Annotated in this window: 53 protein-coding genes and 2 pseudogenes (2 of these 55 only partly in view); 21 read left to right on the forward strand and 34 right to left on the reverse strand. The window is 65.4% G+C overall.

Annotated elements, in window-relative coordinates; all coding sequences use genetic code 11:
• The gene (locus AB4Z44_RS15620; protein WP_404710065.1) for an IS630 family transposase occupies positions 1–282 on the reverse strand (it extends 655 nt beyond the left edge of the window). Within the gene, positions 1–282 belong to an annotated coding region that runs on past the window's edge; the region does not span the whole gene.
• A gap of 240 nt (positions 283–522) precedes the next feature.
• Complete coding sequence (locus AB4Z44_RS15625; protein ID WP_404710617.1) at positions 523–1809, reverse strand: MFS transporter; 1287 nt, start codon at positions 1807–1809, stop codon at positions 523–525.
• Between the two features lie 86 nt (positions 1810–1895).
• Between AB4Z44_RS15625 and folE the strand changes: the two genes are divergently transcribed.
• The gene (folE, locus tag AB4Z44_RS15630; protein WP_404714246.1) at positions 1896–2498 is read left to right on the forward strand and encodes a GTP cyclohydrolase I FolE; all 603 of its coding nucleotides are present in this window, start codon (positions 1896–1898) and stop codon (positions 2496–2498) included.
• A gap of 108 nt (positions 2499–2606) precedes the next feature.
• On the opposite strand, the gene ligD is transcribed toward folE, so the two are convergent.
• The 9 genes from ligD to AB4Z44_RS15675 form a co-directional block, all read right to left on the reverse strand.
• A complete protein-coding gene (gene ligD, locus AB4Z44_RS15635) occupies positions 2607–5237 on the reverse strand; it encodes a DNA ligase D (RefSeq protein ID WP_404710618.1) in 2631 nt (876 codons plus the stop codon).
• Between the two features lie 144 nt (positions 5238–5381).
• Positions 5382–6266 (reverse strand): Ku protein, encoded by an 885-nt coding sequence (locus AB4Z44_RS15640; RefSeq protein ID WP_404710619.1) that lies wholly within the window; start codon positions 6264–6266, stop codon positions 5382–5384.
• 70 nt (positions 6267–6336) lie between these two features.
• Positions 6337–6843 carry a nuclear transport factor 2 family protein gene (locus AB4Z44_RS15645; RefSeq protein WP_404710620.1) on the reverse strand — a complete coding sequence of 169 codons (507 nt, stop codon included), beginning with the start codon at positions 6841–6843 and terminating at the stop codon, positions 6337–6339.
• A gap of 161 nt (positions 6844–7004) precedes the next feature.
• Entirely contained in the window at positions 7005–8483 is a 1479-nt protein-coding gene (sthA, locus tag AB4Z44_RS15650; protein ID WP_404710621.1) for a Si-specific NAD(P)(+) transhydrogenase, read from the reverse strand.
• 210 nt (positions 8484–8693) lie between these two features.
• Complete coding sequence (locus AB4Z44_RS15655; protein WP_404710622.1) at positions 8694–9017, reverse strand: UrcA family protein; 324 nt, start codon at positions 9015–9017, stop codon at positions 8694–8696.
• 268 nt (positions 9018–9285) lie between these two features.
• Positions 9286–11202, reverse strand: coding sequence for a CocE/NonD family hydrolase (locus tag AB4Z44_RS15660; protein ID WP_404710623.1), 1917 nt, complete (start codon positions 11200–11202; stop codon positions 9286–9288).
• A gap of 90 nt (positions 11203–11292) precedes the next feature.
• A complete protein-coding gene (locus tag AB4Z44_RS15665) occupies positions 11293–12081 on the reverse strand; it encodes a metallophosphoesterase (RefSeq protein ID WP_404710624.1) in 789 nt (262 codons plus the stop codon).
• Positions 12078–12755, reverse strand: a complete 678-nt coding sequence (locus tag AB4Z44_RS15670) for a hypothetical protein (RefSeq protein WP_404710625.1) — start codon at positions 12753–12755, stop codon at positions 12078–12080. Before AB4Z44_RS15670 ends, AB4Z44_RS15665 begins: the two co-directional genes overlap by 4 nt.
• A gap of 111 nt (positions 12756–12866) precedes the next feature.
• Positions 12867–13859 carry an NAD(P)H-quinone oxidoreductase gene (locus tag AB4Z44_RS15675; protein WP_404710626.1) on the reverse strand — a complete coding sequence of 331 codons (993 nt, stop codon included), beginning with the start codon at positions 13857–13859 and terminating at the stop codon, positions 12867–12869.
• An 81-nt stretch (positions 13860–13940) separates the two neighbouring features.
• Between AB4Z44_RS15675 and AB4Z44_RS15680 the strand changes: the two genes are divergently transcribed.
• The 3 genes from AB4Z44_RS15680 to AB4Z44_RS15690 all read left to right on the forward strand — a co-directional run bounded on the left by AB4Z44_RS15680 (position 13941) and on the right by AB4Z44_RS15690 (position 16889).
• Entirely contained in the window at positions 13941–14138 is a 198-nt protein-coding gene (locus AB4Z44_RS15680) for a DUF1192 domain-containing protein (protein ID WP_404710627.1), read from the forward strand.
• Positions 14139–14257: 119 nt separating this feature from the next.
• Positions 14258–16576 (forward strand): ATP-dependent Clp protease ATP-binding subunit ClpA, encoded by a 2319-nt coding sequence (gene clpA, locus AB4Z44_RS15685; RefSeq protein ID WP_404710628.1) that lies wholly within the window; start codon positions 14258–14260, stop codon positions 16574–16576.
• 142 nt (positions 16577–16718) lie between these two features.
• On the forward strand, positions 16719–16889 hold the full coding sequence (locus tag AB4Z44_RS15690) for a hypothetical protein (protein WP_404710629.1): 171 nt from the start codon (positions 16719–16721) through the stop codon (positions 16887–16889).
• A gap of 7 nt (positions 16890–16896) precedes the next feature.
• On the opposite strand, the gene AB4Z44_RS15695 is transcribed toward AB4Z44_RS15690, so the two are convergent.
• The 3 genes from AB4Z44_RS15695 to AB4Z44_RS15705 all read right to left on the reverse strand — a co-directional run bounded on the left by AB4Z44_RS15695 (position 16897) and on the right by AB4Z44_RS15705 (position 20371).
• The gene (locus AB4Z44_RS15695; RefSeq protein WP_404710630.1) at positions 16897–17916 is read right to left on the reverse strand and encodes an aldo/keto reductase; all 1020 of its coding nucleotides are present in this window, start codon (positions 17914–17916) and stop codon (positions 16897–16899) included.
• Between the two features lie 75 nt (positions 17917–17991).
• Positions 17992–18507, reverse strand: coding sequence for a hypothetical protein (locus tag AB4Z44_RS15700; RefSeq protein WP_404710631.1), 516 nt, complete (start codon positions 18505–18507; stop codon positions 17992–17994).
• A 67-nt stretch (positions 18508–18574) separates the two neighbouring features.
• Positions 18575–20371: an ABC transporter transmembrane domain-containing protein gene (locus AB4Z44_RS15705; protein WP_404710632.1), complete on the reverse strand. Its 1797-nt coding sequence runs from the start codon at positions 20369–20371 to the stop codon at positions 18575–18577.
• 113 nt (positions 20372–20484) lie between these two features.
• Here AB4Z44_RS15705 and AB4Z44_RS15710 point away from each other — a divergent pair, with 113 nt between their 5' ends.
• On the forward strand, positions 20485–21711 hold the full coding sequence (locus tag AB4Z44_RS15710) for a polyhydroxyalkanoate depolymerase (protein ID WP_404710633.1): 1227 nt from the start codon (positions 20485–20487) through the stop codon (positions 21709–21711).
• A 53-nt stretch (positions 21712–21764) separates the two neighbouring features.
• Here the strand turns inward: AB4Z44_RS15710 and AB4Z44_RS15715 are convergent, their stop codons facing one another.
• The 3 genes from AB4Z44_RS15715 to AB4Z44_RS15725 all read right to left on the reverse strand — a co-directional run bounded on the left by AB4Z44_RS15715 (position 21765) and on the right by AB4Z44_RS15725 (position 25021).
• The gene (locus tag AB4Z44_RS15715; RefSeq protein ID WP_404710634.1) at positions 21765–23558 is read right to left on the reverse strand and encodes an aminopeptidase P family protein; all 1794 of its coding nucleotides are present in this window, start codon (positions 23556–23558) and stop codon (positions 21765–21767) included.
• 195 nt (positions 23559–23753) lie between these two features.
• Positions 23754–24227 (reverse strand): GAF domain-containing protein, encoded by a 474-nt coding sequence (locus tag AB4Z44_RS15720; protein ID WP_404710635.1) that lies wholly within the window; start codon positions 24225–24227, stop codon positions 23754–23756.
• Positions 24228–24277: 50 nt separating this feature from the next.
• The gene (locus AB4Z44_RS15725) at positions 24278–25021 is read right to left on the reverse strand and encodes a MauE/DoxX family redox-associated membrane protein (RefSeq protein ID WP_404710636.1); all 744 of its coding nucleotides are present in this window, start codon (positions 25019–25021) and stop codon (positions 24278–24280) included.
• Positions 25022–25088: 67 nt separating this feature from the next.
• On the opposite strand from AB4Z44_RS15725, the gene AB4Z44_RS15730 reads away from it, so the two are divergent.
• From AB4Z44_RS15730 to AB4Z44_RS15740, 3 genes are all read left to right on the forward strand, one after another.
• On the forward strand, positions 25089–25490 hold the full coding sequence (locus AB4Z44_RS15730) for a MerR family DNA-binding protein (protein ID WP_404710637.1): 402 nt from the start codon (positions 25089–25091) through the stop codon (positions 25488–25490).
• A 99-nt stretch (positions 25491–25589) separates the two neighbouring features.
• A complete protein-coding gene (locus AB4Z44_RS15735; RefSeq protein WP_404714247.1) occupies positions 25590–27578 on the forward strand; it encodes a S9 family peptidase in 1989 nt (662 codons plus the stop codon).
• Between the two features lies 1 nt (position 27579).
• Positions 27580–28203, forward strand: coding sequence for a LysE family translocator (locus AB4Z44_RS15740; RefSeq protein ID WP_404710638.1), 624 nt, complete (start codon positions 27580–27582; stop codon positions 28201–28203).
• Between the two features lie 39 nt (positions 28204–28242).
• Here AB4Z44_RS15740 and AB4Z44_RS15745 read toward each other — a convergent pair whose 3' ends face one another.
• The 4 genes from AB4Z44_RS15745 to AB4Z44_RS15760 form a co-directional block, all read right to left on the reverse strand.
• Positions 28243–30399: a TonB-dependent receptor gene (locus tag AB4Z44_RS15745; protein WP_404710639.1), complete on the reverse strand. Its 2157-nt coding sequence runs from the start codon at positions 30397–30399 to the stop codon at positions 28243–28245.
• A gap of 102 nt (positions 30400–30501) precedes the next feature.
• Positions 30502–32025 (reverse strand): ABC transporter permease/substrate-binding protein, encoded by a 1524-nt coding sequence (locus AB4Z44_RS15750; RefSeq protein WP_404710640.1) that lies wholly within the window; start codon positions 32023–32025, stop codon positions 30502–30504.
• Between the two features lie 151 nt (positions 32026–32176).
• Positions 32177–32953: an ATP-binding cassette domain-containing protein gene (locus tag AB4Z44_RS15755; RefSeq protein ID WP_404710641.1), complete on the reverse strand. Its 777-nt coding sequence runs from the start codon at positions 32951–32953 to the stop codon at positions 32177–32179.
• Positions 32943–33236, reverse strand: a complete 294-nt coding sequence (locus AB4Z44_RS15760; RefSeq protein WP_404710642.1) for a 4a-hydroxytetrahydrobiopterin dehydratase — start codon at positions 33234–33236, stop codon at positions 32943–32945. Before AB4Z44_RS15760 ends, AB4Z44_RS15755 begins: the two co-directional genes overlap by 11 nt.
• Positions 33237–33289: 53 nt before the next feature.
• On the opposite strand from AB4Z44_RS15760, the gene AB4Z44_RS15765 reads away from it, so the two are divergent.
• The 3 genes from AB4Z44_RS15765 to AB4Z44_RS15775 are packed head-to-tail and all read left to right on the forward strand — an operon-like array spanning position 33290 to position 34916.
• Complete coding sequence (locus AB4Z44_RS15765) at positions 33290–33700, forward strand: metallopeptidase family protein (RefSeq protein ID WP_404710643.1); 411 nt, start codon at positions 33290–33292, stop codon at positions 33698–33700.
• A complete protein-coding gene (gene ccmA, locus AB4Z44_RS15770; protein ID WP_404710644.1) occupies positions 33697–34272 on the forward strand; it encodes a heme ABC exporter ATP-binding protein CcmA in 576 nt (191 codons plus the stop codon). Before AB4Z44_RS15765 ends, ccmA begins: the two co-directional genes overlap by 4 nt.
• Positions 34273–34328: 56 nt before the next feature.
• The gene (locus tag AB4Z44_RS15775) at positions 34329–34916 is read left to right on the forward strand and encodes a heme exporter protein CcmB (protein WP_404714248.1); all 588 of its coding nucleotides are present in this window, start codon (positions 34329–34331) and stop codon (positions 34914–34916) included.
• A 5-nt stretch (positions 34917–34921) separates the two neighbouring features.
• Here AB4Z44_RS15775 and AB4Z44_RS15780 read toward each other — a convergent pair whose 3' ends face one another.
• The 12 genes and pseudogenes from AB4Z44_RS15780 to coxB all read right to left on the reverse strand — a co-directional run bounded on the left by AB4Z44_RS15780 (position 34922) and on the right by coxB (position 45665).
• Entirely contained in the window at positions 34922–35788 is an 867-nt protein-coding gene (locus AB4Z44_RS15780; RefSeq protein WP_404710645.1) for a class I SAM-dependent methyltransferase, read from the reverse strand.
• Positions 35785–37014 carry a M16 family metallopeptidase gene (locus AB4Z44_RS15785; RefSeq protein ID WP_404710646.1) on the reverse strand — a complete coding sequence of 410 codons (1230 nt, stop codon included), beginning with the start codon at positions 37012–37014 and terminating at the stop codon, positions 35785–35787. The genes AB4Z44_RS15780 and AB4Z44_RS15785 overlap by 4 nt, the downstream gene beginning before the upstream one ends.
• The gene (thrC, locus tag AB4Z44_RS15790) at positions 37011–38408 is read right to left on the reverse strand and encodes a threonine synthase (RefSeq protein ID WP_404710647.1); all 1398 of its coding nucleotides are present in this window, start codon (positions 38406–38408) and stop codon (positions 37011–37013) included. The genes AB4Z44_RS15785 and thrC overlap by 4 nt, the downstream gene beginning before the upstream one ends.
• Before the next feature lie 145 nt (positions 38409–38553).
• A complete protein-coding gene (locus AB4Z44_RS15795; RefSeq protein WP_404710648.1) occupies positions 38554–39162 on the reverse strand; it encodes an SURF1 family protein in 609 nt (202 codons plus the stop codon).
• A gap of 14 nt (positions 39163–39176) precedes the next feature.
• Complete coding sequence (locus AB4Z44_RS15800) at positions 39177–39554, reverse strand: DUF983 domain-containing protein (RefSeq protein ID WP_404710649.1); 378 nt, start codon at positions 39552–39554, stop codon at positions 39177–39179.
• A 59-nt stretch (positions 39555–39613) separates the two neighbouring features.
• On the reverse strand, positions 39614–40432 hold the full coding sequence (locus AB4Z44_RS15805) for a cytochrome c oxidase subunit 3 (RefSeq protein ID WP_404710650.1): 819 nt from the start codon (positions 40430–40432) through the stop codon (positions 39614–39616).
• Between the two features lie 34 nt (positions 40433–40466).
• Positions 40467–41027, reverse strand: a pseudogene (locus AB4Z44_RS15810) (cytochrome c oxidase assembly protein).
• Positions 41027–41149: a hypothetical protein gene (locus tag AB4Z44_RS15815; protein WP_404710651.1), complete on the reverse strand. Its 123-nt coding sequence runs from the start codon at positions 41147–41149 to the stop codon at positions 41027–41029. Before AB4Z44_RS15815 ends, AB4Z44_RS15810 begins: the two are co-directional and overlap by 1 nt.
• On the reverse strand, positions 41146–42057 hold the full coding sequence (locus tag AB4Z44_RS15820; RefSeq protein ID WP_404710652.1) for a heme o synthase: 912 nt from the start codon (positions 42055–42057) through the stop codon (positions 41146–41148). The genes AB4Z44_RS15815 and AB4Z44_RS15820 overlap by 4 nt, the downstream gene beginning before the upstream one ends.
• A 92-nt stretch (positions 42058–42149) precedes the next feature.
• Positions 42150–42827: a GNAT family N-acetyltransferase gene (locus tag AB4Z44_RS15825; protein WP_404710653.1), complete on the reverse strand. Its 678-nt coding sequence runs from the start codon at positions 42825–42827 to the stop codon at positions 42150–42152.
• 116 nt (positions 42828–42943) lie between these two features.
• On the reverse strand, positions 42944–44620 hold the full coding sequence (ctaD, locus tag AB4Z44_RS15830; RefSeq protein ID WP_404710654.1) for a cytochrome c oxidase subunit I: 1677 nt from the start codon (positions 44618–44620) through the stop codon (positions 42944–42946).
• A gap of 10 nt (positions 44621–44630) precedes the next feature.
• A complete protein-coding gene (gene coxB, locus AB4Z44_RS15835) occupies positions 44631–45665 on the reverse strand; it encodes a cytochrome c oxidase subunit II (RefSeq protein WP_404714249.1) in 1035 nt (344 codons plus the stop codon).
• Positions 45666–45865: 200 nt separating this feature from the next.
• On the opposite strand from coxB, the gene pyrE reads away from it, so the two are divergent.
• The 5 genes and pseudogenes from pyrE (at position 45866) to AB4Z44_RS15860 (ending at position 49581) form a co-directional block, all read left to right on the forward strand.
• The gene (pyrE, locus tag AB4Z44_RS15840) at positions 45866–46450 is read left to right on the forward strand and encodes an orotate phosphoribosyltransferase (protein WP_404710655.1); all 585 of its coding nucleotides are present in this window, start codon (positions 45866–45868) and stop codon (positions 46448–46450) included.
• Positions 46447–47176: pseudogene (locus AB4Z44_RS15845) on the forward strand (pyridoxine 5'-phosphate synthase). Before pyrE ends, AB4Z44_RS15845 begins: the two are co-directional and overlap by 4 nt.
• Positions 47177–47237: 61 nt before the next feature.
• Entirely contained in the window at positions 47238–47657 is a 420-nt protein-coding gene (gene acpS, locus AB4Z44_RS15850; RefSeq protein ID WP_404710656.1) for a holo-ACP synthase, read from the forward strand.
• Positions 47654–48529, forward strand: a complete 876-nt coding sequence (gene lepB, locus AB4Z44_RS15855) for a signal peptidase I (protein WP_404710657.1) — start codon at positions 47654–47656, stop codon at positions 48527–48529. Before acpS ends, lepB begins: the two co-directional genes overlap by 4 nt.
• Positions 48526–49581, forward strand: a complete 1056-nt coding sequence (locus AB4Z44_RS15860; RefSeq protein ID WP_404710658.1) for an AI-2E family transporter — start codon at positions 48526–48528, stop codon at positions 49579–49581. Before lepB ends, AB4Z44_RS15860 begins: the two co-directional genes overlap by 4 nt.
• Here the strand turns inward: AB4Z44_RS15860 and AB4Z44_RS15865 are convergent.
• Positions 49578–50297 (reverse strand): YgfZ/GcvT domain-containing protein, encoded by a 720-nt coding sequence (locus tag AB4Z44_RS15865; RefSeq protein ID WP_404714250.1) that lies wholly within the window; start codon positions 50295–50297, stop codon positions 49578–49580. The two genes, AB4Z44_RS15860 and AB4Z44_RS15865, sit on opposite strands and share 4 nt — an antisense overlap.
• Positions 50298–50445: 148 nt before the next feature.
• On the opposite strand from AB4Z44_RS15865, the gene AB4Z44_RS15870 reads away from it, so the two are divergent.
• The 5 genes from AB4Z44_RS15870 to AB4Z44_RS15890 form a co-directional block, all read left to right on the forward strand.
• Positions 50446–51777, forward strand: a complete 1332-nt coding sequence (locus AB4Z44_RS15870; RefSeq protein WP_404710659.1) for a dihydroorotase — start codon at positions 50446–50448, stop codon at positions 51775–51777.
• Between the two features lie 80 nt (positions 51778–51857).
• Complete coding sequence (locus AB4Z44_RS15875; protein WP_404714251.1) at positions 51858–52844, forward strand: NAD(P)H-dependent flavin oxidoreductase; 987 nt, start codon at positions 51858–51860, stop codon at positions 52842–52844.
• A gap of 67 nt (positions 52845–52911) precedes the next feature.
• Positions 52912–55188 (forward strand): phosphoenolpyruvate--protein phosphotransferase, encoded by a 2277-nt coding sequence (ptsP, locus tag AB4Z44_RS15880; protein ID WP_404710660.1) that lies wholly within the window; start codon positions 52912–52914, stop codon positions 55186–55188.
• A gap of 96 nt (positions 55189–55284) precedes the next feature.
• Positions 55285–56139 (forward strand): helix-turn-helix domain-containing protein, encoded by an 855-nt coding sequence (locus AB4Z44_RS15885; protein WP_404710661.1) that lies wholly within the window; start codon positions 55285–55287, stop codon positions 56137–56139.
• Positions 56140–56254: 115 nt separating this feature from the next.
• Positions 56255–57172 carry the 5' portion of a YbgF trimerization domain-containing protein gene (locus AB4Z44_RS15890; protein ID WP_404710662.1) on the forward strand. 99 nt of this gene lie beyond the right edge of the window, so 918 of the gene's 1017 nt are visible here — the first part of the coding sequence; its start codon is at positions 56255–56257; its stop codon lies off the right edge, out of view.

Consider the following 57172-nt stretch of genomic DNA (forward strand, 5'->3'; position numbering starts at 1 on the left):
TACCGTGACGTCGCGTTCGGCGAGTTCGGCCACCAGCCCGCGCAGGGTGAAGTCTGTCTTTGCCCGCTCCAGCAACCAGTCGCGGTTGCCGCCCGACAATATGCCGATCTTGTGGCCGCCCACCTTGCCCGGAGCCACGCTGCCCGATCCGCGATATCGCTGCGCCCAGCGCACCACTGTCGCGGCGCTGACACTCAGCGCCTCCGCCACCGATCGAACCGTCTCCCCCGCCAGCACCCGCGCAATCGCGCGATCCCGCAAATCCATCGAATAGGGTTTCATCGTCGCTGGCCTCCAACCCAGCACGAAGCTTGAATCAGAAAATCAGACCCGTGTGAATCCCCCGATTCATTCAAACGTCATCCCGCTCTATTTCTTTCGATCCATAAATTCCTGGTCGACGAGCGCTCGCGTTATCGGATCGAAACCGGCGCGGCCCGCGCATGGGAAATTCCAAACCATGCCGACGAGAACCACAAGCTTGGCTGGATCAGGCACCCGCGTGCCCGCAAGGCGCCGTGCTCAGCGCGGCCCGTCGATCTGGCTCACGCGCGCCGGATCGGGACAGACCAAAGTCACTACCAGCGCCACCGCCATCACCAGCGAAACGTAGACGAAGAAGCCTGTCTCGTGCCCCGCCTGCTTGAGCCACAAGGCGACATATTCGGCGGTGCCCCCGAAGGCGATATTGGCGAGCGCATAGGGCAGCCCGATGCCCAGCACGCGGATGCTGGCCGGAAAAAGTTCTGCCTTGAACAGCGAATTGACCGACGTGTAGCCCGACAGGATCACGATCAACACGAGCATCGGCACCAACGCCGCAGCGGGCGTACGCGCATGGCCGATCATCGTCAGCAACGGCCATGTCGCGATCATGCCGACGCCGAAGCAGAAAGCGAGCATCGGCTTGCGTCCGATCTTGTCGGAAAGAGCGCCGAGCGGCGGCTGGATGACCATGAAGAAGACCAGCGCGATCGAGACCAACGTCGTCGCGGTCGCGCGCGGGAAACCCGCCGTATTGACCAGATATTTCTGGAGGTAGGTCGTGTAGGCGTAGAAAGCGAGCGCGCCGGCCGAAGTCAGCGCGAACACAGTCAGCGTCGATCGGCGATGACGGCGCAACAGCGCGATCGTCGGCTCGCTCGGGCGTTCCGACCGCGCCGGCTCAGCGGCATGGCCGCGCATCCACGCCGCTGTCAGCGCCAGGCATCCTCCGATCGCGAACGGAACGCGCCAGCCCCATTGCTCGATCGCCCTGTCGTCGAGCAACGCCTGCAGCACGCCGAGCACCGCCATCGCCGCAAGCTGGCCCGCCATGACCGAGGTGATATGGAAGCTCGACCAAAAGCCGCGCCAGCGTTTCGCCGCCATTTCCGACATATAGGCCGCGCTCGCGCCATATTCGCCGCCGAGCGCGAAGCCCTGCACCAGCCGGGCGAGCAGCAGCAGGGCCGGCGCCGCGACGCCGATCCGGCTGGCATCGGGCAGGATGGCGATCAAAAACGAACCACCGCACATGCCCGCCACCGACAGGACCAGCGCACGCCGCCGCCCGTACCGATCGGCATAGCGCCCGAGCACCCACGCGCCGAGCGGGCGCATGACGAAGCCCAATGCGAAGATCGCCGCGCTCTGCAGCAATTGCGCGGTCGCATCGCCCTCGGGAAAGAAGCGTTTCGCGAAATAGAGAGAGAAGGCCGAATAAGCGAACCAGTCATACCATTCGACCAGATTGCCCGCCGATCCGATCACCGCCGCCTTGATGGTGCCGCGGCGCCGGCGCCGATCTGCCTGATCCGGGTTTGTCATCGGCCAACGGTGTCATGCCCCGTTCGCGCGTCAAGGGCTTCGGCTCACTTCTTGTCGCACGGCCCCGGCGCGCCTAATTGCGGCGGATGACAGGCACGACCGAACCCGATCCGATCGACCACAAGCCGCACGTTCCCGACGAAGTGGCCGATGCGATCCGTACCCTCATCCGCTGGACCGGCGACGATCCCGAGCGTGAGGGCCTACTCGACACACCCAAGCGCGTGGCGCGGGCCTGGAAGGAATATTGCCAGGGCAATCTCGAAAACCCCGCGCATCATCTCAACCGTACCTTCGAGGAGGTGGGCGGCTATGACGAGATCGTGCTGCTCAAGGATATTCCGTTCCAGTCGCACTGCGAACACCACATGGCGCCGATCGTCGGCAAGGCGGCGATCGCCTATCTGCCGCGCCACAAGGTGGTCGGCATCTCCAAACTGGCACGCGTGCTCCACGGCTTCGCACAGCGGCTGCAGGTGCAGGAGCGCCTCACCGCCGAGGTGGCCGACTGCATCTGGGAGAATCTCGATCCCTTGGGTGTCGCGGTGGTGATCGAGGCGACTCACGGCTGCATGACCGGCCGCGGCGTCCGTACCCACGGCGTCTCGATGACGACCAGCCGGATGATGGGGACGTTCCGCAAGGACGAGCGATCCAGGCGCGAAGTGCTGGCACTGATGGGGTATTAAGCGCCGGACGACAAATATGACCCGTTCGTCCCGAGCGTAGTCGAGGGAGGTTCCGGGAGCCAACGTGTCTCGACTTCGCTCGACACGAACGGACTGTCTGCCCGGATTTTATAGCGCCGGCAGCCTCTGCTCGGCCTTCCCCCAGCCCTTGAGAGCGCGCGAACCTGCGCGTTTCAGCAATTCGCCTGCATCGGCGATGGTGAAGTGGCTCGCTTTGTCGATCCCGTCCAATTCGTCCCAGCCGATCGGCGCCGCCACCGGCGCATTGGGCCGCGCGCGCACCGTATAAGGCAGCACTGCGGTCGCGCCGCGCTGGTTGCGCAGCCAATCGAGGAAGATGCGGCCCTTGCGCTCGACCTTCTTCATGTTGGCCGTGAAGCGATCGGGGTGTGCCTCGCTGATCGCCAGCGCAAAGCGGTTGGCGAAATCCTTGACCGCGACCCAATCGCGGCTGGCATCGAGCGGCGCCACGACGTGCACCCCCTTGCCACCCGACAGCATCGGCCAGGTCGCCAAACCCATCTCGGCCAGCACGTCGCGCAGCTGGAACGCGGCTTTCTTGACCTCCTCGAACCCCAGCCCCTCGTCGGGATCGAGATCGAAGACGAGCCGATCGGGCATCTCGACGTTCGCGATCTTCGAGCCCCAGCCGTGAAACTCAATTCCGCCCATCTGCACGCAGGTGAGTATGCCCTTGGCATCATCGATATAGAGGTAGGGCTCGGTGGAGCCGTCCTTCTCGCGGATCGGCACATGCTTGACCGCGTCGCCGAAGCTGCCGGCATCATGCTTCTGGAAGAAGCACTGCTTGGCACGCCCCTGCGGACAGCGGACGAGGCTGACCGGGCGATCGGCGAGCCATTCCAGGATCGGTACGGCGAGCTGCTCGTAATAATCGGCCAGCTGCCCCTTGGTGATCCCGCTTTCGGGAAAGATCACCCGATCCCGGTTGGAAATCACGACGCCTGAGCCCCCTTCCGCTTTTGCGGGAGAGGATTGGGTTAGGGTCTTCTTCTTCGGCTGCGCCCCGACTGGAGCCGGCGTCTCCATCACCACGTCCCCCTGCGGCTTGTCCTCGCGCAAGCCAATGAAGCTCGGATGCCGCAGCAGCCCCTCATCGGTCACTTCGGTAAAGGCGATCTCCGCCACGAGCCTGGGCGTGATCCAATGCGCACCACGGACCGCCGCGCGCGGCGCCTCGACCGTTGCGGTTTTGCGTTCGAGCGGCTTCATCCGCGCCATCAGATCGTCGATCAGATCCATGCCGAAGCCGGTGCCGACCTTGCCGGCATAGATGAGCTTTTCGCCCTCGTGCACGCCCAACAGCAACGACCGGAAGCCGCGCCCCTTGTCGGACGGCGTCCAGCCGACGATCACGAACTCCTGGCGATGCAGGCACTTGATCTTGAGCCATGTCTTGGTGCGCAGGCCGACGCGATAGGGCGCGTCGGCACGCTTCGAGATGATGCCTTCGAGGCCCTCCCGGCACATGCCGTCGAACAGCTTTTCGCCATGGCCGACCACATGATCCGAGTAATGGATCGGTGCCGGCACGCCTTTCAGCAGTCCTTCCAGCTTCGCCTTGCGATCGAGATTGGACAGGCCGGTCAGATCCTTGCCGTCGAGGCTGAGGATATCGAACGCGAAATAGGCCAGCGTCCCGGCGCCCTCCTTGAGGCTGGCCTGCAGCGCCTGGAAGCTGGGCCGCCCCTGCGCATCGAGCGCGACGACCTCGCCGTCGATCAAGGCAGGGTGGCCGATGGTCGCCGCGGCGGCCTCGACGATCGGCGCGAACCGATCGGACCAGTCGAGCCCGGTGCGGGTAAACGCCTTGGCCTTGCCGCCGCCGACCGCGATCAGCGTGCGATAGCCGTCATATTTGACCTCGTGCAGCCAGTTCGTTCCCGTCGGGACGTGATCGACGAGGGTTGCGAGCTGGGGCGATTGGAATGCCGGCATCTTGCCTTTTTTTGCCCCGTCATTCCCGCGCAGGCGGGAATCCCTATTCTCTGAATCCCTATTCTCTGGAGCGTGAGAGTCAGACGCTTCGGAGGTTATGGATCCCCGCCCGCGCGGGGAAGACGGCGCTTTCTCTTTTGAGCCGACGCTATCCCCCTTGTTTGATTGCCACTCGCGCGCACCGCCCTTCCCGCTTGCAATCTCGGTCATCGTCCGTCCGGTCGCGACCGAGGTCAGTGCGCGATCGACCAGGTCGCCGCTGCCACCGGCAAATTCATCGTCGATCTTGCGCAGTAGCCAATTGTCGCGCTTCTCGCCCGGGCGCCGCTTGAGCCGGATCATCAGCCATTCGCCCTTCATCCGCTCGCCATGGAGGATGAAGTGCAGATGGCCCTCCACCAAGGTCTTGCGCGGATCCTTGCCGGGAATGGACTCCCATGTGCCGCGATCCCACAGCATGACCGTGCCGCCACCATATTGCCCGGCCGGGATCGTGCCCTCGAACGTCGCATAGGCCATCGGATGGTCTTCGGTCTGGACTGCCAGACGCTTGTCGTCAGGGTTGAGGCTGGGTCCGCGCGTGACCGCCCAGCTCTTCAGGACGCCGTCCAACTCGAGCCGGAAATCCCAGTGCAGCCGGGTCGCGTCGTGCTTCTGCACCATGAAGATGTTGCCGGCATCCGGGCCGATCTCGCCGGCGGGCTCGGCGGTCTGCGCGAAATCGCGCTTGGCGTTGTAGGTGGCCAGCGGATCGGCCGTTTTGACGGCGCGCTTACCCACGCTCGTCGCCCCTGCGCAGGCAGGGGCCCATGTCTATAGCGGTGGGGAGGCGACGCTGCTCAGGCCACCAGCGCTTATGGCCGGCGGTGGTGATCGACGGGAGAGCGATAGGCCCCTGCCTGCGCAGGGGCGACGGGCGGGGGTTCACCCTGCCGCCCTCTTCTTGGCAGGCGGACGCTTGGCCGGCGCGGGCTTTTCCGCTTTAGCCGCAGCCTTCTTCGCTGCCGGCCCCTTGGCCGCGCCCGGTTTCTCCAGACTCCGCTTCAACGCCGCCATCAAATCGACCACATTCGATCCGCGCGACTGGGGTTTATCGTCCTCGTCATCCGTCTCGATCGTCTTGCCTTCGCGCTTGCGGTCGATCAGGTCCTTCAGCGCGTCCACATAACGGTCGTGATAGTCGTCGGCGTGGAATTTGGCGGTCTTCTTGTCGATGAGAGTGGTCGCGAGATCCAGCAGATCCTCATCGGGCTTTTCATCGCCAATGTCGCGGAAATAGCTCGCCGCTTTGTTGACCTCGTCGGCATAGCGCAGCGTTTCCAACACAAGGCCATGCCCGCACGGTTTCAGGCTCACCACATATTCGCGGCCGCGTAGCGCCAATTGGCCGAGCCCGACCTTCTTCGCCCGGCGTAGCGCCTCGCGCAGCACGATGAAGGCTTCCTCGGCGAGATCGTCGGCAGGAACGACGTAATAAGGCTTGTCGTAATAGATGGCATCGATCTCGCCCTGATCGACGAACTGGGTCAGTTCGAGCGTCTTCTTGCTCTCGAGTTTGACCGCCTCGATCTCCTCGTCGCTGATCAGGACATATTTGCCCTTCTCATACTGGAAGCCCTTTACGATTTCCTCGGGATCGACCGGGCCGATGCCCGGCGCGACCTTCTCGTAATGGATGCGTTTGCCCGACGGCTCGTGAATTTGGTTGAAGGAGACGGTCGCGCCGCTGCGGGTGGCGGAATAGATTTCAACCGGGATCGAGACCAGAGCGAGCCTGATCTGCCCCTGCCAGTAAGCGCGCGCGGCCATGCTCGGTCCCTTTCGTTGCGAAGGCGATTTAAAGCGCGAGCAAGCCGGGGGTTCCGTTGCGGACCGGGCCTTACTTGCCCATCTTGTTGGGATCGAACTTGAGCATCGCTGGGTCCTTCAGTGCCGGGTCCCAATGTTCGGCGATCTTGCCCCCGACGATGCGATAGGTGTTGAACCAGGTCGTGAGATAGGGTTTGCCCTCGGCATCCTTCATCGGGCGCTGGCTCATCACCATGACGATATCATGCTCGGCGACGATGTTCAGGATCGGAAGCGTGACGGTCGGCGCGATCGGGCGGGCCGGCCGCGATCCACGCAGGAAGGCGGCGAGGGCGTCGCGGCCCGATCCGACATTGGGATTGTGCTGGATATATTCGGGGGTGAAAAATTGCTCGACCATATCGGCATGTCCGCCCTGCACGATCGCGCGGTACATATCGTAAACCAGCTTCTTGTTGGCGGCGAGCTTGGGATCGGGGCTTTGCAGTAGCGCCTGTTGTGCCTCGGCCGAGGTGACGACTTGGGATGTGGCGGGCCACACCAATAGAAACACCGCGATGAGATAGCAGAGCCGCATAGATCCTCTCCTTGTTTGCGCAGAGCAAAGCGGGGAAACGGCGGAGCGGCAAGAGCACAATTTCGTCATCCCAGCGAAGGCTGGGATCTCAGGAGTATATGAGCGCGCTCAACGCTCACGAGGCCCCAGCCTTCGCTGGGGTGACGGAATGAGAGAACGGTTTACCCGGCCTTGCGCAGCTCGACCACGGTCGACCAATCGCCCTCGATCGGCACTTCAGGCGCGGGTTCGCTGACCAGCCCAGCCGCCGGCATGCGGTTCCATGCGTCGAGCGCCGCGATCTTGTAGGCTTCGGCCAAGGTCGGGAAATTGAAGGTGTTCTGGACGAAGTAATCGACCGTGCCACCGAGATTGAGCACCGCCTGCCCGATATGGATCAGCTCGGTCGCGCCCTCGCCGACGATATGGACGCCGAGCAGGCGCTTGTCGCTCAGCGCGAAGATCATCTTCATCATGCCCGATTGCAGCCCCATGATGTGGCCGCGCGACGTTTCGCGGAAGCGGGCGATGCCGACTTCGTAGGGGATGCCCTTCGATTTCACCTCTTCCTCGGTCAGTCCGACGGTCGAGATTTCGGGCACCGCATAGATGCCGTAGGGGAAGAAGACCGGCGCCGGCGAGAGAGGCGCACCGAATGCGTGGCAGGCGGCGATGCGCCCCTGCTCCATCGAGGTCGATGCCAGAGCGGGGAAACCGATCACGTCGCCGGCGGCATAGATATGCGACATGTCTGTCTGGAAGGTCACCGGATTGACTGCGAGCCGGCCGCGGCTGTCCGCCTGGAGCCCGCACGTCTCCAGCCCCAGGCCGGCGGTCGCGCCGACCCGGCCGGCGGCGTAGAGCAGCATCTCGGTGCGGATGCGGCGCTGATCGTCGAGGGTGGCGACCGCCCAGCCCGACGCGTCCTTTTCGACCCTGTCGAGCTTGCAGCCGAGCCGGAAATTGACGCCGCGCTTCCGCAGATCATGGACGAACTCGTCGATGATCTCGCGATCGATGAATTCGAGGAAATTGGCCTTGGGCTCGATGATCGTCACCGGCACGTCGAGCGCCGAGAAGATCGTCGCATATTCGAGCCCGATCACGCCCGCACCGACCACGGTGAGGCTCTTAGGCACGCGCACTTCGGTAACGAGCGTATCGCTGTCGACGATCGTGTGGTCGTCGAACGGAATATGCGCCGGCCGATAGGGCTTGGTACCGACCGCGATCACGAACCGATCGGCGGTGAAGCGCGTGGGATCGCCGTCGGGCGCGGTCACCTCGATCGTATGCTGATCGATGAAGGCGGCCTGCCCTGCCATCGTCTGCACGCCGTTGCGCGCGAATTGGTGCTCCAGCACATCGCATTCGTAATCGAGCGTCTTCATCAGCCGCGCGCCGAGGTCCTTGCCCTCGATATCCTTCTTCACACGGTAGGCGAGGCCATAGAAACCGCGCTCCCGCCAGCCCGAGAGGTTGAGCACCGTTTCGCGCAACGTCTTCGACGGGATCGTGCCGGTGTGGACCGAGACCCCGCCGACCCTCAACCGGTTTTCGATCACCAGCACCGATCGGCCGAGCTTGGCGGCCTGGACGGCGGCGCGGCGTCCGGCGGGCCCGCTGCCGATTACGATCATGTCGTGATGCGTCGTCATCATCCCCCCGAAAACTTCGGCCGATTCTGCACGTGCGAACGCCGAAGTTTACCACATATTATAGGGGGGTCTGAAGCTGGTTGGTTGTGCGCCGCAAAAAGAATTTGGAGCGTATTTGGAGCCAAAAAGCACAGGCTCGCGGCATCGCTTAGATGCGTACACCGATCGAGCGCCGACGGGCCGGAACGGCCCATCGGCACTCCGCGTCGAGCCTCAGCGGCCCGTCCCGGCCGTCTCGCCCTGCGTGGCGAGCGCCTGTTGCACGTGGCGGCCCTCGAATGCTGCCGTGAGATAAGGATTGTCGATCCGCTGGACCACGTCGGTCATGCTCGTGCGCCAGCAGGCTGAATCGCGCACCGCCTGACGATACTGCGCCACGCTGAAGGACGAGGCACCACATGCCTCCATCGCCGCATCGCCGAGCCGGTTGAGCAGCACCTTGGCCTCGCGCGGCGAGCCCAGCGCCGGATCGACATGACGCACGCGGACCGCGGTCGGCTCTTCGTTGGCCGCCTGGACCGACGCGGCGAACATCATCAGCGCAAGCCCTGCGGCGGGAATCGCAAGCAGACGCGCGCGTGCATTAGGGGGGTAAGCATCACTCGTTCCTCTCGTCTTTTTTATCTGAGGCCTCGTCGGGCCGAGGCCGAATATAGGCCTGCGCCGTGACAATACCTAGACCGAGCCTGCAATTTCGCATCGCAACGAGGAACCGAATTGGCGTCGGAACCGCTCCACGAGACAGCGCGGATCCGGCTTATTGTGCGGTCGCGTACGGTGCCTCGATCGTCCCTTGTCGTCGGCTCTATTGCGTCGCATCCACCAGCGGCAACCACACCGCGCTCGGCGTCGCCGCCGCGTGCGACACCGTGATCGTCGCTTTCTTATAATCCCCGGGCTTGGCGAAGAAGATGTTGGAAACGAAGGTCTGGGGGTTGCGGTCGTAGAGGGGGAACCAGCTCGACTGGACCTGCACCATGATACGATGGCCCGGCAGGAAGACGTGGTTGGTCGTCGGCAGCGCGAATTTATATTCGACCACCTTGTTGGCCGGGATCGCGGCAGGATGCTCGAAGCTGGTACGATAGCGGCCACGGAAGATGTCCATCGCCACCGCGAGCTGATAGCCGCCAAGCTCCTTCTGCGAGGGCACCTCGTCCGGATAGACGTCGATCAGCTTGACGACCCAATCGCCGTCCGTACCGGTGGTCGCGGCGAACAGATCGGCGATCGCCGCTCCGCTGATCCGCAGCGGCTTGTCGAGCGGCGCGGTCTCGTAGACTAGAACGTCGGGCCGGCTGGCGGCATTGCGCTGATCGCTGACCAGCCACGGCTTCCACTGGTCGCCATTCTGCATGTCGACCGGCCGCGGCACGAACGGCACGGGCTTCATTGGATCCGCGACGTAGGAATCTCCGCCCGCACCCTTGGGCTTATCGAACGAAAGGGAGAAGTTGCCCGCCAGATAAAGCGGGGTCATCGGCTTGGCGCAGCCGGCCTGGCAGGCGAGCGGCCAGTCGGCGAAGCGGTCCCAATGATTCTCGCCAGTATTGTAGATGTAGACCCTGGGCGTGGCCGCGGGAGGGCCATCCTTCAGATATTGGTTGAAGAAGGGCAGCAGCACGTCGCGCCGGAAATCGGTGGCGGTGTCGCCATCCCATTTGAACGGCCCCAGATTGAAGCCGTCGTAATTGACCTGGCTGTGCCGCCACGGCCCCATCACGAGATAATTGTTGGCGAGATGCCCGGCGGCCTTCAGCGCTTCGAAGCTGTGGATCGCGCCCCACATATCCTCCTGATCCCACAGGCCCTGGATCCACATCGTCGGCACGTTGGACGGCTTGGCCGCGACCAGCTTGTCGAGCGCCTGGCCCTGCCAGAATGCGTCGTAGGCGGGATGCTCGGCAATGCGCCGCCACATGCCGAACTGGTCGATCCCGTGCGCCTTGGCGAAATCGCCGGCCGATCCGGCGCGCAGATAGGAGTCATATTGATCGGCGTTGGAGAGGATCAGGCTGCCACGCGCGCCCTTCGCCATTTCCTGCCCGACGAAATAGCCGAAGCCGGGATTGCGCCATGCGCCGTAATGGAACCAGTCGTCGCCCATCCAGCCATCGACCATCGGGCTCTGCGGCGCGGCCACCTTGAGCGCAGGGTGCGGATCGAGCAACGCCATCACCACCGTATGCCCCTCGTACGAGGAGCCGATCATGCCGACCTTGCCGTTCGATTCGGGTAGATTCTTCACCAGCCAATCGATCGTGTCCCAGGCGTCGGTGGTATTGTCGACCGTCTGCGGGTTGAGCGGCCCACGCGGCGGCAGGGTCATGACATAGCCGCCCTCGGAACCGTGCTGGCCGCGAATGTCCTGGAAGACCCGGATATAGCCCGCCTGCACGAACAGTTCGTCGCCTTGCGACAGGATCGCGAGCATCGATCCGCTCTTGGTGCGTTCGGCGCGGCCATCGGCGTCGTAGGGCGTGCGCGTCAGCAGGATGGGCGCGCCCTTCGCGCCCTTCGGAATGACGATGACGGTGTGGAGCTTGACCCCGTCGCGCATCGGGATCTCGACCTTGCGCTTGATATAATCGTAGCCGGCATCGGGCTCGACATATCGGACCGGACGATCGGTGCCGGACGGCGGGAACAATGGTTCGGGCGCGGCCGCGACGGCGCCGGTTGCGAGGAGGCTGGCAACAAGGAGGGCTAAGCGGCGCTTCATGGGGGCTCCGGGCTGGCTTGAGCCACCAGGATGCGAAGGCTTTGCCGGCGAAGTCAAATCGCGTCCGAGTTGGGATTCATCGCGCGACGCTCAGACAGACACCTGCAAAATCTCCACGGCATTGTCCTCGATCCGTGCTGCGCTCAGGATACCCGTCTCATAAGCGCCCGTGTCCAGCCCCAGCCGGTTGTCGAAAATCTCCGGATGGCGATCGATCCAGCTATGGCCATGGACGACCCTCTTCTCGAACATCCCGGTATGATCGAGGAAACCGGCACGAATCCACAGCAGATCTGCCGTGCGCTGGCGGCTCAGCGGCACGTTTGGCCGGATGCCGGCATGAACGAAGGCATAATCGCCGATCACGGCCATCGCCTGAAGGCTCTGAAGCAATTGCAGATGCGCGACAGGCATGCGGGCAAGCAGATCGTCGCGCGCCCGCTCCATGCAAGCCGGGTCGGACCGGTCTGCGGGGGGCAGCACCCCATAGGATCGTAACGTTGCCGCGCCGCCAAATTCAAGCCAGGCGCCGGCGCCCCGCGGGGCTGACAGGAAATCGAGCAGCGACTGCTCGTGATTGCCCAGCAGCGGGCGCAGATCGATGCGCGAGCTGCGCCGGATATGATCAAGCGCAGCCAGCACCTCGGCCGATTGCGGCCCGCGATCGATATAGTCGCCGCAGGTCACCAGGATGGGGCGGCGCGTACCCATACGCCCGGCAGCATCGTCGGCGATACGCGCCATCATCGCCCGGAAAAGATCGTAGCGGCCATGGATGTCGCCGATCGCATAGACGAGGTTGCCGTCCACCCGCGCCGCGGTCTTGTGCCGACGCGGCCCGTCACCGTGGTCGAGACTGGCGGCCGTCGCACCGTTCACAGGCCTACCTCCGCGCGGAGCTGCCGTGCCAGCATGTCGTAACCCCGGATCAGCGCGCGCGGATCGTCATCGGAAAGCCGGCGCAGCTGTCGCCAGTCGCTTCGCACCGCCGCCATCGTGGCATAGCGCACGCCCGCATCTTCGGCATCGGCATACGCATCGCGCAAGGCGAGATCGGCCGCCCGCACCTGATCACGCAGGCACCATGCCTCGCTCCCGCGACAGCCCTTGGTGGGTTTGTGCTCGCCCCGGGCGAACGCGCGATCACTGTGGCTCCGGCGATGCGCAGCAACAGCGGCAAAGCGGGTTACCGGCCTCGCCGCGGGTTCGATTTTCGCGCGGGCGACGCTCGCCGGCGCCCCCACCGGGGAAGCTGGAAAACGCACGTCCACAGGTACGGGGCGTTCGGCGGCCGGCGCGACCTTCGCGGGTAACGGCGCCGCGACCGGATCGGACAAGCGCTCGGCGAACACCCCCGCGCAGGCCAGCAGCACTGCGGTTACGGCGATCGCCCAACGGCGAGAATGACGGATCGATGGGCGCAGCGGCCCGCGTGGAGCCATGGGCGTGGCAGGAATGCGGACCAGGATCGCGTCCATGTCCCCTTGCACGGCGCCCAGCCCGCTCGGCAGCGAAAGGGAGATCGGATCGACCGATTGTACTGAAGCTACCATTTACCATCCGCACGGGAACAAGCCCGCCACAGCAATCATGCTACGGCGTCTTGGTTCCGTCGGATGCGATATGCGGTGATCAAATTGCTGCGAACCTGTGGAGTGCGCGACTCACGCCACCGTCAGCACGACCTTCCCGACATGCTCGCCCGAATCAAGCCGCGCATGCGCCCCGGCCGCCTCGGCGAGCGGGAAAGTGGCGTCGATCACTGGCTTGAGCCGGCCGGCCGACAGCAACGGCCAAACCGCGCGGGACAGGGTGTCGCGCAACTCGGTCTTGAACGCGACGGAGCGGGCGCGAAGGGTCGAGCCGGTCAGCGTCAGGCGCTTCATCATCACCAGGTGGATCGGAACCTCGGCCTTGGTGCCACGCTGGACCGCGATCGAAAGGTGGCGGCCTTCCTCGGCAAGGCAGGCGAGGTTGCGCGCGATATAATCGCCGCCGACCATATCGAGCACGATGTTGACGCCTTCGGGTGCGATCGCCTTGACCGCCTCGACGAAGTCGGTCGTCTTGTAGTCGATCGCGTGATCGGCGCCGATTTCCAGCGCGCGGGCACATTTGGCGGCGCTGCCGGCGGTGACGATCACGGTGAGGCCGAACAGTTTGCCGAGCATGATCGCGACCGTACCGATCCCGCTGGTTCCGCCATGGACCAGCACCGTCTCACCCACGCTCGCGCGGCCGCGCTCGAACAGGTTCGACCAGACGGTGAAGAGCGTTTCGGGCAAGGCCGCAGCCTCGACCATCGACAGGGCCGGCGGCACCGCAAGGCATTGGCCCGATGGCGCCACGCAATATTCGGCATAGCCCCCGCCGGCCACCAGGGCCATCACGGCCCGGCCCATCAGACGGGAATCGGCGCCTTCTCCCAACGCCACGACCTCGCCCGCCACCTCCAGGCCCGGGATCGAGGGTGCGCCCGGCGGGGGTGGGTAGCGGCCTTGGCGCTGCATCACATCGGGCCGGTTCACCCCGGCCGCCGCGACGCGAATCAGCAATTCGCCCCGACCCGGCACGGGCACCGGCCGCTCGACCGGCACCAGCACCTCAGGTCCGCCCGGCGTGGCAGGGTCGATCGCGATCATCGTCTCGGGGAGCATAAGGGGAGCCTTGCGTAATGAACCAAGCGGTTTGTCGCGGGCTTTATTGACAGCCGGGCTGCGAGGGTCAACGATCGGTCCATGGATCTGGACGACCTGCTCCCGAAAGCGCCCGGCGACCCGCTGGTGCTTCTGATGAAGCAGGATATCGATCGCCTGTCGGTCGATGAGCTGAATGCCCGCATCGCCACGCTGGAGGCGGAAATCGCCCGCGCCAGGGCCAGGATCCAGTTCGCGACCAACCACCGCACCACTGCCGAGAGCCTCTTCAAACGGTGAACGCCGCGGCCGCCTCCAACCCCGCCGAACGGCAGGTGCTTGATACGCGGCTTATCCGTTCCGACATTGGTGACAGCAAGGTGGCTTGTGCGCCGCTTTTGCGAGGAGTGTTTTAGACCATGCCTTCCTTCGCCCGAGAGCTCGAACAGACTCTTCACAATGCGTTGAGCGCAGCCTCATCGCGCCACCACGAATATGCGACGCTCGAGCATCTGCTGCTCGCGCTGGTCGATGACGAACATGCCAACAAGGTGATGCAGGCATGCGGCGTCGATCTGGGCGAGCTCAAGGATGCGGTGACGACCTATCTCGATAACGAGCTCGATGCGCTCAAGACCGAGAGCGGCAACGATCCGTCGCCCACCAGCGGCTTCCAGCGCGTCGTCCAGCGCGCGATCCTTCACGTCCAGTCCTCGGGCCGCGAGGAGGTGACCGGCGCCAACGTGCTGGTCGCGCTCTTCTCGGAGCGCGAGAGCTATGCCGTCTATTTCCTGCAGCAGCAGGATATGAGCCGCTTGGATGCGGTGAGCTTTATCAGCCATGGGGTCGGCAAGGCCGGCCAGCCAACGGAGGCACGTGAGGTGAAGGGCTCGGACGAAGACAAGCAGCAGAAGTCCGAGGGTGGCAAGAAAGGCGAGAGCGCGCTCAAGCAATTCTGCGTCAACCTGAACGAGAAGGCCAAGGACGGCCGCGTCGACCCGCTGATCGGCCGTGGCCCCGAAGTCGATCGTACCGTACAGATCCTGTGCCGCCGCTCCAAGAACAACCCGCTCTATGTGGGCGATCCCGGCGTGGGCAAGACCGCCATCGCCGAAGGCCTCGCGCGCAAGATCATCGAGGGCGATGTGCCCGAGGTGCTGCTGCCCGCGGTGATCTATTCGCTCGACATGGGCTCCTTGCTTGCCGGCACGCGCTATCGCGGCGACTTCGAGGAGCGACTGAAGCAGGTCGTCAACGAGCTCGAGAAGCTGCCGCACGCGGTTCTGTTCATCGACGAGATCCACACCGTGATCGGCGCCGGCGCCACCAGCGGCGGGGCGATGGATGCGTCCAACCTGCTGAAGCCGGCTCTTTCGGGCGGCACGATCCGTTGCATCGGTTCGACCACCTACAAGGAGTTCCGCAATCACTTCGAGAAGGACCGGGCCCTGCTCCGGCGCTTCCAGAAGATCGACGTCAACGAGCCGACGATCGAGGACACGATCAAGATCATCACCGGGCTGCGCTCGGCGTTCGAGCAGCATCACAGCGTCAAATATACGCCCGATGCGATCAAGTCCGCGGTCGAGCTGTCGGCGCGCTACATCAACGACCGTAAATTGCCCGACAAGGCGATCGACGTGATCGACGAGGTCGGCGCGATGCAGATGCTGGTGCCGATCCAGAAGCGGAAGAAGACGATCACCACCAAGGAGATCGAGGCCGTTATCGCCACGATGGCGCGCATCCCGCCCAAGTCGGTCTCGACCGACGATACCAAGGCGCTCGCCACCCTCAACACCGATCTCAAGCGGGTCGTGTTCGGGCAGGATGCGGCGATCGAGATATTGTCGTCGGCGATCAAGCTCAGCCGGGCCGGCCTGCGCGATCCCGACAAGCCGATCGGCAACTATCTCTTCTCCGGCCCCACCGGCGTCGGCAAGACCGAGGTGGCGCGCCAGCTGGCGGCGATCATGGGCATCCCGCTCCAGCGGTTCGACATGTCCGAATATATGGAGCGCCATTCGGTCAGCCGGCTGATCGGCGCGCCCCCGGGCTATGTCGGCTACGATCAGGGCGGCCTGCTCACCGATGCGGTCGATCAGCAGCCGCATTGCGTGCTTCTGCTCGACGAGATCGAGAAGGCGCATCCGGATCTGTTCAACATCCTGTTGCAGGTGATGGACAACGGCAAGCTGACCGACCACCACGGCAAGACGGTCGATTTCCGCAACGTGATCCTGATCATGACCACCAATGCCGGCGCGTCCGATATGGCGCGCGAAAGCCTGGGCTTCGGCAACCTCACCCGCGAGGGCGAGGACGAGGAAGCGGTCAAGAAGATGTTCACGCCGGAATTCCGCAACCGCCTCGATGCGATCGTGCCGTTCGGTTATTTGCCGACCCCGGTGATCGCGCGCGTCGTCGAGAAGTTCATCCTCCAGCTCGAACTGCAGCTCGCCGATCGCGAGGTGCATATCAGCCTGGATGACGATGCGAAGGCGTGGCTGACCGAGAAGGGCTATGACAAGCTCTATGGCGCACGGCCGATGGGCCGCCTGATCCAGGAGAAGGTCAAGCAGCCGCTCGCCGAGGAACTGCTGTTCGGCAAACTGGTCCACGGCGGCGAGGTCAAGGTCCACCTCAAGGACGGCGCGCTCGCATTCGAGGTCACGCCGGCCCCGCCCAAGGCCAAGAAGGGCAAGGGCGGTCGGGCCAAGGCGATCGCGAAAGCGTAAGCCAACCCAGCTTCCCCTCCTCTGAGAGTGGGGGAAGCTGGGCGCTCTCTGAACATCGGCAGCCTGCGGGTTATAACGCCTGTATGAAAGCGGCCCTCAAACTCCTTTTGCTCAAGCTCGTGAACTGGCCAAGTAGCAACCTATGTCGGACTGGGTCTGGATCGCGAGGGCGGTCGCGATGGAGACCCATCGCGAGCAGTTGATCGAACATGGCGGTGGGCAAGTCGTCGCATTTCTTGCGCAAGCGTCAGGCGAGCTAGCCGAGGATGAACTGGCGGATGGGTTCCGCACGCGCATAGTCGAACTCCGCTGAACCAAGATCAGCCCGGCACCGCCGCGGATTGCTCGATCAGACCCTGCTCCTTCAACTCCTGCCAGAAACCAGCCGGGATCCTGGCCTGCATCGCGTTGTAATTCTGCACGGCCTGCTCGGCGCTGCCCGCACCGACGACGAGAGCGACCGCGACATCGGGCGCGGCCGAAAATTGCAGCGCAGCCGTGCGCAGATCGACCCCATGGGCATCGGCAACATCTCTTAGCTTCTTGCGCTTCGCGATGAAGGCCGGCGGGATCCGGTAATTCTCCTGCCCGTAATTGTAACGCGCGCTGCCGGAGATGAAGCCGGCGTTGAGCGCCGATCCGATCACCAGTGATACATTCTTCTCGTGCACCTTCGGAAACAGGTCGTTGACCGCGTAAGCATGGTCGATCAGCGAATATTGCGAGGCGCACAGGCACACGTCCGGATCGGCGACCTCGATCGCGCGCAAAATCGGCTGCGGGCAGTTCACGCCGATGCCCCACGCCTTGATGATCCCCTCCTCGCGCATCCGCGACAGAGCAGGGAAGGCACCGCGTTCGGCGATGCGGAATTGCTCCTCCCACGAGGTCGGGAAATAGGCGAAATCGGGCGACAGATCGTGGACGAAGGCGATGTCGAGACTGTCCACGCCCAGCCGCTGGAGGCTGTCCTCGATCGAGCGCCGCACGCCGTCGGCGGTGTAATCGAAGATGACGTCGTTCGGCGAATCCGAGAGCGGAAAAATCTCGGCATGCCGGTTGTTTTTCGAGGCCCTGAACAGCTTGCCGACCTTCGACGAGAGCAGATAGTCCTCGCGCCGCTGATTGTGCAGAAAATGGCCGAAGCGCCGCTCCGACAGCCCGAAGCCGTACCACGGCGCGACATCGAAATAGCGGACGCCGACGTTCCATGCCGCTGCCAGCGTCGCCTCGGCGTCCCGATCGAGAATCTTGTTGAATTCGTTCCCCAAGGGCACGCCGCCGAGGCCGAAGCGGAACTCCGGCTTGAATAGTTGCCGGGCGCGGTTTTCCTGCGGCATCCTGTCACCTCTCGCTGCGGGTTGGCTTGTCGGGGAGGCCAACGCGGCGGTCGAAGGTTGGATGCCGCGTCTAACTCACCGAAGCTTGCAATTCTTTGCGAGCGCCACACCGCGCAGGAAGCCACGTCGGGCGTAGCCGCCATCCATCGCGGCGTTGAGCCGCCGTTCGGCGGGCGCCGCGCCCGATACTTCGCGCACCAGCCCGCGGAACGGGATGAGCGAATTGACGACGGTCTTGCCGCCTTCCGCGGCGAGTTGGCTGGCGCGATCCTCGTTATGCGCGGTGCCCGTGCCGAAATCGGGCCCGAGCACCGCGTTGAGTGCGCGCAGGCCGGCCTGGATCTGGGCACAATTGGCCGCCCCGGCCGGGCTATACGGTGCCGCGATCGCGCTCTGCAGGACAGGCGGGATCACGGTCTTCTTGGCGTTGATATCGCGGAGCGGCTGAACGGCGATGCTGCCCGCCGTATGCTCGGTCTTCTGGAGCCGGCTCTGTTGCTCGCCCGAACCGTTGTCTTGGGCCCAAGCCGATGGCGCAACCAGAGCGGAGATTGCGAAGCCCGTCCAGAAAGCGCCCATTCGCAGGTTCATCGTGCAAACTCCCGTAGCCGTAACGATCAGTCAGCCTGCCCTACGCCGATCGGGGCTTGGGGTTCCGTCAGGCCGCCTGGCTTTCGAACTGGAGCCGGGCCAGCCGCGCATAGAGGCCGTTGGCGGCGAGCAATTGATCGTGGCGGCCCTGCTCGACGATGCGGCCCTGATCCATCACGATGATGCGGTCGGCCGCACGCACGGTGGCAAGGCGATGGGCGATGACGATCGTGGTACGGTCCTGCATCAGCCGCTCGAGCGCGTTCTGGACCAGCCGCTCGCTCTCGGCATCGAGCGCGGAGGTCGCCTCGTCGAGCAGCAGCAGGGGCGCGTCGCGCAGGATCGCACGCGCGATGGCCATGCGCTGCCGCTGCCCGCCCGACAGGCGCGCCCCGCCTTCGCCCATGAACGTGTCCAGTCCGTCGGGCAGCGCCTGCAGGAAGCCCGCGGCATTGGCTGCCTCGGCCGCCGCCCACAGAGCCGCATCGTCGGCCTCCCAGCGGCCGTAGCGCAGATTGTCGCGCGCCGACGCGCCGAAGATCACCGTCTCCTGCGGCACCACCGCGATCCGCGCGCGGATCGCGTGCGGATCGGCCTGGGTCAGTGCGATACCGTCCATCCGGACAGTGCCACCATTGGGATCGTAGAAACGCTGGGCGAGCTGGAACAGGGTCGATTTGCCCGCGCCCGATGGCCCCACCACCGCCACCCGCTCACCAGGCTCGATCGTCAGGGTGAAGTCGTTGAGCGCGGCCACCTCCGGACGGGTCGGATAGCGGAATTCGACGTGATCGAAGGCCAGGCTACCACGCGGGGGCACCGGCAGGGTCTGCGGCTTGGGCGGCGCTGCGATCTCGGGTTTCTCACGTAGCAATTCGCCGAGACGGCTGGCCGCGCCGGCTCCCCGCAACAGATCACCATAGACTTCGGCCAGCGCGCCGAATGCGCCCGCGACGAAGCCCCCGGTCAGCACGAAGGCGGCGATCGATCCGCCGCTGATCCGGCCCTGGGCGACATCGGTCGCGCCCTCCCACAGGACGAGGGTGATCGAACCGAAGATAAGGCCGATGACGATCGCGGTCATGCAGGCGCGCACGGTGATGCGCCGCCGCGCGACCCCGAATGCCGCCTCGACCGCGCCCCCGAAGCGATCGGCCTCGCGCTTCTCCTGATTGAAGGCCTGAACGATCTTCATCGCGCCCAACGTCTCGGACACCATCGCGCCGATGTCGGCGATCTTGTCCTGCGAGCTGCGCGAAAAATTGCGCACCCGGCCGCCCAGTAACCGGATCGGCACGATGATCACCGGGATCGCCAGCAACAGCGATCCCGCCAGCTTGGGTGACAAAGCGAAGAGATAGATGATCCCGCCGATGCCGGTGAAGACGTTGCGCAGCGCGATCGACACGGTCGATCCCACCACCTGCTCGACGATTGCCGTGTCGGACGTGAGTTGCGAGGCGATTTCCGAGGGGCGATTTTCCTCGAAGAAGCGGGGGGCGAGCGTGAGAAGGTTGCCGTGCACCTTGCGGCGCAGATCCGCCACGACACGTTCGCCGAGCCACGAGACGAAGTAGAAACGACATGCGGTCGCCAGCGCGAGCACGACCACGATCATCAGCAGGTAGCGGAAGCTGCTGCCCACGCTGGCGGCCGATCCGCCGCCAGCGATGAAGCCGCGATCGATAACGCGCTTGAATCCATAGGGAATTGCGAGCGTCGCCGAGGAGGCCACGATCAGGGCCAGGATAGCGCCGGCAATATGCGCGGGATAGCGCGCCGCCATCCCCCAGATAAGGCGGAGTTCGCCGAGCTTCTTTCGATCGGCGGGATCGACGGGTGGTTTGACGGGACGGCTGGCCATGACGTGGCCCTAGCAGCCGCGCCGGCTTCGCTCAATCGAACGCCGCAGGGTCGTTTGTTGCATTGCGGCGCCGGAAGGGCCATCTAGGCCCGGCGGAGCGGAGGCATTCTTTAGTGTTGTACGAAGCCTATGAGATGCAGCGGAGTCTGCTGGCGGGCGCGAGCGCCTGGGCCAACCTCGGCTCCGAATGGATGAGCAGCCCGGCCAATCCGTTCGCCCAAACCGGCTTCGGCAATATGATGGCATCGGGGCTCGACGTGTTCGCACATGCGTCAGCCCTGCATGGTAAACCGAGCTTCGATCTGCCCTTCACCACGATCGACGGCAAGAAGGTTGCGGTCGAAGAGGTGATCGAGGCGCACAAGCCGTTCGGCCAACTCATCCACTTCACCAGGCCGGATGCGCCTGCCGGCCAGCCGCGCCTGCTGATCGTGGCACCGATGTCGGGCCACTATGCCACCTTGCTGCGCGGCACGGTCAAACGGCTTCTCCCCAGCCACGATATCTGGATCACCGATTGGGCCGACGTGCGGCTGGTGCCGCTGGCGGCCGGCAGGTTCGATCTTGACGATTATATCGACTATCTGATCGGCTTCCTCGAGCATATCGGCCCCGGTGCGCATGTGCTGGCGGTATGCCAGCCGGCGGTGCCGGCTTTTGCCGCCGCCTGCATCATGTCGACCGACAAAAACCCCGCGCGCCCGCGCACGCTCACGATGATGGGCGGTCCGGTCGACACGCGCGAGGCGCCGACCGCGGTCAACACCACTGCGACCCAGCGGCCTTACAGCTGGTTCGAGCATAACGTGATCGCGACCGTGCCCTTCTATCATCCCGGAGCAGGACGACGGGTCTATCCGGGCTTCCTCCAGCTCACCGGCTTCATGGCGATGAACTGGGGCAATCATCTGGTCAGCCATTGGCAGATGTTCCGCCATCTGGTCGAAGGCGATCAGGAAAGCGCCGAGGCGACCAAGGCGTTCTACAACGAATATCGCTCGGTCTGCGATATGACCGCCGAATTCTATCTGCAGACGATCGATGTCGTCTTCCAGCGCCATCTGCTGCCCAAGGGCGAGATGAAGCATCGCGGGCGTCCGGTCGATCCGGCAACGATCACCGATATCGCCATCCTCGCGATCGAGGGCGAACGCGACGACATTTCGGGCATCGGCCAGACCAGGGCAGCGCTCAAGATCACGCCCAACCTGCCCGATACGCTCAAGCACTATTATATGGCCAAATCGGTCGGCCATTACGGCATCTTCAACGGCCGCCGCTGGCGCGAGCAGGTTGCGCCGGTGCTGGAAAGCTGGATCGCGCAGCACGACGCGACCTGATGTTCTTCGTCGCTCCGGCCTCGAGCAGGGTGACGATCGAAATTCTTCTTCCCCTAAAGCGGCGCGGTCTCAGCCCTGAGCCACTCTGCCGCCTCGCCTTCCAGCAGCGGCCCGATGATATCGGCCACATCGGCATGATACGAATCGAGCCAGACGCGCTCATCGGCCGATAGCAGGGACGGATCGATCAGCCGCCGGTCGATCGGCGCGAAGGTCAGTGTCTCGAACCCCAGCACCGGCTTCTCCGCCCCCGCCACCTCGCGCCGCTCGACCAGCACGAGATTCTCGATGCGGATGCCGTACTCGCCGGCTTTGTAATAACCCGGCTCGTTCGAAAGGATCATACCCGCCCTGAGCGGCTCGTCGCCGCCCGCCTGGGCCGAGCCAGCGGGCGAGATGCGCTGGGGCCCTTCGTGCACCGACAGGAAGCTGCCGACACCGTGGCCGGTGCCATGCGCGTAATCGAGCCCCGCCCGCCACAAAGGCGCGCGCGCGAACGAATTGAGCTGCGATCCGCGCGTGCCCGCCGGGAAGAGCGCGGTGGCGATCGCGATATGGCCCTTCAGCACGCGCGTGAAGCGGTCCTTCATCTCCGCAGTCGGGGTCCCGACGATCACGGTGCGGGTCACGTCGGTGGTGCCGTCCTGATACTGACCACCCGAATCGACCAGATAGATGCTGTCGATCGCGAGCGGCAGATCGCTCGATTCATCGACGCGATAATGCGGAAGCGCGGCATGCGGCCCGGCGGCCGAGATCGTATCGAAGCTCAAATCCTTGAGCTGGTGGGTCGCGTCGCGAAACTCTTTCAATTTGGCGGCGGCCGACAATTCGGTGAGGTGGCCTTTGGGCGCTTCGATCGAGAGCCAGTGGAGAAAACGGCACAGGGCCGCACCGTCGCGCGCCTGCGCCGCGCGGTGGCCGCCAATCTCGGCCTCGTTCTTGATCGCCTTGGGCAGAACGGCCGGATCGCGCAGTTCGAGCACCGTGGCCCCTGCGCCCTCGAGCGCGCCGAAAATCGCGGCAACCGCCCGTTCGGGATCGGCCGCGACACGCTTGCCGCCCAGACCCGCCAGATGACCGGCAAATGCCTCGCGCGGGTGGAGACGGACCGCATTGCCGAGATGCTGGCGCACCTCGTCCGATACCTTCTCGGGCGCGGTAAAGAGATCGGCGGTGCCGTCGGCATTCACGATCGCATAAGCGAGCGCGACGGGAGTACGGTCCACATCGGCGCCACGCACGTTGAACGTCCAGGCGATCGAATCGAGCGCGGACAGGACGGCGGCATCGGCCTTCTTCTCGGCCAGCCAATCGGCCATCTCCGCGCGCTTCTGCGCCGACGAGCGCCCGGCAAGCGCGTCGGGCTGGACGATCAGGCGCGCGGCCGACGGCAAGGGCTTGTCGGGCCAGACCGCATCGATCGGGTTGGTATCGACCGCGACGAGGGTCGCGCCCTTCTCCTTGAGCGCCCTCGACGCAGCCTGCACCCACTGCTTGGTGTGGAGCCAGGGATCGTAGCCGATGCGCGCGCCGTCAGGCGCGGTCGCGGCGAGCCATTCGGCAACGCTGGTCTGCGGCACCGATTGGTAGCTCCACTGGTCGGGCGAGACCTGCTCGCGCACCTGGATCGTGTAGCGCCCGTCGACGAAGATCGCCGCTTCGGACGGCAGCACCGCCGCGGTGCCGGCCGAACCCTGGAAACCGGTCAGCCACGCCAGTCGCTGGGCGTAGGCCCCGACATATTCGGACATGTGCTCGTCGGTCAGAGGCACGACGAAACCGTCGAGGCGACGGCGGGCAAGCTCCTCGCGCAAGGCGGCGAGACGGTCGGCGTAAGTGGACATGGGTCAGCCTTTCGGCGAACGGGAAAGGGAGTGACGATGGCGCGACAGCTGCACGGGGATCGTCGGCATGGATCGAACGCTGGCAGAAGCCATGCCGATTGGGAAGCCCCGCCGAGCCCGCGCCCGGATGCGGTGTCGAGGGGGCTCCGCTCTACATGACGCTACGCGGGCGCGATCCGTAATGGTATCCGAAGCTCAATTACTTGCAGTAGATAGGATCGCCGCAACCCGCTTCGCCATCCTTTCGAGTGCACCGACCGTAGCCGGCGAGCTCAGTGCACGCGGATGCGGATCGATCGCGCATAACGTGCCGTAGAAGCTGCCGTCGTCGAGGAAGAGCGGGATCGAGACATAGCTTTCGAAGCCGTACAGAGCCGGCGTGTGATGCGTCCGCCAATTGGGATCACCCGCGACGTAATCGATCACGATCGTCTGTCCAGCCTGACGGATTTCATCGCAGATCGTGGTCTTGAGCTCGAGTTCATCGCCGGGATTGAGCCCGAATTCGATCTTGTCGAGCACCTGGGCGGCAATCCAGCGCGTATCCGTCACCCGCGCGACCGCGGCGAAACCCATCTGGGTGATCCGGCACACGTCTTCGAGGATGGCGCGAATGCCGTCGCTGTCGCCCTCTGCCGCGATATTCGCCGCGAATTGGTCTTTCGACATGAGGCGGTTATGCGGCAGCGATCATCAGGCGGCAACAAGCCGATCGGCGATCAATGGGCGACCATCCATAATCCCATCGCGACCATCGCCAGATTTTCGGTGAGCGAGACGAAGCCGAGCGGCACGTTGGTGCTGCCGCCGACGCAGGCGCATTTGAGCGAGCGCTTGTCGATATAGACGGCCTTGATCACCGAGATCGCGCCGATCGTTCCGATCGCCAGCGCGATCCCGATCGCGAGCCAGTGGAGCAGGCCGGCGATCATCAGCAGGCCGGCCGCGGCCTCCGCAAACGGATAGATATACGCATAGGGCACGAAGCGGCGCGCGAGCAGATCGTAATTCAGGAACATGGTCGAGAAGCGTTCGACATCCTGCAGCTTGAGCATCGCAAGCAGGCACATGGCGAAGGTGATGGCCCAGACGAGCGCCTGCCCCGTCAGCATCGTGCCATGGGCCGCAAGACTCGCGGCCAGCGCCATGAGGCCGGCGATCACGAACACGACGAGGACGGGCCGATAGCTGGTCGTCGTCGCGTCCGGCACCGGCTTGCCGAGGAAGCGGCGCAGATCGGTGTATCCGCCGATACGCTTGCCTTCGATAAAGATCTGCGGCGTCGTCGCGACGCCCTGATCGGCCTTGAACGCATCGGTCTCGGCGCGCGTCGTGAGCGGATGATCGTCGATCGCATAACCGCTGCGGCGAAGCAGGCTGCGCGCCTTCAGCCCCGATGGGCACAGGTGATCTGGCAACACCATCCGATATAAGATGGCGGTCTTTTCGGGTGCGGGCGACATCGGCATATCCTTGTGGCGGAGCAGTCGCCACCCATATGGATTCCGTACCATGGTACGGAGTCAAGACATGGCGCTGACGATTGCGAAGCTGGCGGCGGAGGGCGGCGTCGGGGTGGAGACGATCCGCTACTATCAGCGGCGCGGCCTGATCGATTTGCCCGAACGGCCGCGGACCGGGCTCACCGGCGGCGTGCGCCATTACGGTGCGGGGGACGTGCGCCGGTTGCGCTTCATCCGATCGGCGCAGACGGCGGGCTTCACGCTCGACGAGATCAGGGAATTGCTCGCGCTCGATGCGAGCGAGGATCGGGCGCGCGCCCGCAATCTGGCGGCCGGGCGCATTGCGGCGCTCGACCAGCAGATCGCCGAACTCCGGCAAGCGCGCGCTGCGCTCGCCCGGCTGGCGGACGATTGCGCACACGAACGAGGCGGCCCCTGCCCGATCCTCGCGGCGTTCGAGCCCGATTGAACGCTTGCGGCTGCCCGTCCGCATCCCCACAGATGCCGGCATGACGCTTCCGCCCCCCCCAAAGCCGCCACCCGTCCGCATCAATCCAGCCACCATGGCATCACGATCGACGATCCGTGGGCGTGGCTGAAGGACCCGGCCTACCCCAACGTCAGCGACGAGGATGTGCTGGGCTACCTGCGCGAGGAGAATGCCTATTTCGAAGCGGCGATGGCGCCGCACGAGACGTTGATCGATGCGATCTTCGAAGAGATGAAGGGCCGCCTCAAGCAGGACGATGCTTCGGTCCCGCAGAAGGAAGGCGATTACCTCTATTGGTGGGCCTATGAGACCGGCGGCCAATATCCGCGCTGGTGGCGCCGCCCGGTCGCAGGCGGCGAGGATCAGTTGATCCTCGACGAGCCCAAGGAAGCCGAGGGCAAGGAGTATTTCCGGCTCGGCGCGCTGACCGTCAGCCCCAACGGGCGGCTACTCGCCTGGGCGGCGGACGAAAGTGGGGCCGAGCGCTTCACCTTGCGCATCCGCGATCTCGCCACCGGCGCGGATGTCGAAACGGTCAGCACGGTCATCAACGGCGGCGTGGCGTGGAGCGCCGGATCGGACGCGTTGCTCTACACCGAGGTCAACGACAATTGGCGCAGCTACCGTGCCTTGCTCCACCGGCTCGGCACGGAGCCGGCCACCGATAGCCAGCTTTACGAGGAGGCCGACGAAGGCTTCCGCGTCGCGGTCGGCGCAACGCATGATCGCGCGTGGCTGATCGTCGCCACCGGCGACAACCAGACGAGCGAGATCAGGATCATTCCTGCCGCCGATCCCTCGGCTCCGCCGGTGCTGGTGAGCGAACGTCAGGTGAAGCGTCAATATTCGGTCGAATTGGCGCATGGATCGCTCTGGATCCTCACCAACGACACACATGTGAACTTCCGCATCGCCCGGGCCGATCCGGCCACGCCCGGCGTGTGGGAGGACGTCGTCGCGGGGTCGGACCGAACCTACCTCACCGGCATCGTCGCCTTCGACCGGCACCTGATGATCGCCGCCCGCGTCGATGGTCTCGACCAGATCATCCTGCGCAGCTGGGACGGGACCGAGCGGCAGGTCGCCTTTCCCGAAGCGAGCTACAGCGCCGGCGCGTCGCACAATCCCGAATTCGCCCCGGCCGCCTATCGCCTGACCTATTCGTCGATGGTGACCCCGCTCACCGTCTATGATTGCGATCCCGACAGCCTCGCACTGACCCCGCTCAAGGTGCAGGAAATCCCGTCGGGCTACGATCCGTCGAAATACGCGACCGAGCGGCTGACCGTCGCCACGCGCGACGGCGCGCAGATGCCGGTGTCGGTGGTCTATCCGAAGGGCTTCCCGCGCGACGGATCGGGCAAGCTCTTCCTCTATGCCTATGGCGCCTATGGCCATGCCATCCCGCCGAGCTTCTCGACCGGCCGGCTGAGCCTGCTCGATCGCGGCTGGGCCTATGCGATCGCGCATATCCGCGGCGGCGACGATCTCGGCTACGACTGGTATCTGCAGGGCAAGACTGAGGCGCGTTGGAACACGTTCCACGATTTCAGCGATGCCGCCAAAGGGCTGATCGCGGCGGGCTTCTGTAGCGCCGGCGGGATCGCGATCAACGGCGGATCAGCAGGCGGCGAACTGATGGGCGTGGTCGCCAACACCGATCCCGAACTGTGGGGCGCGGTGGTGGCCGACGTGCCCTTCGTCGACGTGCTCAACACGATGCTCGACGCCGATTTGCCGCTGACCCCGGGAGAATGGCCCGAATGGGGCAATCCGATCACCGACAAGGCGGCATTCGAGCTGATCCGCTCCTACAGCCCCTACGACAATGTCGCAGCCAAGGCCTATCCGCCGATGCTGATCACCGGCGGCCTCAACGATCCACGCGTCACCTACTGGGAACCCGCCAAATGGGCGGCACGATTGCGGGCGACCAAGACCGACGACAATCTGCTGCTGCTGAAGATCAACATGGGTGCGGGGCATGGCGGCAAATCGGGCCGGTTCGCGGCGCTGCATGAACGCGCCGAGGCCTTTGCGTTCGTGTTGACGCAGATGGGATCATGAGATGGGCGCGCTTTCGACCCTGCTATTGATTGCCGGCGTCTACTGGATCGCGGTCGTAAGCCCTGGCCCGAACTTCCTGCTGGTGAGCCAGCTGGCTTTGTCGGGGCGCGGGCGGCTGGGTCTTTTCGCGGGCGCGGGCATTGCGGCCGGATCGACCATCTGGGCGGCGCTGGCGATGGCCGGCGTCGCGGCGTTGCTCGAGCATGTCGCCTGGATCCACACCGCGATCCGGCTGGCGGGCGCGGCTTACCTGATCTGGTTCGGCATCCGCCTGCTATTGAGCGCGCGGGCGGCGGGAGATACGCCGAAACGGCTGATCAGCGTGCCCACGACGGGCCTTGGTGCCTTCCGCTCGGGCCTGCTCACCAACCTCACCAACCCGAAGGCCGGCGCCTTTTGGACGAGCGTGTTCAGCTCGATCTTCCCGGCCCACGCACCGGCCTGGCTGTTCGTCGCCACCGGGATCATGGTGCCGTGCATCTCGGGCGGCTGGTATGTGATGCTGAGCCTGCTGTTCGGATCGGACCAGGTCCAGCGCCGCTATCTGGCGCTACGCCGCCCGATCGACGCTGCCTGCGGGGCAATCCTGCTGGGGCTGGGCGCGACCTTGGCGGCAAGCAGGTAGCGTAGTCCTCTCCCGCTTTCATGGGAGAGGGTTGGTGGCTCAGATATCCTTGGTCACGCCGACGAAGAAGCCGCGCCGCGGCCCATATTGCGGCGCCCCCACGCCGATCCCGGAGCCATCGCGGATCTCATATTTATGGTCGGTCGCGTTGGTGACGTCGAAACGCACCTCGATCCCCGGCTTCGCGAATTTGTGGCTTACCGACAGGTTGAGCTGGGCGTAGGCCGGCAGCTTGCCGCCATTGGGCACGGCGCCGTCGGTACGCAGCCCGGAACCGTAGATCAGATCCGCGCCGAGCTTGGTCCCGGCCAGCGCACCGTCCTTGAAAGCATAGGAGGCACCGGCCGAGGCAGTGTAGGTCTGGTCGTGATCCAGATAGATATAATGGTTCTGGATATAAGCGAGATCGGCCGGATCGAAGGCGAACTGGCTGGAGATGATATCCTTGCCCTGCGCCTTGGCCGCCGCGAAGTTTGCATAAGCGAGCCAAGGCCCGCGCTGATAGGTCAGGTTCGCCTCGATGCCCTTGATCGTGCCGAGCCGGTAATTGAACGGCGTCAGCACGATGGGCGCGCCGAACTGGCCCTCGTCGATCAGATTGTGCGAGCGGCGATAATAACCGTCGAGCGAGACCGATATGCCGCTGCCGAGCTTCTGCTGGATGCCGACATCATAATAATTCTGCCGCTCGGCCAAGGGCGTGGTGTTGGTGAGCGATGCCGCGGCGGCACTGGTGCCGACCAGCCGCGCGACGCTGGTCGAAGCGACCAGCTCGAACGGCGGCGGCGAGAAGTAGCGCGCATAGCCGATATGGATCGTCGTACCGCTGGCCGGCTGCCAGACGAGGTTGGCGCGCGGGCTGAACTGATGTTCGCGGCGATACGCATCGTAGAGATCGAAGCGCCCGCCGAAATTGAAGGTCAGCCGCGGCAGCAGTTTCCATTCGTCCTGCAGATAGGCCGAATAGGTCCACTCGGTCGCCCCGCCGGAATCGAGCAGGGTGATTGGCTCGCCGATCTGCTCGCCGTTGCCGTCGACGTTGAAGACGTGGGTTTCCGTGCGGCTGGTGCTGCGATCGCGCGAGACGACCACGCCGGCGCGCAAGGTATGCGCGGTGCCCACATGATAAGCCGCCTCGATCTGCGTGCCGACGGCGAAATCATGCTTCACCGCTGCCTGCGCCTGGCCGTTGAACATCAATTCGCCGGTGACGTCGGGCAGATAATCGAGCGACGAATAGCGCGCGAACAAACTCGCCTGCAGTGTCAGCGTGCCGTCATGATGGAGGAAGGATAGCTGGCCGAAGGCGGTGCGCTCATGCTGGCGCTCGTCGAGATCGTCCGAAAGAAAGTCGGTCTGGCCGCCGACCGAATAGCCCAGATCGGGATGCTGGCCGGAGGGGTTGGGAATCTCGAACCGCTGGTCCGAATAGCCACCCAGCGCCGAGATGCGATTGTCGTCGTCGATGATGTGATCGACATAGACGAATGCCTGCCCCTGGTTGGTCGTGTCGTGGATCGGGTTGGAGCGTCCGTCGACGCTTTCGATGCCGAGCGTGTTGCGCCGGAAATTGCCGCTGACGAAATAGTTGGTCGATCCGGTCGATCCGCCATAGTTGATGCTGGGCTCGATCCAGCCATGGCTGCCGCCATAAAGCGAGATCTGACCGCCATTGGCGAAGCCGGATTTGGTCGAGATGTCGATGATGCCGGCAGTGCGCAGGCCATATTGCGCGGGCAGCGCCCCTGTCAGCAGATTGAAATTGTCGATCAGGCGCGGGCTCAAGGTTTGGCCGAAGACGGCAATCCCTTCGGGCAGGATCGTGCCGTTGATGCGATATTGCAGACCATTATGATCGTCGCGGACATGGAACTGGCCGAACCCATCCTGCACCACACCGGGCAATTGCAGCACGATCTGGTTGAGCTGCTGGTTGTCGCCGCCCGGCAGTGCCTGGATCGTCGCATTGTCGATCCCATAGGAGGTCGCGCCGAGGCTCGGCTGGATGGAGGCGCGCGCTTCATTCAAGCGCCGCGCACGCACGACGATGTCACCCGGCTGATCGCTTGTGGCAGCCGGTGCGGCGGTGGTCTGCGTGACCGCGGGCGACGCGGGCGTGTCGGTCGATTGCGCCAGCGCACCACTCGAAAGCGCGGACAGGCTCGCCGCCCCCAGCACCGCAATTCTTGAACGCATCGAAATTCCCGAATGTTATGATGTAACATTCTCTCGTGCGGCGGGGAAGCTGAACGACGCGTGAAGCGGAAAGGAAAAAATGCTGCATTGCGGTAAAGCGTTTTAGCGAGGCGTTCGCCCAGCGATCCTGCCGGCCAGCCATCGTGCGGCCATGTCGGGCGTGGATTTGCCGCTATCGCGATCGACCATGTAATTGGCGGTGCGCATATCCTCGACCGGCACCGCACCGAGCAGGGGACGCAGCGCCGCGAGAAAGCGCTCGTCATGTGCATGCGCCGGCGACACCAGCAGCAGAGCGTCATAATGCGGCACCGCCTGCTTGGGATCGGCCAGCACGACGAGGTGATTGGCGGCGATACGCCCATCGGACGAGAAAGCCGAAATCACGTCCGCCTGCCCGGACGAGAGCGCGCGGTACATGAAGGTCGGGCTATAGGCGCGTGTCGCCCTGAAATTGAGGCCATACGCATCGCGTATGCCCGCCCATAGAGGCCGCTCGAGAAACTCCAGATCGGCACCGAGCGTGAGCCCGGGCGCTTTGGCGGTGAGATCGGCGATCGAGGCGAGGCCGCTGTCGGGTCGAACCGCGAGCGCATAGGCATTCTCGAAGCCGAGCGAGCCGGCCACTGCGGTCTTCGGCCCGGCCGCCATCCATTGTGCGATGCCGCGTGCCATCGTCGCGCGATCGGCCAGGTCGTGCCGTCCCATCGGGCCGGTCCAGATCGTCCCCGAATAATCGACATAGACATCGATATTGCCGCCGGCGAGCGCGCTGAAGGCGACGGTCGATCCCAGCCCCTCGCGATAGGCGACATGATAGCCGGCCTGCTCCAGCCGCGCCCCGATCAGCCGCGCGAGGATATATTGCTCGGAGAAATTCTTGGCACCGACCGTAACCGTGCGGGTCGAGGTCTGGAGCAAGGGGAGAAGCGCGAGCAGCAACCCGACTGCCAATAACGCCAGCGCGCCGATCGCACGCCTGGGGCGGCGGGCGGCGATCGAATGCTCGACCATTCCCAGCAGGGCGTCGGTCACGATCGCCAGACCGGCGGCGCCGACGCATCCGGACAGCACGAGCGACCAGCTTTCGGTCTGCAGGCCGGCGAAGATCGGATTGCCGAGGCTGGGATAGCCGACCGTGGTGGCGAGTGTCGCCGCGCCGATCGTCCATACCGCGGCGGTGCGGATACCCGCCATCGCGACGGGCGCTGCAAGCGGGGCTTCGACCAGACGCAACTTCTGGGCCGCGGTCATGCCGACGCCGTCGGCGGCCTGCAGGACCGCGGGGTCGATGCCCTTGAGCCCGGCGACGACGTTCCGCAGGATCGGCAGCAACGCATAAAGCGCCAGCGCGAGCAGGGCCGGCAGGAAGCCGAGCGACGGAATTGCACCGCCGACCAGGCTCGAGAGCGCGAGCAGGAGCGGGTAGAAGAGGGCGAGCAGGGCAAGCCCGGGGATCGTCTGGACGAGACCGGCAAAGCCGAGCGCGAAGGCGGCGAGCGTGGGCCGCCGCGAGGCAACCACTCCGAGAGGAATCCCCACCACAAGAGCCAAAGCGAGCGCAGCCGCAGCGAGCAGGACGTGGCTGGCGATCAGCGGCGGAAGTTGGGCGAAGGCGTCGATCACCGGGCTCCCCTCCGTGAAGGTAGGGCACCCGCGCGCGCCATCCACCCGTAACCCTGAACTCGTTTCAGGGTCCACCGGGCGTGCCGCATTGTCCGTGCAAGTGGCCTGGTGGATGCTGAAACAAGTTCAGCATGGCGGAAGGGGCAAGCTCTCACCCGCCCAACTCCGCGAGCCGCGCCGCTTGCGCCCGCGGTACCGCCATCATCGCATCAGCCTCGGTGCCGACCTTGCCTGCCAGCATCTCGCGCGGGGTCGCGTCGCCGACGATCCGCCCGCGCGCCAGCACGATGACGCGGTCGGCGAGCAGCAACGCTTCGGCCATGTCGTGCGTGACCAATATCGTCGTCAGCCCCAGTTCGTCGTGAAGCCGGCGGCAGGTATGCCCCAGTTGATCGCGCGTTACCGGGTCGAGCGCGCCGAAGGGCTCGTCCATCAGGAGATAGCTGGCTTGCCCCGCCAGCGCGCGGGCAATGCCGACGCGCTGCTGCTGCCCACCCGAAAGCTGCGCCGGCAGCCGTCCGGCAAAGTCCGCGGGCAACCCGACCCGTTCGAGCGCGGCACCGATATCGACCGGTTCCGCACCCGCGATCCGCCGGGGGATCGCGATATTCTCCGCGATGGTCATGTGCGGAAATAGCCCGACATTCTGGAAAACATAGCCGATCGAACGGCGCAGCTTGATCACGTCCTCCTGCTGCACATCGCAGCCATCGAGCCGCACGCAGCCCTGATCGGGCTGATCGAGCCGGTTGATCATCCGCATCAGCGTCGATTTGCCCGATCCCGAGGTGCCAACCAACGCCACGAAGGTGCCGGCGTCGATCGACATCGACAGGGCATCGACCGCCGAGACGCCGTCATAGCGCTTCGTCACCTGCTCGAAGACGATGGCAGGCCCGCGATCGCGGACGGGCGGTCTAGTCGACAAAGGAATCGATCGCTTGCGCCAGCATGATGTCGCGTGCCGAGAGTCCGCCGCAATCGTGGGTCGTCAGCAATATGTCGACGCGGTTGTACACGTTCGACCATTCGGGATGGTGATCGACGCGATCGGCGACGATGGCGACCCGCGTCATGAAACCGAACGCCTCGGCGAAATCGGTGAAAACGAAGCGGCGCGTGATCGCATCGCGCGCCTCGTCATAATCCCAATCGGCAAGATCATCGAGCGCATCGGCCCGCTCCGCCTCGCTCAGGCCCGTGATCGGCATTACCACCCACCTCATAGCTGGCGCGTCCGGCGCCGGCGCCCTATGTCGCGCGGATGGTGGGCCTCCGTCAAACCCTGGCGCCCGGCGCCGATGCGATCGAGGCGATCGCGCGGGCCACGATGGCGCGCCTGCCCGATATCTTCCGCCAGCATCTCGGCGATGTCGTGCTGCGGATCGAGGAATTCGCCGACGACGAGACGCTCGACGCGTTGGGGATCGCGGATCCGTTCCAACTGTCGGGTCTCTATCGCGGGCAGCCGATCGGCGCCAAGTCGATCGGCGATTTCGGTACGATGCCCGACATGATCACTCTGTACCGCCGAGCGCTGCTCGACGAATGGGTCGATGGCGGCGAGACGCTCGAGGCGTTGGTAGCCCACGTCATGATCCATGAGATCGGGCATCACTTCGGCCTGTCCGACGACGATATGCACGCGCTGCAAGAGGCGGCGGCCGGCGAATGAGCGCCGCGCGGCTGGGGTTCGACGATGTCGCCTGCCTGCGCGGCGGACGATTATTGTTCGAGGGGTTAAGCTTTGCGCTCGCGCCGGGCGAAGCGGCTTTGGTGATCGGGCCCAACGGGATCGGCAAATCGAGCCTGCTGCGGATCGCCGCCGGGCTGCTCAAGCCTGCTGCCGGGGCGGTGACCCGCGACGGCGCGCTGGCGCTCGCGGCGGAAACCGCGGCGCTCGACGAGCGGCTGCCGCTCGCCGGCGCGCTCGCTTTCTGGGCGGGGCTCGACGGGCGCGGGCCGGCGGATGTCGCGCGAGGGCTCGCGGCGATGCGGCTCGACGCAATCGGCGAGGTGCCGGTGCAAATGCTGTCGACCGGGCAGCGTCGCCGCGCGACCCTGGCGCGTGTGATCGCCAGCCGCGCCCCGATCTGGCTGCTCGACGAGCCCGCCAACGGCCTCGACACCACCTCGCTCGATGCGCTGGCGACAGCGATGGCGGCGCACCGCGCCGCGGGCGGGATCGTGCTTGCCGCGAGCCATCAGCCGATCGGGCTGGACGATGTGCGCGAGATCGGTTTGTGAGCCCGTTCGTCGCCTTGGTGCGCCGCGATCTCGCGCGTGCGTTTGCCGGCGGCGGGATGGTGCTGCCCTTGATCTTCTTCCTGCTGGTGGCGACCCTGTTTCCGTTCGCGATCGGGTCCGATGCGGCGCTGCTGAGCAAGGTTGGCGGTGGCGCGCTGTGGACCGCGGCGCTTCTGGCGGCGCTGCTGCCGATCGAACGGCTCATCGCGCCCGATCAGACGTCGGGTGTGCTCGATCAACTCGCAGTGCGGGGCTTGAGCGAAGAGGAAGTGGCAGTGGCAAAGATCGTCGCCCACTGGCTGGGATTCGGCCCGCCTTTGATGCTGGCGGCTTTGCCGGCGGCGGCCTTGCTGGGCCTGGATAATGCCGCGCTCGCACGACTGGAAGCGGGGCTTGCGCTCGGCACGCCCGGTTTGGCGGCGCTGAGCCTCGCGACGGCCGCGCTCACCGCAGGGTTGCGTGGCGCAGGCGCGCTGGCCGGTCTGGTGATGTTGCCGCTGGCAGTACCGCTGCTGATCTTCGGTGCGGGCGCGCTGGGCCAGCAGGGCGCCGGGGCGTTCAAGCTGTTGGGCGCCTGTTCGTTGCTATTGCTCGCCGGCGCGCCGTTCGTGGCGGGCGCGGCGCTCAGAGCGGCGCGCGAATAACGATCCTACCCGCGACTCCACCGCGCGAAGATCGCCGTCGGCAGCAACAGCCCGCGCGCTTCTTCGCGCACCGCCATCTCGCCGACCTCGACCGTTCCGCCGAGATCGCCCAGCGCCTGTTGCAGCAATTCGCCGATCGCGAGCGCCGACATCCGCACCGCGTAGACCGTGAGCACCAGATATTTGGAGTTTTCGTCGAGCAGCGCGCGGCAGTGCGCGATCAGGCCGGGGAGATGCTCCTCGATCCGCCAAACCTCGCCTTCGGGCCCGCGCCCGAATTTCGGGGGATCGAGCATGATGCCGTCATAGCGCCGCCCGCGCCGCACCTCGCGCGCGGCGAACTTGACCGCATCGTCGACCATCCAGCGGATCGGGCGATCGGTCATATCGGACAGGAAGGCATTGGCCTTGCCGGTCTCGACCGACTTCTTCGACGCATCGACATGGGTGACGCGCGCACCCTTGGCGGCCAGCGCGAGCGTCCCGACCCCGGTATAACCGAACAGGTTCATCACCTCGTCCCCCTCGGCGGTGCGATCGCGCATCCATTGCCATTGCGGCGCCATGTCGGGGAAGAAAGCCAGATGGCGAAACGGGGTGTTCTGCGCAGTGAAGCGCACCTCCTCCCACTTCAGATGCCAACCGCCGCGCGGCACATCGCGCGACAAATGCCACTTGCCCCCGCCATCCTCGTCCGAGGCAGCGATGAAATCGCCATCGGCCTCCCAATGCGGCGAGGCGGGTGCCCACATCGCCTGCGGCTCGGGGCGGATGAAGCGAAAGCGGCCATAGCGTTCGAGCTTGCGGCCATGGCCCGAGTCGACGAGGCCGTAATCGGCCCAGGGTTCGCCGACGAGGGTGAGAAGATTCACGCCGCTTTCGCCAGTTTGCCGCCGACCGTCGCGAGCGCTTCGCCGCTTGCCAGAGCGCGGGCGCCGGCGGCGCGGGCCTGCGCGAGGGTAACGGCGTCGAGCTCGGCGATCGTTTCTGCGGGCGGCACGATGCGGCCGTGGATCTGGATCATGCGCGCCATGTGATCGGCGCGGGCCGCGACCGATTCGAGGCCCATCAGCAAGCCGGCCTTGGCCTGCGCGCGGGCACGATCGAGCTCGGCCTGCGTCAGCGTCTCTGCCGTCTCGATCAGGATGCGGCGGCTGATCGCGAGCGCTTCGCCCGCATCGCCGCGCGCCGCGGCGCAATAGACGCCGAACAGCCCGGTTTCGGCATAGGATTGCGCCCAGCTATAGATCGAATAAGCGAGCCCGCGCTCCTCGCGCACCTGCTGGAACAGGCGGGAGGACATGCCACCGCCCGCCGCACTCGAAAACAGCGACAAGGCATGGAGATCGGGATCGCGATGCCCGACGCCGGCGAACCCGATCGCGACATGGAGCTGGTCGAAGCGGCGGCGATCGTGATGCGTGCCGACCGCAAAGACCGCAGGCGACGGCTTCGGGGCGGCGCCCGGTGCCATATCGCCAAACAGGTCTTCGGCGAGGCGCAGCAGCGCATCCTCATCGACCTTGCCGGCGGCGGCGAGGACGAGGCCATCGGGGCGATATTGCTCGGCGATCCAGCGACGCATCGCGGGCACGTCGATCGCGGCGATCGTTTCCTCATGGCCCAGCACCGGCTGACCGAGCGGCTGGCCGGCGAAAGCCGCGCCCTGCAGATGATCGAAGATGATGTCGTCGGGCGTATCGCGCGCCTCACCCAGTTCGGCCAGGACGACATGGCGCTCGCGCTCGAGCTCCTCGGCATCCAGATCTGGCGCTCGCGCCAGATCGGCGATGATGTTGGTGCCGAGCGCCAGGTCATCGGCCAGCAGCCGTGCCTGGAAGACCGTGTGATCACGCGCCGTCCACGCGTTGATCGACCCGCCACGATCCTCGATCGCTTCGGCAATGCCCTTGGCGCTGCGCCCACCCGCACCCTTGAACACCATATGCTCGACCATGTGGGCGAGACCGGCGAGCCCAGCGGGCTCCGATCGTGCGCCGGCGTCGGCATAGAGCCCGACCGCGACCGTCTCGATCCCCGCCATCGGCTCGACCGCGACGGTGAGGCCATTGGCGAGGCGATGGAGGCGTGCGCTCATGCCTCGACCGCGCGCTCGGCGACGAAGCCTTCGATCGCATCGAGCGTGGCCGGCAAGATATCGTAGCGTTCCTCACGCTCGAACAGATCGCCGATGCGCTGCGGGAGCTGCGGACGATGCCCGGTCGCGCGTTCGACCGCGTCGGGAAATTTGGCGGGATGTGCGGTGGCGAGCGTCACGATGGGAACATCGGCCGGCAGATCGACAGCCTGCGCGGCCGCGACGCCGATCGCCGTGTGCGGATCGATCAGCATCGCCGACCCTTCGGACGCGCGACGCATCGCCAGCGCCATGTCCTCGGCATCGATCCGCGCGCTGGTGAGCAACTCGGCGGCCTGCGCGCGCATGGCGGGCGACAGGCTGAGCGCCTTGGTCGATTCGAACCCCCGCATCGACGCCGCCAGCGCGGCGCCATCGCGACCGTGGAGATCGAACAGCAGGCGTTCGAAATTGGAGCTGACCTGAATGTCCATCGACGGCGCCGCGGTCGGCGTGACGGTGCCGACCGAATAATCGCCCTCGTTGAGCGCGCGGTGGAGGATATCGTTGACGTTGGTCGCGACGATCAGCTTCGCCACCGGCAGCCCCATCCGCGCGGCGACATAGCCCGCGAACACATCGCCGAAATTGCCGGTCGGGACCGAGAAGGCGACCGGCCGCTCGGGCGCACCGAGGCGTACCGCCGCGTAGAAATAATAGACGACCTGCGCCGCAAGCCGCGCCCAGTTGATCGAATTGACCGCCGACAGCGCGAAGCGGCCGGCGAAGCTCTGATGCGCGAACATCGCCTTCACCAGCGCCTGCGCGTCGTCGAAACTGCCCTCGATCGCGATATTGTGGATGTTGGGCGACAGCACGGTCGTCATCTGCCGACGCTGCACATCCGACACGCGCCCGAGCGGATGGAGCATGAACAGATCGACCTTGGCACGGCCGGCGAGCGCATCGATCGCCGCCGAGCCGGTGTCGCCCGAGGTGGCCCCGACGACGGTCAGATGGGTGTCGCGCGTCGCGAGGAAGCGTTCGAACAGCAGCCCGATCAGCTGGAGCGCGACATCCTTGAAGGCGAGCGTAGGCCCGTGGAACAGCTCGAGCAGCCAGTTGCGATGATCGAGCTGGACGAGCGGGGTGACGGCGGCGTGGGCGAAGCGGCCATAGGCCCCCTTGCACAGATCATGCAGCTCCTCCCGCGAGAGCGAATCGCCGACGAACGGCGCCAGCACCGCGACCGCGGTATCGACATAGGACAGGCCGGCGAGCGCCGCGATCTCGTCGCGCGAAAAGCTTGGCCAGCTTTCGGGAATATAAAGGCCGCCGTCGGACGCGAGCCCGGCAAGAGTAACAGCCTCGAAATCGAGCGTCGGCGCGGCACCCCGCGTACTGATGTATCGCATGCGGTCCGTTACAGAGCCGTGAAGCGGAGAGCAACCGCAGTCTCCCGCCGGTATTGCCGATCTATTCGGCATCCCCGCGAAGGCGGGATCCATATTTTCTAAGTTCGGAGTTTACGGATTCCCGCCTTCGCGGGGATGAGGGGATCTAAGCCTTCTTTCGCGCACGCTGCCAGAGCGCGATCGCGTAGATCACCAGCGCGATCCCCGCAAACAGGAACCACTGGACCGCATAGGACAGGTGGTTGTTCGGAATGCTCGCCGGATCGGGATCCGCTGTCGGCTGCAACCCTGGCGCGGCCGTTTCGCTCACGATCATCGGCGTCGGCGCCACCGGCGCGCTGATCAGCCGCGCCACCAATGGCTGGCCGGTCGGCGCCCAGATCAGGCGACCGCGCACGTCGCCGCCCTTCCAGCCGGGCGATGCGGACGATTGCGAGATGCCCATATCGACCACGAAGCCAGGCCCCTCGGCGCCGGTGCTACACGATGCGATATGGCGCCAGCCGGATCCGCCGGCGCGGTTGCGCCCGGCTTCGGCCTGCCAGCCCACGACCGTCAGGCAATGCGCGCTGACCCGGCGGAAAAGATCGCTTTCATGGACCGGCCACAAAGCCACCAGCGCCGCCGGCGACGTGGCGACATTGGCCGCGTAATGCGCCAGCAGCGCCTCTTTCTCGTGGCGGCGTTCAAGCTGCCAGAAACCGAGCCGCACCATCAGCAGGGCGGCGGCCACGACGACAAGAGTTGCGATCACGGGAATGCGGCGAATCATATCCGGGTGTCAATTCGGCCTTCGCGCGCCGCGTTGCGATATTCGAGCGCGAGCAGCACGCCCTTGCCCGCGCGCAGCGCCAGCAGGATCAGGCCGAGCGTGATCGGCGGCCACAGCAGGATATGCACCCAGAAAGGCGGCGAGAAGATCAGTTCGACCGCGATCGCCGAGCCCGCGATGATCGCGCCGATGAAGAGCGTCAGGAAAGCAGCCGGCCCGTCACCAACGTTGAACTGGCTGAAATCGAGCCCGCACGCGCGGCAACGCCCGGCGAACTTGATCCAGCTTGCAAACAATGTCCTCGCGCCGCAGCGCGGGCAACAGCCGGTGAGCCCGGCCTGGATAGGCGATGGCTCGATCGAGGTTTCTGCCATCGCTTATCCCTTCCCACCCGTTCCGGAAACGACCTTCCCCGAAACGCGCGGGACGGTGGTCACCCGGCCAACTGCGCGCCCCAGCCGCCCCAGACGTAGATCGAGACGAACAGGAACAGCCACACGACGTCGACGAAGTGCCAGTACCATGCGGCCGCCTCGAACCCGAAATGCTGCTTCGGGGTGAAGTCGCCGCGATAGGCGCGCACGAGGTTCACCGTCAGGAAGATCGTGCCGACGATGACGTGGAAGCCATGGAAGCCGGTCGCCATGAAGAAAGCGGCGCCGTAGTTGATCCCTTTGAAGGGGAACGGCGCATGCGCATATTCCCAACCCTGGATGGTCGAGAATAGCAGGCCGAGCAGGATGGTGCACCACAGGCCGCGGATCATGCCCTTGCGATCGCCGTGCAGCAGCGCGTGGTGCGCCCAGGTGACGGTCGTGCCCGAGCAGAGCAGGATCAGGGTGTTGAGCAACGGGAACGCGAACGGGTTGAGGACCGTCAGCCCCTTGGGGGGCCACACGCCACCGACCGGATCGGCCAGCGACGGAAAGAGCGAGAAATCGAACCACGCCCAGAACCAGCCGACGAAGAACATCACCTCGGACGCGATGAACAGGATCATCCCGTAACGCAGATGGAGCGCCACCACCGGGGTGTGATCGCCATGATTCGCTTCGCGGATCACGTCCGCCCACCACGAGAACATCGTGAAGAGCACGCCGATGAGACCGGCGAAGAAGACGAAGCCACCATAGGGGCCCTTGTGCATCCACATGATGCCGCCCGACGCCATGACCAGCGCCGAGAGCGAGCCGATCAGCGGCCAGATGCTCGGGGGCAGAATATGGTAATCGTGGCTCTTCGCTCCGGCCATGGCGGTCCCTTTGGATACGGTCTTTGAACGTCCCTTAGCTCGACCTTTTGGCCTGCGCTACCGGGAAGAAGGTGTAGGAGAGCGTGATTTCGCTGACATCGTCGGTCTCGGGATCTTTGGCGAATGCCGGATCGACATAGAAGATCACCGGCATGCGTACGCGCTCGCCCGGTTTCAGCGTCTGTTCGGTAAAACAGAAGCATTAAATCTTGACGAAGTAGCCGCCGACCTGAACCGGCGTGACGTTGAATGCTGCCGAGCCGGTGATGGTGTGCTTGGTCTCGTTGACCGCAGTGAAGAACGCGAGTTCGCGGGCGCCGACCGCGACGCGCTTGATCCGTTCGTCGGGCTCGAAACTCCAGCCCATGCCCGGTTTGACATTGGCGTCGAAGCGGACATCGACCAAGCGCCCAACCGCGCCGGGAGCGGTGGCGGTGAGATCCTTGCGCACCGTCCCGTTCCAGCCCGTCGCTTCGCAGAACATGCGGTAGAGCGGCACGCTGGCGAAGCCGAGTGCGACCATGCCCGCCACCAACAGCAGCATGAGCAGGCCGGTGCGCCGTTTGGCGCGCTCGAGCGGGGCGGTCGCCGCCATCAGCTCATCTTCGCGATCGAGATGGCGAAGAACAGCACCACCATCAGGCCGAGGGCGATCGCCGTGACCTTCGCGCGCGCGCGCTGGCGTCGGCGATATTCAGCTTCGAATTCAGGCGTCATGCAAGAAGGACCCGATCGGCCACGAGGATGCCGAAAATGGCGAAGAGATAGAGGACCGAATATTTAAACAGAGCGCGCTCGGCCTTCATCGCCGCCTGATCGGCCTCCCGGCTGCGCGCGACGCGCGCGGCGAGCAGGACGAACCAGCCCGACAACAGGATCGAAGCGACGCCATAGAGGATATTGGTCAGCCCGAGCGGCCAGGGCAGGATCGCAGCGGCCGCCATCGGCAGCGAATAGAGGAAGACCTGACGGCGCGTCGCCCCGGCGCCCGCGACCACCGGCAACATCGGCACGCCGGCCGCAGCGTAATCGCTGCGGACGAAGAGCGAGAGCGCCCAGAAATGCGGCGGGGTCCACAGGAAGACCAACGCGAACAGCAGGACGGGGAGTAGACTGATCTGCCCGGTCGCCGCCGCCCAGCCGATCAGCGGCGGGAAGGCGCCGGCGGCGCCGCCGATGACGATATTCTGCGGCGTGCGGCGCTTGAGCCAGACGGTGTAGACCAGAACGTAGAACAGGATCGAAACCGCCAGGATCGCGGCGGCGAGCAGGTTCACCGCCAGTCCCATCGTCAGCACCGATCCGACCGCGAGCGCGACGCCGAAGTGCAGCGCCGACTGGCGATCCATGCGGCCAGCGGGCAGCGGGCGATTCTGCGTGCGCTTCATGTGCACGTCGAGATCGGCTTCGTACCACATGTTGAGCGCACCGCTCGCCCCTGCACCGATCGCGATGCAGAGGATGGCGGTGAAGGCGATCACCGGATGGATATGCACCGGCGCGGCAAGCAGCCCGCACAGCCCGGTGAAGACGACCAGGGTCATCACGCGCGGCTTGGTGAGCGCGAGAAAATCGCGCCAGTCGGCCGGCAGGGCCGGGGACATCGGAACGGCTGGAGAGGACATAAGCCCGGCCTATAGGCCAGGCCGGGGATTCGCGAAAGCGCCCGCCGCACCAACCCGGACGACGTCACCCGAATTACGGCAAAGTGTGTCGATCAGGCGCGGGCGAGCAGGGTGAACATCACCTGCCGGCGCAGGTGGAAACCCATCTTCTCGTACAGGGCAATCGCGCCGGCATTGTCCGAATAGGAATGCAGGAAGGGTATTTCACCGCGTGCGAGGATGCGCGCGGTGACATGCGCCATAAGGGCGGCAGCATAACCGTGGCCGCGATGGTCGGGATGGGTGCACACGCCCGAGACTTCGGTGAAGCCGTCGGGCTTCATCCGCTCCCCGGCCATCGCCACCAGCCGACCATCGACCTTGGCGCCGACGAAACCGCCAAGCTCGTGCGTGCGCGAGAAATAGGGCCCGGGCCTGGTGAGCGTAGCGAGCGCCAGCATGGCGGGCGCGTCGTCGTCCGTGAGCGGGATGATCGGGAAATGCGCAGGCCGGGGATCGACGTCGTGTGCCATCATCTGATGGCAGAGCGCGCTCGAGACCATGACCATAGCCGGCGGCACCGGCGGTTCATCGGGTTCGACAAGGCCGATAACGCCCTCTCTCGGCGCAAGCGCGGCGAGGGCAGCAAGACTTTCGGGCGACCGATCGGCCGCCGCAGCGAACAGACCGATCTCGGGGTCGATCCGAAGCGCCCGCGCATCGCCAGTCGCAAGATGGGCCTGACGTGTCGTCAGCGCGGACCAGATCGGGCGGTCGAGTGGGTGGTACATAAACGCGTTATAGGTCTGATCGAAGCAATGAGTCCCCGGCCCGAGCCCTCGGGAGGAGGCAAAAAGAAAGCGCCCCGTTGCCGGAGCGCCTCCTCTCATTCTCATCTCCGCCGCGCTTAGTCGATGCGCGGGAGCTGTTCGAACTGGTGGTACGGCGGGGGGCTCGACAGTGTCCACTCGAGCGTGGTGGCACCCTCGCCCCAGGGATTATCGGGCGCCTTCTTGCCCGCGAACAGCGACCACAGCACGTTGACGAAGAAGATCAGCATGCTGAACGCCATGATCATGTAGCCGATCGTGGCAACGGTATTCCAATGCTCGAACGCGTCCGGATAATCCGGATAGCGGCGCGGCATGCCCTGCATACCCAGGAAGTGCATCGGGAAGAACAGCACGTTCACGCCGATGAAGAAGATCACGAAGTGCAGCTTGCCCAGCGCCTCGTTATACATCCGCCCCGACATTTTCGGGAACCAGTAATAGAAGCCGGCGAACAGGCTGAATACCGCGCCCAGCGACAGCACGTAGTGGAAGTGCGCCACCACGTAATAAGCGTCCTGGAAATAATTATCGATGCCGCCATTGGCGAGCAGCACGCCGGTGACCCCACCGACCGTGAACATGAAGATGAAGCCGATCGCCCACAGCATAGGGGTTTCGAAGGTGAGCGAGCCTTCCCACATCGTTGCGATCCATGAGAAGATCTTGATGCCGGTCGGCACCGCGATCACCATCGTTGCGGCGGTGAAGTACATCTTGGTGTTCACGCTCATGCCGGTCGTGAACATGTGGTGCGCCCACACGATGAAGCCGACCACGCCGATCGCGACCATGGCGTAGGCCATGCCGAGATAACCGAACACCGGCTTGCGGCTGAAGGTCGAGATGATGTGGCTGACCATGCCGAAGCCCGGCAGGATCATGATATACACTTCGGGGTGACCGAAGAACCAGAACAGGTGCTGGTAGAGGATCGGATCGCCGCCGCCCGACGCATCATAGAAGGTCGTGCCGAAATTGCGGTCGGTCAGCAGCATCGTGATCGCGGCGGCGAGCACGGGCAGTGCCAGCAGCAGCAGGAAGGCGGTGACCAGCACCGACCAGGCGAAGAGCGGCATCTTGTGCAGCGTCATGCCCGGAGCGCGCATGTTCAGGATGGTGGTGATGAAGTTGATCGCGCCGAGGATCGAACTCGCGCCCGCCAGGTGGAGCGACAGGATCGCCATATCGACTGCGGGCCCGGGCGAGCCGCTGGTCGAGAGCGGCGCATAGACCGTCCAGCCGGTGCCGGCGCCGTCGGCGGTGCCGCCCGAGAAGAAGCTCGAACCGAGCAGCAGGCTGAAAGCCGGAATCAGCAGCCAGAAGCTGATATTGTTCATGCGCGGGAACGCCATGTCGGGCGCGCCGATCATGATCGGCACGAACCAGTTGCCGAACCCGCCGATCATTGCCGGCATGACCATGAAGAACACCATGATCAGGCCGTGCGCGGTGATCAGCACGTTCCACAGGTGGTAGGCCTGATCGATCGTGCCCGGGCCGTGCAGGAATTCATACCACTTGCCGAGATACTGGATGCCTGGATGCGCCAGTTCGGCGCGCATCATGCCCGAGATCCCGCCGCCGATGATGCCGGCAATGATCGCGAAGATCAGATAGAGCGTGCCGATATCCTTGTGGTTGGTCGACATGAACCAACGCTGGAAGAAGGCCGGCTTGTGATCGGCATCATGATGATGCTCGTGGCCATGATCCGCATGGAAATGGCTGGGATGGGCGGCGACATCGGTCATGGATCTGGCCTCAGTTCTGCGCGACGGCAGGCTGCGAAGTGGTGGCGGGTTTCTCGACGCCCGGAACGGTCTTGTCGGTCGCGACCGGCGCCTGGGCGGCGGCCGGCGCCGCGGCAGGTGCGGCCGCCGGCTTGGCGCCCTTCAGTGTGCCGCCCTTGAAGGCGATCCACTGGGCGAACTGCGCCGCCGGAACGACCTCGACCGCGATCGGCATGAAGCCGTGCCGCGCGCCGCACAGCTCCGAACATTGGCCGAAATAGACGCCGGGGCGATCGATCTTGAACCATGTCTCGTTGAGGCGACCTGGAACGGCATCCTCCTTCACCCAGGCTGCGGGCAGCGCGAACGAGTGGATCACGTCGTTGGAGGTGGTGATGATCTTCACGACCGCACCGGCGGGAACCACCATGCGCTCGTCGACCGCGAGCAGCGCCGGACCGTCGGCATCGGTGCGCGGGCGTTCCTTGCCGGTCGCCGACTGGCGGCCGGGGACGTTACCCTTCTCCTTAAGCATGTTGGAGACGATCTCGATGTCGCCATTATCCGGATATTGGTAGGTCCAGTACCATTGGTTGCCGATCACCTTGACGGTGAGATCGGCCTTGGGCGGCGAATATTGGTGCGCGATCAGCTTGATCGAGGGCACCGCGATCGCGACGAGGATCAACACCGGCGCGAGCGTCCAGATGATTTCGATCACCGTGTTGTGGTGCGTGCGGGACGGAACCGGGTTGGCGGCGGCGCGATAGCGCACGATCACCCATAGCAGCAGCACCAGCACCAGCGCCGACATCGCAGCCATCACCGGCACGAGGATATAATTGTGCATCCACGCGGCTTCGGTGCCGATCGAGGTTTCCTGCGGCTGCAGGCTGATCGCGTCGCTCGGCATGCCGATACCCGGCGTCGGCGCGAGATGGACGATGTCCGCCGGCTTGGCCGCTGCAGGGGCCGCCGGAGTCGCGGTCGGACTGGCGGCTACGACAGGAACAGGCGCTTGCGCCAACGCCGGCGCGGCACCAGATACGGCAAAAGCCGCGAGCATGGCGAGGATCGGACCCCGGATCGCTTTGAGCACTCTGAATCGTCCCCCGCTGAATGCACGGACTGTTGGGCGCGCAATCCCGCCGCAAAGCGGGGACGCGTTCGAGCCGTCTCAACACCGGATCAACGCGAAATGCAAGCAGTTGAAGGCCCCGTTGCGCGCCTCTATTGCGCCGACGCAACATGATCGGAGCTTGTCGGATGACGGATGAAGAGGTGCTGGCCGAGTTTCGCGCCGCCGATGCTCTGCTCGAAGGACATTTCATTCTGTCCTCGGGACTGAGAAGCCCGCGCTATCTCCAATGCGCGCGCGTGCTGATGAGTCCGGCGCGTGCCGCCAGATTGACCGACGAGCTGGCGCGCCGCATCCCCGAGGAGATCCGCAGCCAGTTGGATGCGGTCGTCTCGCCAGCCATGGGCGGTGTGATCGCGGGACACGAAATGGGCCGTGCGCTCGGGCTCGACGCAATGTTCGTCGAACGGCCGACCGGCACATTCGAACTTCGCCGCGGTTTCGCGCTCGTGCCCGGCGCCAAGGTGCTGATGATGGAGGATGTCGTCACCACGGGGCTTTCGTCGCGCGAGGCGATCGCAGCGATCGAGGCGGCCGGCGGAAAGGTCGTCGCCGCGGCGTCGCTGGTCGACCGTTCCAACGGCAAGGTCGATCTTGGCGTACCCTTCTTTCCGCTGATCCGACTCGATGTGCCCAGTTATCAGGCCGATACGCTGCCACCCGAACTGGCGGCGATCCCGGCGATCAAGCCTGGAAGCCGGGCCGCAGCGTGACCTCCCTTCTCCGCCTCGGCGTCAATATCGACCATGTCGCGACCGTGCGGAATGCACGCGGCGTCGGCTATCCCGATCCGGTGCGGGCCGCCCTCATCGCGGCGGATGCCGGCGCCGACGGCATCACCGCGCATCTGCGCGAAGACCGCCGCCATATCAGCGACGACGATATTGCCCGCCTGTCCGAGAGCCTGACCGTCCCGCTCAACCTGGAGATGGCGGCAACCGACGAGATGCTGGCGATCGCGCTGCGCCACCGCCCGCACGCCGCCTGCATCGTACCCGAACGGCGCGAGGAGCTGACCACCGAGGGTGGGCTCGATGCCGCCGGCATGCATGCTCGAACTCGCGCCAATGGTCCGCGAGCTCAACGCCGCCAACATCCGGGTCAGCCTGTTCATCGAACCCGATCCGCGCCAGATCGAGGCGGCGATCAGCCTTGGTGCGCCGGTCGTGGAACTGCATACCGGACGCTATTGCGAGCTTAAGGGCATAGAGCGCGAGATCGAGCTCAAGCGCGTCGCCGATGCGGCGGCGCTGGCCGTGAAGAACGGGATCGAGCCGCATGCCGGCCATGGCCTGACCTATGACAATGTCGCGCCGATCGCGGCGATTCCGCAGCTGCGCGAATTGAATATCGGGCATTTCCTGATCGGAGAGGCGATTTTCGTGGGCCTGGCCGAATCGGTACGCCTGATGCGCGCCGCCATGGACAGCGCCAGATGACTCCTCCCCGAAACGGGGAGAGGGACGTAGCGGCGGCCGGCGCCGTGCCGGGAGGGACATCGTGATCGTCGGTCTCGGCTCCGACCTTTGTAACATCGAGCGGATCCAATCCTCGCTCGACCGCTTCGGCGATCAATTCGTGAACCGCGTCTTCACCGATATCGAGCGCGCCAAGGCCGAGAAACGCACGCTCACCCGCGCGGGAACCTACGCCAAGCGCTTCGCTGCCAAGGAGGCCTTCTCCAAGGCGGTAGGCACCGGATTTGCGCGCGGCGTGTTCATGAAGGATATCGGCGTGGTCAATCTGCCTTCGGGCGCGCCGACGTTGGCCCTGACCGGCGGGGCGAAGGCGAGGCTTGACGCATTGACCCCGCCGGGCCACGCGATCGACATTCATGTGACGCTCACCGACGACCACCCATGGGCGCAGGCGTTCGTCATCCTCTACGCCCGACGAACAGACATACAGGAGCCCGCGTGAGCGACCCCGCATCCGATCTTCCCGCCGCACCGGCGAAGAAGGTCGACAAGCCCGCGACCGACTGGTGGGCCGAGATCAAGAGCTTCGCCTGGCTCGTGCTGGCTGTGCTGGCGGTGTGGAGCTTCGTCGCCAAGCCTTTCTACATTCCGTCCGAATCGATGATGCCCACCCTCATCAAGGGCGATCGGCTGGTCGTGACCAAATATCCCTATGGCTGGTCCTACGTCTCGCCCTCGCCCTTCCACGTCCTGCCCTTCATCCACGGGCGACTGTTCGGACGCCTGCCGGCGCGTGGCGATGTCGTCATCATCAAGCCGCCGCAGGACGATTCGGACTATATCAAGCGCGTGATCGGCCTGCCCGGCGATCGGATCGCGGTGCGCGAGGGCGTGGTCTACATCAACGGCACCCCCGTCCAGCGCGAGGCGATCGGCCCGGCGAACATCCCCGTCGACGCCAATGTGCCGTGCGATAGCGAGAATGAAGCGCCCTTCCGGGTCACCGGCAAGGACGGCAAGCTCTATTGCGCGCTTCCGCAGGTGCGCGAGACGTTGCCCAACGGCGTGCGCTACACGACGATCGATCTCGGCTACCGCCCTGGCAGCCCCGACGATTATGACGAGGTCGTCGTCCCGCCCAACCACGTGTTCGTGATGGGCGACAATCGCGACGAATCGGCCGACAGCCGGGTTTCGACCTTCATGCGCGGGCTCGGCGGGCCGGTGCCGTGGGAGAATCTGGGCGGGCGTGCCGAATTCATCACCTTCTCCTATGATGGCTCGACCCAATATTTTAACCCGCTGACCTGGATCACAGCACTGCGCCACGGCCGCGCGGGTACCAGCCTGCATCCGGACGTCGCCGCCAAGTGAGTGACAGCCCGGCCCCTCGCCACGAGGCGCCGGGCCCCTCCGATTTCAGCGATCCGCTGACGACGCGCGAGATCAAGCGCGCGGCGATCTGGATAAGCATGGCGGGCGCGGCGATCGCGCTATGGTATCTCGCCCAGCCCTTCCTGCTGATCCTGGGCGGGCTGGTATTCGCCGCGATCTTGGACGGCGGCACGCGCCTGCTCGGCCGCGTCCTCCATATCCGGCGCGGCTGGCGACTGGCGATCGTCACGATCGCTGGCTTCGTCTTCCTCCTCTGGACGATCTATTATGCCGGCGCCACCGTCGCCGGCCAGTTCGAGGCGCTGCGCGCCGTGGTGGTGGCGCAGGTCGCGCGGATCATGGGCTGGGCGACATCGATCGGGCTGGTCCAGCCGGGCGACAACCAGATCAACGAGATCGGCCGTCAGGTCATGGGCTCGCTCGGCAAGCTGACCTCGGCGGTCGGAACCGCGCTCGGTGCGATTTCCAGCCTCGCGATGATCCTGGTGATCGGCATTTTCGTCGCGATCGAACCGCGTCTCTACGAGCGCGGCTTCGCCTGGATGCTGCCGATCGACCGGCGCGCCGATTTCTATCAGACCTCGGCGCGGATGGGCCGCACCTTGCGGCTGCTCATGGCCGGGCGGTTGCTCGGCATGGCGGTCGAGGGCGTCGGCACCTGGCTGCTGCTGATGATCGGCGGCGTGCCGATGGCGGCCCTGCTCGGGCTGCTGACCGGCCTGCTCGCCTTCCTGCCCAATATCGGCGCGATCGTATCGGGCGCGCTGATGGTGCTGGTCGGCTTCTCGGCCGGGTTCGACAAAGGCATCTGGAGCATCGTCGTCTATGTCGTCGTCCAATCGGTGGACGGTTATCTGATCGTGCCGATGGTGGCGAAACGGTCGGTGGATCTCGCCCCGGCCTTGGTGCTGGGGTGCCAGCTTCTGCTCGGCACCCTGTTCGGCATTCTCGGCCTCGCCCTCGCCGATCCGATCGTGTGCATGGTCAAGGTGCTCTTGGAAGAGCGAAGCCGCCCGGCGGAAGGCGCCTAGGCGTCGGCCTTCAGGGCGACGTCCAGCCAATCGGGCATGATCGCATCGGCACCCCCAATCTGTTCGGTCCGCAGCCGCGTGACCGCCAGCCCGAGATCGGGATAATAGGCATTGGCCCCCTCCCCTGGATCGGCCGTGGCACGCAGCACGACCAGCCGGCGGTTGACCTTCTGGCGCCAATTCATCCGCGCCGTATTCTCCTGACCGACGTAGCAACCCTTGGCGAAGCTCACGCCGTTGAGTTCGGCGGCATTGGCCTCCAGCCAGAGCGTCCGATCGGAGCCCAGTTCGGCGATCCCCTCGGTCACGCCTAGCGATAGGCGGTGCGCCCGCCAGCCTTCGGTCGGTTCGTCGGCGGGGGCCAACCAGCGCCGGCCTAGAGCGCCCAACCGGGGATCGGGAACGCCCTCTTCGCCATCGATCGACCAATGCACCGCGAGCGAGTCGTCGGGCGCGATCACGATCTTGCGACGCAGGCGATAGAGAGTAAGTCGCCGTGCCAGCGCGTCACGCTGATCACGCTCGCAGTCGATCAGGATGTCGTCACCATCCGCCCAAAGCAGAAAATCGAACAACGCCTTGCCCTGCGCGGTCAGCAGCCCCGCCCAGACCGGGAGCGGGCCGCTCACGTCGTTGGTGACGAGCCCCTGGAGAAACCCGCGCACATCCTCGCCCGAGAGACGGATAAGGGCGCGATCGGCGAGTGTGGTGTGCATATCATGCACATTGTGCGCCTGAGCCTGCATTGCAATCGCACTTTCCCGTCGCCCCTGCGGAGGCAGGGGCCTATGTCTCGCTCCTCCACGCCGGCTTCTTGTCGGAAGAGAGATAGGCCCCTGCCTTCTTGGGGCGACGGAGTTGCTGATGCCGACCTATGACCTTCTCCTCACCAACGGCACCGTCTGGACTCCAGGCGGTCCTGCCGAGACCTCGGTCGGGGTGCGCGACGGCAAGATCGTCGCGATCGGTGAACCAGGCGATGCGGGCGAGACGATCGACTGCACCGGGCTTACCGTGCTGCCCGGCGTGATCGACAGCCAGGTCCATTTCCGGGAGCCGGGACTGGAGGCGAAGGAGGATCTGGAAAGCGGCAGCCGCGCCGCCGTGCTGGGCGGCGTCGTCGCCGTGTTCGAAATGCCGAACACCAAGCCCAACACCGACACTGCCGAAGCTCTGGCCAACAAGCTCGCCCGCGCGAAGAATCGGATGTGGTGCGACCACGCTTTCTATGTCGGCGCAACATCGGCCAATGCCGATAAACTGGTCGATCTCGAGCGGCTGCCGGGTGCCGCGGGCGTCAAGATCTTCATGGGCGCCTCGACCGGCGACCTGCTCGTGTCCGAGGATAGCGAGTTGGCGAGGGTGCTGGCCTCGGGCCGCCGCAGGGTCGCGATCCATGCCGAAGACGAGCCGCGCATGCAGGCAAGGCTGGACGAGCGCGTGACCGGCGATCCCGCGTCGCACCCGGTGTGGCGCGACGACGAAAGCGCGATGCTGGCGACCAAGCGGATCATTGCGCTCGCCCGCGCGGCGCGGCGGCCGATCCATATCCTCCATATCACGACCCCGGCCGAACTCGCCTACATCGCGCAGAACAAGGATATCGCGACCTGCGAGGTGACCCCGCAGCATCTGACGCTTGCGGGCGAGGACGCCTATCCCCGGCTCGGCACCTATGCGCAGATGAACCCACCGATCCGATCGGGCGCGCATCGCGCCGGGCTGTGGCACTGGCTCAACCAGGGCGTGCCCGACGTGCTCGGCTCGGATCACGCGCCGCATACGAAGGACGAGAAAGCGAAGACCTATCCCGATAGCCCGAGCGGGATGCCGGGGGTGCAGACGTTGCTGCCGTTGATGCTCGATCATGTCGCCAAAGGGCGCCTCAGCCTGCAGCGGTTGATCGAACTGACCTCGGCCGGCCCGCAACGCGTCTTCGGGCTCACCGCCAAGGGCCGGATCGCTGCCGGGTATGACGCCGACTTCACCCTGGTCGATCTCAAGGCGCAATGGACGATCGAGGAAAGCTGGCTCGCCTCTCGCTGCGGCTGGTCGCCCTTCACTGGCATGGAGATTACAGGCCGCCCGGTCGGCACGATCGTCCGCGGCAATATCGTGATGCGCGACGGCCAGCTCGCCAATCAGGCGATCGGCCGGCCGGTGCGGTATGATTCGGCGGCGTGGCCAACCGATTGAGTCCGCATTGCCCGGCACGGCAGATCGGCTAAGGCGTCTCCATGAGCGACAATCATAATCATGGCCGCACCGATCGCCTGATGGCGCGCGGGGCGGAATTCCTGGGCACGCGCTACGCGATCATGGCGGGCGCCATGTCATGGGTGAGCGAGCGACACCTCGTTTCCGCCATCTCCAATGCCGGCGGCTTCGGTGTCATTGCCTGCGGGGCAATGACACCCGCTTTGCTCGACGCCGAGATTGCGGCGACCAAGGCGATGACCGACAAGCCGTTCGGCGTGAACCTCATCACGATGCACCCCGATCTCGGCGACCTGATCGAGGTTTGCGGGCGCCATCAGGTCGGCCATGTCGTGCTGGCGGGCGGACTGCCGCCGGGCGGCGCGATCGAGAAGATCAAGGCTCAAGGCGCCAAGCTGCTCTGCTTCGCACCCGCGCTCGCGCTCGCGAAGAAGCTGATTCGCTCGGGCGTCGATGCGCTGGTGATCGAGGGGATGGAGGCGGGCGGCCACATCGGCCCGGTCTCGACCAGCGTGCTGGCGCAGGAAATGCTGCCGACCATCGCCGAACAGGTTCCGGTATTCGTTGCGGGCGGCATCGGCCGCGGCGAGGCGATCGCCGGCTACCTCGAGATGGGGGCGGCCGGCGTCCAGCTCGGCACGCGCTTCGTCTGTTCGACCGAGTGCATCGCGCATCCCAACTTCAAGAAGGCGTTCATCCGCGCATCGGCGCGCGACGCGATCGCCAGCGTACAGATCGATCCGCGCCTGCCCGTCATTCCGGTGCGCGCACTGAGGAATGCCGAGAGCGATCTGTTCGCCGCCAAGCAGCGCGAAGTGGCGCAGGCGCTCGACGAGGGCCGGGTCGAGATGCTTGAGGCGCAGCTCCAGATCGAACGTTACTGGGCAGGCGCGCTGCGCCGGGCGGTCATCGACGGCGACGTCGAACATGGCTCGGTCATGGCCGGCCAATCAGTCGGGATGGTGACGAAGGAAGAGCCGGTGATCGACATCATCGCCACCCTGCTCGACGAGGCCGAAGCCGCGCTGACCCGTCGCGCCGCCTGAGCTCCTCCAAGTCGCGCCATAAAGCTGATGTTGGACCGCCCCACCCCTTTCTGTTAGCCGTCGCGCCATGGCAACTGCCTCCGCCACCACTGCTGCCCGCGAGATCCTGACGCGTCTCCACGACGTGATGGCCTCGCGCGCCAATGCGCAGGGAAAGCTGAACCATGTCGTCCAGATCATCGGCGAGGCACTGCACAGCGAGGTCTGCTCGATCTACCTGCTACGCGACGGCGAACTGGAACTGTTCGCGACGCGCGGCCTGAAGCAGGAGGCGGTCCACGTCACCAAGCTCGCGCTCGGCGAGGGCCTGGTCGGCACGATCGCCGAGGATATCGAGACGCTCAATCTGGCCGAGGCGACCAGCCACCCGGACTTCTCGTACAAGCCCGAGACAGGCGAGGATCTCTACCACAGCTTTGCCGGCGTACCGATCGTGCGCGCCGAACGCGCGGTAGGAGTCCTTTCGGTGCAGCATGAGGCGTCACGGCGCTACGACGAGGTCGAGATCGAGGCGCTGCAGACGGTGGCGATGGTACTGGCCGAGCTCATCGCGAGCGCCGGCCTGATCGACGAGGCCGCCGTCGGCGGACCGAGCACGCGCGATAACAGCGCGGCGCGGCTTTCCGGCCTGCGGCTGGTCGACGGGATGGGGATCGGCCACGCCGTCTTCCACCAGCCACGCGTGGTGGTGGAGCATACGGTCGCGGAGGATACCGAGGCCGAGCGCCACCGCGTCTATTCGGCCTTCGACAAGATGCGCGATCAGATCGATCGCATGATGAGCCAGGCCGAATTCGGCGTGGCCGGCGAGCATCACGACATCCTCGCGACCTACAAGATGTTCGCCTACGATGAGGGCTGGCGCAATCGCATCAATGCCGCGATCGACAGCGGTCTGACCGCCGAGGCCGCGATCGAGCGCGTCCAGCAGCGTACGCGGATGCGGATGCGTGAGATCGACGATCCGTTGCTCGCCGATCGCATGCACGACCTGGAGGATCTCTCCAACCGGCTGCTGCGAATCGTATCCGGCCAACTCGGCACCGCCGCGCAACTCGGGTTGCGCCAGGATTCGATCCTGATCGCGCGCAATCTCGGCCCGGCCGAGCTGCTGGAATATGATCGCCGCCGGTTGAAGGGCGTCATCCTGCAGGAAGGATCGCTCACCAGCCACGTCGTGATCGTCGCGCGCGCCATGGGCGTGCCGGTGTTGGGCCGCGTGCGCGATGCGCGTCGCCAGATCCACGAAGGCGACCTGATCATGCTCGACGCTGGCGAGGGCACGGCATTCGTCCGCCCGGCGCTGCCGATGATCGAGGCGTTCGATGCACGGCTGGAGGTCGGGCAGAAGCGCCGCGCCGAATTCGCCGCGATGCGCGATCTGCCGCCGGTGACCAGGGATGGAACCCGCATCACCCTGATGGTCAATGCGGGGCTGCGCGACGATGTCGGCGCGCTGGACACGACCGGCGCCGATGGAATCGGGCTGTTCCGCACCGAATTCGAATTCCTGATCGCCGCCGAACTGCCCAAGCGCGAGCGGCAGCAGCGAATCTATCGCGACGTGATGGATGCGGCCGGCGATCGGCCCGTGATCTTCCGCACGGTCGATATCGGCGGCGACAAGGCGCTGCCCTACATGCACAGCGACGGCGAGGACGAAGAAAACCCCGCCATGGGCTGGCGCGCGATCCGGCTCGCGCTGGAACGTGATGCATTGATGAAGGCGCAGGCCGAGGCGCTGATCGGCGCCGCCGCCGGCCGGGTGCTGCATGTGATGTTCCCAATGGTGTCCGAGCCGTGGGAATATGACGAGGCGCGTGCCTTATTCGAAAAGCAGCGCGCGGTCGTCGCGCGCAAGGGTAAGCCATTGCCGCTCGGCATCCGTTACGGCGCGATGCTGGAAGTGCCCGCTTTGGCCGAAAGCCTCGACATCCTGTTGCCCAATCTCGACTTTCTGTCGGTCGGAACCAACGATCTGACGCAATTCCTCTTTGCGGCGGATCGCGCGCATCCCAAGCTGGCCGAACGCTATGACTGGCTCTCGCCTGCCATCCTGCGCTTCCTCGCGCGCGTCGCGACCCAGGTGAAAGCCGCGGGCGTGCCGATCGGCGTGTGCGGCGAGATGGGCGGCCGCACGCTCGAGGCGATGGCCTTGATGGGCCTCGGCATCGAGCGGCTGTCGATCACGCCTGCCGCGATCGGGCCGGTCAAGGCGATGGTTCGATCGCTCGATCTGGGCGCGCTGCGTCGGATCATGCCGGGCCTGCTCAAATCGCCGCCGGCCAACATGCGCCTCGCACTCCAGCAATGGGCGGCGGAAAATGACGTGCGGATCGTCTGATATGGATCGGGATTTGACTATTCGCGCCGACTATGCGCGAGCTAACCCATATCAAGTCGTGCAGCTTGGCGTCGTGCAGCTTGCCTGGGGGATTAAGTGAGCGACGAAGTCGGCAACGGGAATGACCCGTTCGGCCCGCGCGTGGGCGAACGGTTGAGAGCAGAGCGTGAGCAACAGCAGATCACGCTGGAGCAGGTGGCCGAGCGGACGCGCATTCCATCGCGCCATCTGAACGCGATCGAAGCCGGCAATTATGCCAGCCTGCCTGCGCCCACCTACAGCGCCGGCTTCGTCAAGACCTATGCCAGGATGCTGGGGCTCGACGGACAGAAATTGTCCGAGGAATTCCGCGCCGAGATGGGCTTGGCCAGCGTGCCGCAATATCAGCCTGCGCCTTACGAACCGGCCGATCCGCGCCGCACGCCGCCCGCCGGGCTGGCCTTGCTGGCGCTGTTGATCGCACTCGTTGTCGGGCTGGGGTACCTTTACTGGCGCGGATCGTCCGATCAGCCGGCCGAACTCGCCGCCAGGGGGCCGGTGACGCCCGTCGCCGCACCCACCACCCCCGCTGCCCCCGCACCCGTCGTGACCCCGGCACAACCCGCACCCGCGCAAGGCGGCCCGACCGTGATCGGTTCAACGCAGGATGTGTGGATCAAGGTTTCGGACGGCGGCAAGACATTGTTCATGGGCACGCTCAAGACGGGCGATCATTATACCGTGCCCGTCGACGCGGTCGCGCCCCTGCTCACCACCGGTCGCCCCGGGGCGACGACGATCATGGTCGGCGCAACCCCGATCCCGCCGGTCGGCGATCCGGATCGCCTTGCCAAGAATGTATCGCTTAAGACGGCCGACCTGCTCGCGCGGGTGGCGACACCCGCGCCCGCCGTCCAGCCGCCCGTCGGCGCACCGACGCCGGTCGAGAACAGCGCCGCCGGCCCGGAATAGAGTTTGCCCCCGATCAAAACGACTCGGGGGGATTCACACGGGGGTCATCGGCGCTATGCTTGGCCTAATCAACGCGCGTCGCCCACGACGCGCCAGCGTCCGGATGGAGCCCGCCTTGACCCGCCTGCGTCTTACGATCGCCCTTCTCCTCGCAACCGCCGCCGCGCCGGTGCTGGCCGAGCCCAAGCCTTCGATCGACCAGCGCGTCGACAAGGTCGAAAAGGAATTGCGCGCCGTCCAGCGCAAGGTGTTCCCCGGCGGTAGCCCGGCCTTCTTCGAGCCCGAGATCGCGCCGACCACCAGCCAGGCCCCGCCGCCGAGCGCGGTCAATAACGGCCAGCTCAACGATCTGACCGCACGGGTCGACGCGCTCGAAAAGACCGTCACGCAACTGACCGGCCAGATCGAGCAGGACGAGCATCGCATGACCCTGCTATCGCAACAATCCGCCAAGGATCGCGCCGATTTCGACGCGCGGCTGAAGATGCTCGAGGCAGGCGCCGCACCAGCGCCCACCATGCCGGTCAACGATGCCGATCTGTCGCCGACCGCCGTCCGCCCGCCGGCCGCCGCGCCCTCCAGGCCTGCCCATCCCGGCAGCCCCTTCACGACGCAGCCGAGCACACCGCTCGGCAAGCCGACACCATCGGCCAAGGCCGACAAGACCAAGGCCGACGCCGGCAAATCGCCCTCGCGGGGCGATGACGAACAGCCGCCCGTTGCGTCCGGCTCAGGCAGCGATGCCGCCGGCGAGGACGCCTACATGGCCGCCTATCGCCTGTGGGATGCCAAGAAATATCCCGAGGCACGCACCGCGTTGAAGGCTTTCCTCGCCAAATATCCCAAGCATCGCCGCGCAAGCTATGCGCAGAACCTGATCGGCCGCTCCTATCTGGACGAGGGCAGCCCGGGCAATGCTGCGGAGGCCTTTGCCGCCAACTACCAGACCAACCCACGCGGCGAGCGTGCACAGGAAAGCCTTTATTATCTCGGCCAGTCGCTGATGAAGCTGAACAAGCCGAACGACGCCTGC

Source organism: Sphingomonas sp. MMS24-J13, from assembly GCF_044905095.1.
Classification (GTDB): Bacteria; Pseudomonadota; Alphaproteobacteria; order Sphingomonadales; family Sphingomonadaceae; genus Sphingomonas_I.

Bases quoted from the DNA above. Each gene is read 5' to 3' on its own strand.
- AB4Z44_RS15625 (WP_404710617.1), bottom strand. From the start codon at position 1,809: ATGACAAACCCGGATCAGGCAGATCGGCGCCGGCGCCGCGGCACCATC.
- folE (WP_404714246.1), top strand. From the start codon at position 1,896: ATGACAGGCACGACCGAACCCGATCCGATCGACCACAAGCCGCACGTT.
- AB4Z44_RS15640 (WP_404710619.1), bottom strand. From the start codon at position 6,266: ATGGCCGCGCGCGCTTACTGGCAGGGGCAGATCAGGCTCGCTCTGGTC.
- AB4Z44_RS15645 (WP_404710620.1), bottom strand. From the start codon at position 6,843: ATGCGGCTCTGCTATCTCATCGCGGTGTTTCTATTGGTGTGGCCCGCC.
- sthA (WP_404710621.1), bottom strand. From the start codon at position 8,483: ATGATGACGACGCATCACGACATGATCGTAATCGGCAGCGGGCCCGCC.
- AB4Z44_RS15655 (WP_404710622.1), bottom strand. From the start codon at position 9,017: ATGATGTTCGCCGCGTCGGTCCAGGCGGCCAACGAAGAGCCGACCGCG.
- AB4Z44_RS15660 (WP_404710623.1), bottom strand. From the start codon at position 11,202: ATGAAGCGCCGCTTAGCCCTCCTTGTTGCCAGCCTCCTCGCAACCGGC.
- AB4Z44_RS15670 (WP_404710625.1), bottom strand. From the start codon at position 12,755: ATGGTAGCTTCAGTACAATCGGTCGATCCGATCTCCCTTTCGCTGCCG.
- AB4Z44_RS15675 (WP_404710626.1), bottom strand. From the start codon at position 13,859: ATGCTCCCCGAGACGATGATCGCGATCGACCCTGCCACGCCGGGCGGA.
- AB4Z44_RS15680 (WP_404710627.1), top strand. From the start codon at position 13,941: ATGGATCTGGACGACCTGCTCCCGAAAGCGCCCGGCGACCCGCTGGTG.
- clpA (WP_404710628.1), top strand. From the start codon at position 14,258: ATGCCTTCCTTCGCCCGAGAGCTCGAACAGACTCTTCACAATGCGTTG.
- AB4Z44_RS15690 (WP_404710629.1), top strand. From the start codon at position 16,719: ATGTCGGACTGGGTCTGGATCGCGAGGGCGGTCGCGATGGAGACCCAT.
- AB4Z44_RS15695 (WP_404710630.1), bottom strand. From the start codon at position 17,916: ATGCCGCAGGAAAACCGCGCCCGGCAACTATTCAAGCCGGAGTTCCGC.
- AB4Z44_RS15700 (WP_404710631.1), bottom strand. From the start codon at position 18,507: ATGAACCTGCGAATGGGCGCTTTCTGGACGGGCTTCGCAATCTCCGCT.
- AB4Z44_RS15705 (WP_404710632.1), bottom strand. From the start codon at position 20,371: ATGGCCAGCCGTCCCGTCAAACCACCCGTCGATCCCGCCGATCGAAAG.
- AB4Z44_RS15715 (WP_404710634.1), bottom strand. From the start codon at position 23,558: ATGTCCACTTACGCCGACCGTCTCGCCGCCTTGCGCGAGGAGCTTGCC.
- AB4Z44_RS15720 (WP_404710635.1), bottom strand. From the start codon at position 24,227: ATGTCGAAAGACCAATTCGCGGCGAATATCGCGGCAGAGGGCGACAGC.
- AB4Z44_RS15725 (WP_404710636.1), bottom strand. From the start codon at position 25,021: ATGTCGCCCGCACCCGAAAAGACCGCCATCTTATATCGGATGGTGTTG.
- AB4Z44_RS15730 (WP_404710637.1), top strand. From the start codon at position 25,089: ATGGCGCTGACGATTGCGAAGCTGGCGGCGGAGGGCGGCGTCGGGGTG.
- AB4Z44_RS15740 (WP_404710638.1), top strand. From the start codon at position 27,580: ATGGGCGCGCTTTCGACCCTGCTATTGATTGCCGGCGTCTACTGGATC.
- AB4Z44_RS15745 (WP_404710639.1), bottom strand. From the start codon at position 30,399: ATGCGTTCAAGAATTGCGGTGCTGGGGGCGGCGAGCCTGTCCGCGCTT.
- AB4Z44_RS15760 (WP_404710642.1), bottom strand. From the start codon at position 33,236: ATGCCGATCACGGGCCTGAGCGAGGCGGAGCGGGCCGATGCGCTCGAT.
- AB4Z44_RS15765 (WP_404710643.1), top strand. From the start codon at position 33,290: ATGGTGGGCCTCCGTCAAACCCTGGCGCCCGGCGCCGATGCGATCGAG.
- ccmA (WP_404710644.1), top strand. From the start codon at position 33,697: ATGAGCGCCGCGCGGCTGGGGTTCGACGATGTCGCCTGCCTGCGCGGC.
- AB4Z44_RS15775 (WP_404714248.1), top strand. From the start codon at position 34,329: ATGGTGCTGCCCTTGATCTTCTTCCTGCTGGTGGCGACCCTGTTTCCG.
- AB4Z44_RS15785 (WP_404710646.1), bottom strand. From the start codon at position 37,014: ATGAGCGCACGCCTCCATCGCCTCGCCAATGGCCTCACCGTCGCGGTC.
- thrC (WP_404710647.1), bottom strand. From the start codon at position 38,408: ATGCGATACATCAGTACGCGGGGTGCCGCGCCGACGCTCGATTTCGAG.
- AB4Z44_RS15800 (WP_404710649.1), bottom strand. From the start codon at position 39,554: ATGGCAGAAACCTCGATCGAGCCATCGCCTATCCAGGCCGGGCTCACC.
- AB4Z44_RS15805 (WP_404710650.1), bottom strand. From the start codon at position 40,432: ATGGCCGGAGCGAAGAGCCACGATTACCATATTCTGCCCCCGAGCATC.
- AB4Z44_RS15815 (WP_404710651.1), bottom strand. From the start codon at position 41,149: ATGACGCCTGAATTCGAAGCTGAATATCGCCGACGCCAGCGCGCGCGC.
- AB4Z44_RS15820 (WP_404710652.1), bottom strand. From the start codon at position 42,057: ATGTCCTCTCCAGCCGTTCCGATGTCCCCGGCCCTGCCGGCCGACTGG.
- AB4Z44_RS15825 (WP_404710653.1), bottom strand. From the start codon at position 42,827: ATGTACCACCCACTCGACCGCCCGATCTGGTCCGCGCTGACGACACGT.
- ctaD (WP_404710654.1), bottom strand. From the start codon at position 44,620: ATGACCGATGTCGCCGCCCATCCCAGCCATTTCCATGCGGATCATGGC.
- coxB (WP_404714249.1), bottom strand. From the start codon at position 45,665: ATGCTCGCGGCTTTTGCCGTATCTGGTGCCGCGCCGGCGTTGGCGCAA.
- pyrE (WP_404710655.1), top strand. From the start codon at position 45,866: ATGACGGATGAAGAGGTGCTGGCCGAGTTTCGCGCCGCCGATGCTCTG.
- AB4Z44_RS15865 (WP_404714250.1), bottom strand. From the start codon at position 50,297: ATGCACACCACACTCGCCGATCGCGCCCTTATCCGTCTCTCGGGCGAG.
- AB4Z44_RS15870 (WP_404710659.1), top strand. From the start codon at position 50,446: ATGCCGACCTATGACCTTCTCCTCACCAACGGCACCGTCTGGACTCCA.
- AB4Z44_RS15875 (WP_404714251.1), top strand. From the start codon at position 51,858: ATGGCGCGCGGGGCGGAATTCCTGGGCACGCGCTACGCGATCATGGCG.
- ptsP (WP_404710660.1), top strand. From the start codon at position 52,912: ATGGCAACTGCCTCCGCCACCACTGCTGCCCGCGAGATCCTGACGCGT.